The organism is Aureimonas sp. AU20, from assembly GCF_001442755.1.
GTDB lineage: Bacteria > Pseudomonadota > Alphaproteobacteria > Rhizobiales > Rhizobiaceae > Aureimonas.
Genome location: NZ_CP006367.1, coordinates 1,360,464 through 1,418,134 on the forward strand (window position 1 = coordinate 1,360,464; position 57,671 = coordinate 1,418,134).

The window sequence follows — 57,671 nt, forward strand, 5'->3', positions numbered from 1 at the left end:
GTCCGCATCGCGATCGACCGGACGGACGCCGAAGCCAGCCTTCTGCGCCCGGGTCTGTCGGTGAAGGTGGCGGTGGACACGCGCACGGCACCGGGCGCCAAGACCGCCAGCGCCGACTGACCCCTAAGGGTTCGACCTCGCCTCGCGGATGCCCCGGCCTTCGCGGGGCTCCGCCCGTTCCCGCGCGCCGCCCGTTAGGGGCGGCGCCTCGTTCGCTGTCTGTTTCCGTGGCCGGGTGAGATGCCCGGCGGGAGCCCAAGCCCCATGTCCTCCGTGACGGCCGATTCCAAGCTGCCAGCCCAACCTGCCGGCCCGACCGTCGGCGGCGGCGAGACCATTCCCCTGCGCCGAATGCTGGCCTTCATGGCCATGGTCTTCGGCATGTTCATGGCGATCCTCGACATTCAGATCGTCTCGGCCTCGCTCGCCGAGATCCAGGCCGGTCTTTCGGCCTCGACCGACGAGATCGCCTGGGTGCAGACGGCCTATCTCATCGCGGAAGTGGTGATGATCCCGCTCTCGGGCTTCCTCGCCCGGATGATGTCGACCCGCATCCTCTTCTCGCTCGCGGCCGCCGGCTTCACGCTGTCCTCCGCGCTCTGCGCGACCGCCACCAATATCGACCAGATGATCCTCTACCGCGCCGTGCAGGGCTTCATCGGCGGCGGCATGATCCCCAGCGTCTTCGCGGCCGCCTTCACCATCTTCCCACCCTCCAAGCGCGCCATCGTCTCGCCCATGATCGGCCTCGTGGCGACGCTCGCGCCCACCATCGGCCCGACGGTCGGCGGCTATCTCAGCCACACGCTGTCCTGGCACTGGCTGTTTCTGATCAACGTGCCCTTCGGCATCATCGTGACGCTGGCGGTCTGGAATCTCGTGGATTTCGACAAGCCGGAATGGTCGCTCTTCTCGAAGTTCGACTGGTTCGGCCTTCTCGGCATGGCGGCCTTTCTCGGCTCGCTCGAATATGTCCTGGAGGAGGGGCCGCTGGACGATTGGTTCGACAGCCGGACCATCGTGGTCATGACCGTGATCCTGGTGCTCGGTGCCGTGCTCTTCCTCTACCGCGCCTTCACCGCGCGCGAGCCGATCGTCGATCTCACGGCCTTCGCCAACCGCAACTTCGCCTTCGGGTCGCTCTTCTCCTTCATCATGGGCGTCGGGCTTTACGGCCTCACCTATCTCTATCCCGTCTATCTCGGCCGCATCCGGGGCTATGATTCGCTGATGATCGGCGAGACCATGTTCGTCTCGGGCCTCGCCATGTTCTTCACGGCGCCGATCTCGGGCAAGCTCTCCTCCTCGCTCGATCCGCGAGTCATGATGGCGATGGGCTTCTCGGCCTTCGCGCTCGGCACTTGGATGATGAGCGGCCTGACGCACGACTGGGACTTCTACGAGCTTCTGCTTCCGCAGCTGCTTCGCGGCTTCGGGCTGATGATGGCCATGGTGCCGATCAACAACATCGCGCTCGGCACGCTGCCGCCGCAGAAGATGAAGGGCGCCTCCGGCCTCTACAATCTGACGCGCAATCTCGGCGGCGCGGTGGGCCTTGCCATCATCAACACGATGATCAACGACCGCACGGCCCTCCATTACGACCGGCTGGCCGAGCGGGTGCGCTGGGGTTCGCAGATCGCCGAGGACCGGCTGACCGACATGGCCTCCAGCTTCAACGCCGCCGGGCTCGACGGCGCCAACGTGGCGTTGAAGCAGATGAGCGGCCTCATTCACCGCGAGGCGAGCGTCATGGCCTTTTCCGACGTGTTCATCGCGCTGACCGCGCTCTTCGTCTCGCTGTGCTTCCTCACCGTCATGATCCGCCGCCCCGGCGGCAATGTGAAGGTGGACGCGCACTGAGTGTCCGAGGCAGGGAGGCCATGCAGGCCTCCTCGCTCTCCGGTGCCCTTCGCGCTCAGACCCGTTGGCAAAGGTCCTTCAAGCGCACCGAGATGCGGCGATAGACGTCGCGGTAAGCCTCCAAGATCTGGTCCCGGCTGCCGTTCACGGCGGACGGGTCGGGCATCGGCCAGAACTCCACCGCCGTGGCGTCTGCCTCCGTCGCGCTCATGGCGGCGTGATGGGCTTCGGGCGAGAGCGTCACCACGAGGTCGAAGAACCCGTCGCCGAGGTCCTCCCATTTCTGGGGCTTCCGGTCGCCGAGCGACAGGCCCTGCTCGGCCAGGATCACGTCCACGAATGGATCACGCTCGCCATCCTTGACGCCCACCGAGGCGATGTAGACGGATTGCGGCAGGAGCGAGCGCGCGATGGCTTCGGCGATCGGAGAGCGGATCGAGTTCGCTCCGCAGACGAACAGGATGGAATGGGGCAGGGTGGAAGGGGAGGGGGCGCTCAAACAGTCCGTCTCCCACAAAGGTCGATGCGTGTGGCCAACCCGCTCTCCTCCCGTCAAGCGCGCCGGTGGAGGACGCAGATCAGCGTGAACAGGCGTCGCGCCGTGTCCTTGTCCAGTTCGATCTTGCCCTTCAGACGCTCGCGCAGAAGGTCCGAACCGTCATTGTGTATGCCGCGCCGACCCATGTCGATGGCCTCGATCTGCGAAGGCGTCGCGGTGCGGATCGCCTCGTAATAACTGTCGCAGATGAGGAAATAGTCCCGAATGACGCGGCGGAAGGGGGTAAGCGAGAGGATGTGAACGGCGAGCGGCGCTTGTCCCTCGTCCGCGATGTCGAACACGAGGCGCCGATCGGCCAGCGCCAGCTTCAGCCGGAACCGCCCGCCCTCGAAACCCATGGGCTCGAAGAGGTTCTCTTCGATGAGATCGACGATCGCGACGGCGCGATCATGCTCCACGTCGGGCGCGGCGCGCCCGATCGAATCGTCGAGGTCGACTGAAACGAGGCGTCCGCGCTCCATGGGGTCCTCTAGAGATTGAGCCGGATGGCGACGGACCGGCCATGCGCGTCGAGCCCCTCGACGCGTGCCAGTTCGATCGCCGCAGGGCCGAGCTCGCGCAGCGCTTCGGCCGACAGTTTCAGGATCGAGGTGCGCTTGACGAAGTCGAGAACCGACAGGCCGGAGGAGAAGCGCGCCGAGCGCGCGGTCGGCAGCACGTGGTTCGACCCGCCGACGTAGTCGCCGATCACTTCGGGCGTATGCCGGCCGAGGAACACGGCGCCGGCATTGCGAATTTCGGCGAACAGCGCGTCGGGATCGTCGGTCGCGATCTCCAGATGCTCGGCCGCGATCCGATCGGCGAGCGCCGGCGCATCGCGCAGGAGATCGCGCACCACGATCACGGCACCGAACTCGGCCCAGCTCGCCCGCGCCGTCTCAGTCCGCGAAAGCGTGGCGAGCTGGCGCTCCACCGCAGCTTCCACACTTTGCGCAAGCTCTTCGCTGTCGGTGAGAAGGATGGATTGCGCGGCGCGGTCGTGCTCGGCCTGGGCCAGGAGGTCGGCGGCCAGCCAGTCCGGGTCGTTGGCGCCGTCGGCGATCACCAGCACTTCCGAAGGCCCGGCGATCATGTCGATGCCGACCGTACCGAAGACCTGCCGCTTGGCGCTCGCGACATAGGCGTTGCCGGGGCCGACGATCTTGGCCACCGGCGGGATGGTCTGCGTGCCATAGGCGAGCGCGGCCACGGCCTGCGCCCCGCCGACGCGGTAGATTTCGGACACGCCGGCGATGCGGGCGGCGGCCAGCACCAGCGGATTCAGGGCACCGCGCATGGCCGGCACGACCATGGCGATGCGCCGGACGCCCGCGACCTTGGCGGGAACAGCGTTCATCAGAACGGAGGAGGGATAGCTCGCCGCCCCGCCGGGCACGTAGAGGCCGACCGATTCCACCGCCGTCCAGCGCGAGCCGAGTTCGGCGCCGATCGAATCGGTGTAGCGATCGTCCTTCGGCATCTGCCGGGCATGGTGGCTCTCGATGCGCCGATGGGCGAGCTCCAGCGCCTCGCGCGTCCGGCGCGGGGTCGCCTCCAGCGCCGCCTCGATCTCGGCTTCGGGAACGCGCAGCGTCTCGGGCGTCAGCGTCAGCTCGTCGTAGCGGGCGGTCAGCTCGATCAGCGCCGCGTCGCCGCGCGCCCGCACGTCGTCGATAATGGCGCGCACGGCCGTTTCGACATCCACCGAGGCTTCTCGTTTTGCGGCCAGCAGCGCGCGAAACCGCGTCTCGAAATCGGGTTGGTCGATATGAAGCCGCTGCGGCACGTCAGGCACTCTCCCTCGGCGCGGCGGGCGATCTCTCGGCGCTCGGACCCTCAGCCCCTGTCGTGGTCGGGCCGCGACGGGGTGCTCCAGGCGGCGCCGAGATCGGTCAGCTGCGCTTCGATACATTCGACGTCGAGCCTTATCGCGGCACCGCCCGCGAACACAAGGTCGATCGTGCCGGACGGCTCCTCGCCCGCGCTCCAGCGCAGCGCGAGCAGCGCCAGCACGGCGTCGTCGTCGCTCTGCCGGAAGCCGCTGCGCCGGACGCCGAGCACCCGGTCGAAATGCAGGACGCTGCGGCGGCGCTCGTATTCGCCCCGGCGGCGAAAGAAGCCCTGGCGCGGCGGAGTGTTTTCCCAGACGAAACGGTTGATCGGTACGGTGAACTGCCCGCGCTCGGGCGAAAAGGCGAGGTCGGCGACGCGAATCACGGCGTCCTGCACATGGGCCGACACGATGTCGAGATCGGCCGCGTCGAGCGCCATCAATCGAAGAAGGTCCATCCTGCCCGCTGCTCCTCGCCGCCCTGTCATGCTCCAGCGCAGCTAGGGCATCCCATGGCAAAGTGCGACGGCTCTCGGTGATTTTCCCGACCTAATTGCTTTCGGGCTTGCGATATTGCTCGCCGACGCGCCCGAACTCGCCCTGCAGGCGGCCGATCGCGATCTGCAGATGGTAAAGCCCGATCAGCGCCGAGCGCGAGCGAAGCGCGGCAATAACCGAGCGCGGCGGGGCGGCGAGCGCCAGGGCAAGGCTCTTGGCGAGCGTACGCGCACGCCCGTCGCGCCCCCGCTGCACCAGGGTCGAGAGCGCACCGTTGCGCAGCGCCCGCGCGTTGATCCAGGAGAATTCCGTGCGCCGGGCGGGCACGATCTCGTGCACGGCGGCCTCCCGACACCAGCCGAACCGAAAGCCGGCCTCCCGGCAGCGCGAGAAGAGGTCGGCATCGCCCCCGCCGGTGAAATCGAATCGCGTGTCGAACAGCGGCTCGCTCATGCGCCTCAGGACATCGGCGCGGATCGCGACATTGCCGGAAGAGACGAGAACCCCGATCGGCCCGCTCGCCTCGAACGGCGCGCGGAAAACGGGATGGGCGGCCAGCGCCCGCTTGCTCTCGTCCTCGAAGACCGGGATCTGCGGGCCACCGGTGATGTCGACGCCCAGCCGATCCAGCGCCGCGCTATGCGCAGCGATCCAGCCGGGCTCGGCCGCCTCGTCGTCGTCCACGATCAACGCGATGCGCAACTGGGGAAAGAGCCGCGCGGCTGCCGCAAAGCCCGCATTATAGGCCGCACAATTGCCGCGCGCCTGCGCCACCACGATCGTGCCGGGGAGAGCGCCCGATTCGAACAGGGGCCGAGCGGCATCGAGACCCGCCCGGCCTTCCTCGTCGTTCTCAACGAGAATTACCGCGAAGGGGCTTGAGCCTTCCTGCATGCGGAGCGAGGCCAGCGTGCGCAGAACCAACGCCGGCCGCCGAAAGGTCGGCACCACGACCGCGATCTCCACGCCCTGATCGAGACCGGGCGAGGCGACCTCAAGGAGGACGCCGGGCGGCAGCGGCGCGGAAAGAAGGGGCGCTTGGGTCATGAGGGAAGCCTGACGCAAAGGGATGAAAGATCCTTCAAACCGAAGGTTTCGCTTCACCCGAATTGATGCATTCGCAAGGCCGAGCCGATAGGATCGGCCCGAATGATCGGCGCCCAGCCGGCAAGTCACGGCCCTCCCGCGCGGACAGATCGATGCCCCCTTCCATCGCGCTCGTCACCTCCTCCTACAAAGGCGATTGGGAGCGCTGCCGGCTTCTGTGCGACAGCGTGGACCGCTTCGTGACGGGCCATGCCGTCCATTATCTTCTAGTGGAAGCGGCCGACCTGCCGCTGTTCAAGAGTTTCGAAGGCCCGCGCCGGCGCGTCGTGTCGGAGCGAGACCTATTGCCCTTCTGGCTGCGGCCGATCAACGATCCGATCGCGGCCGGGCGTCGGCTCTGGCTCTCGCCCTTCGGGCCGCCCTTGCGCGGCTGGCATGTGCAGCAGCTGCGCCGCATTGCCATGGGCGCGGCGATGGACGAGGGCGTGCTGGTGTCGCTGGATTCGGACGTCGTCTTCGTAAAGCCCTTCGACGTTTCGCATTTCCGGGCCGGGGAGGCCGTGCGCTTCTATCGCCGGGCGGGCGGGATGGCCGAGGTCGAGCCGGAGCGGCGGCCCGAGCACGAGCGCTGGTCCCGGCGCGCGGCCGCGCTGCTCGGCCTGCCGCCCGAGCCGATCCCGGCGCCGACCTACATCACCACGCTGATCGCCTGGCGGCGCGACACGGTGCGCGCGCTTCTGGAGCGGATCGGGGCCTCGACGCATCGCCCGCCCATGATGGCGCTCGCCGGCTCGCGCGCCCTGTCGGAATGCACGATCTACGGGCGCTTCGCCGACGAGGTGGAAGGGCGTCCGGAGCGACATCTGCCGACCGACGAGCGGCTTTGCGCGGTCTACTGGGACGGGCCGCCGCTGGACGCGGCGGGCCTTCGCGGCTTCCTGGAGGAATTGGCGCCCGAGCAGGTGGCGCTCGGCCTCCAGTCCTTCACGGGCACCGATCCGGCGACGATCCGCCGCGTGGTCGGGCTCGGCGACTGAGACGTCGAGACGCCTGTGGCTCAAGCCGTGGCGATGTCCGGCGCGCCGGCCGGCCCCGGCCGCTGCGGCCCGCGGCTGCGCCAGTCCAGCGCGACATAGCTGGCGCCGGCAGAGGCGATCCAGAGCGCGGCGAAGACGCCGTTGAGGCCGAGAATCCAGTTTCCGTCCGGCGTTGCCGCCGCGCCCTGGAGCAGCAGCGTCAGGAACCCTGCCTTTAGGCCGCCGAGCAGCGCCAGGATCGCGGCGCGCATCCCGGTGCGGCCGTGCGCGTAGAGCAGCTCGCTCTGATATTCCACGAGATTTCGGAAGGCCGGCACGAGAAGAACGAGAAGCACGAGGGGCGCCGCGTCCGCGACATTGCGCCCGAGAAGGGTGGGGGAAACCGTCAGCACGAAGCCGAGCGCCGCCATGCCGGCGACCGAGACCAGCGCGATGCCGCCCTCCGTCAGCCAGCGCCGGCGCCAGGACTGGAGAAAGCCGGGGCTGCGGATCAGTTTCTGGACGATCATCATGTTGAAGGAGCGTACCGGCAGCGCCGTCAGGTCGATGAGGCGCATCAGCATGGCGTAGACGCCGGCCACGGCCGGCCCGCCCAGCGAGAGAACCAGAAGCTTGTCGAGTTCCGACTGAAGATAGAACAGGATGTCGGCGCCCGCGACGGCGAGGCTGTCTGACAGGCGCTTGAGATAGAGCGCCGGGCGTAGCCGCAGCCGCTGGCGCGGATAGAACAGGGCGATGCCGAGGAGGGCGGAGCCCATATTGGCGGCGAGATAGAAGACGCTCCACGACAGGAGATCGCCCGAGCCGATGCCGGCATGGGCGAAGGCGAGCGCGGCCAGCGCCTTGACCGCCGAGCCCAGCACCACGAGCAGCGAGGCGCGCCCGAACTGGCCCATGCCGTTGTTGACGATGCAGACGATCTCCAGCGAGCGCCAGCCGAGGACCTCGGCCGCGACCACGAGGGCGAAGGGAAGAAGCGCCATGTCGCCGGCAAAGACCAGGGCGAAGAAGCCGAGCGCGGCCAGCACGACGAGCGGCAGCGAGAGAACCAGCGCGACGAGATAGCCGGCGGTGTAGGTGCCCACGAGATGCGGCTTGCGCGTGGCGGCGCGGTAGAGCGGCGAAACGAAGCCGAGCCCGGCGATGCGCGAGAGGACGATGCCCGTGGCCGATGCCGTGGCGAACAGGCCGAAGCCCTCCACGCTCAGCGCGTTGGCGACCGCCGTGAAATAGGCGAGCGAGAGAACGAGCCGGCCGGCCGATCCGCCGATGAGCTTGGCATAGTCGCGCAGAAGGTGAAGATTGGCTTGGCCGAGCCGAACGAGGCTTCGAATCGGGCGCATGGCAAATCTCCAAAAGGCCGTTTCCGACGTGACAGAAGAGACCGACCGATTTCCCTTCTGCCCTCGCGTCCCGGATCGAGGCGAAGACGCCGCGCCGGTGGGTGGGGGACCCCCGTCCTCCCGCGCGCGCTCTCCTTCGAATCCTCTTCCGGCGGCGAAGTCTAGCCGGGCGGGCTTAACGCGTCGTTCGCTCCTGGCCACGGGCGCGGCGCTTCTGGGGACGGCGGCGGTGAGAACCTCGCCGGCTGCCGCGCTGACGCCGCGCGTGCCCTTCGGCGCGGCGGTGCAGGTCGACCAGTTCGAGGCCGACGCCGACTACCGCGCGCTGATCGAGCGCGAATGCGATCTCCTCATGCCCTCCAACGAGCTGAAGTTCGGCCTGCTTCGCCCGACGCGGCCGGAATTCCTGTTCGAGCCGGCCGACCGGATGGTGAACTGGGCGCGCGAGCGGGGCATGCTGTCGCGCGGCCACGCCTTCGTCTGGTGGTCCACCAACCCGCCCTGGCTGGAGGCGATCCGCGACCCCGCCGATGCGGAGGCCGTGCTGGTGGAGCATATCGAACGCACCGCCGCGCATTACCGGGGCCGTCTGGGCAGCTGGGACGTGGTGAACGAAGTGATCGCGCACGACCCGCGCGAGCGCGGCGGGCCGATGCGCGACACGTTCTGGCAGCGCCGGCTGGGCAACCGGCATGTTCCGCTGGCCTTTCGCGCGGCCATGCGCGCCGACCCGGAGGCGCGCCTCGTCATCAACGAATACGATCTGGAGTTCGAAGGCCCGCGCTACGACACCCGCCGCGCCGAGATCCTGAAGCTCGTCCGATCGTTGCAGGACGAGGGGCTGCGCGTCGACATGGTGGGGCTTCAGGCCCATCTCTACAGCCATATCAAGGTCGATCGCGAGGCGCTCGCCCGTTTCGGGCGGGACCTCAAGGCGCTGGGCGTCGGGCTTCTGGCGAGCGAGCTGGACGTGATCGACTTTCAGGTGCGCGGCGACGAGGACGCGATCGACCACGCGGCCGAGATCGTCGTGACCGACTTCCTCGACGGGTTGTTCGCCGGCCAGCGGCCCTACGCCGTCATCACCTGGGGGATCAGCGACCGCTACACCTGGGTTCCCGACGCCATGCCGCGCACGGACGGGCGGCCCAACCGGCCTTTGCCCTTCGACGCCGCGCTACGCCCCAAGGCCTGGTATGCGACACTACGCCACAGGCTCGCGCTCGGCGGTTGAGGGCTGGGCGAGGGGGCGAGAGAGGTGTTAACGATTTGTTTTCCATCTTCAGTGAAGTTTGATTGACCAAACTTCGAACCGAACGGGCACATCCCGGATGTTTCATTCCGACAGCAGCGCGGAGCGTGCCGACGGCTCCGAGACGAACTCCCGCCGGCAGGCGCAGGAGCGGGCGTCGCTGTTCGACCCCGCCGTGATCGCGGGCGGCATCTGGGACCGGCGCGGCCTTCTCGTGCTCACCACGCTTCTAGGCCTCGGTCTTGCCGGTGCCTACGCCTATTCCACACCCAAACGCTACACCGGCATCGCTCAGATCGTGCTCGACCCGCGCGATCTCAACATCGTGCAGAACGACGTCACCGTGGCGCCGACCGGCATGAGCACGGACGCGACGCTGGCGCTGGTAGAAAGCCAGATCGCGGTGATGACCTCCAACACGGTGCTAGAACAGGTCGTCTCCAAGGCGGGCCTCGCCGCCGACCCCGAGTTCAACGGCACCCGCACCAGCCTAATCTCCGGCGTCGGCAGCGTGCTTAGCGCGCTGTTCTCCTCCGACACCGGCGCCGTGGTGCGCGACCGTCAGCTTCTGACGATCTCCAACCTCGCCGAGCATGTGAAGGCGGCGCGCAACGCCAACAGCTTCGTCATCAACGTTTCGGTCACCTCGGAAGACGCGGAGAAGGCCCCGCGCCTCGCCAATCTCCTGACCGAAACCTTCATCGCCGAGCAGGGCCGCGCCCAATCCGAACTGGCGCGCCGCGCCACAACCGCCTTGTCCTCGCGCCTTGCCGAGCTGCGCCAGCGCGTCGTCAACGCGGAAGACGCGGTGGAAAGCTACAAGGCCGACAATCGGCTGGTGGGCGTCGGCGGCCGGCTGATCGACGACGACTACATCACCCGCGTCAACAGCCAACTGGCCGACGTGCGCGCCCAGATCACCGCGCTCGACGTGCGCGCCCAGTCTCTGCGCAAGGCCAGCGTCAACGACGTGGTGGAAGGCTCCTTTCCCGAGGGGCTGAACTCCGAAACGCTGCAGCGCCTGCGCCAGACCTATACGGACGCGAGCCAGAGCGCGGCGGTTCTCTCGACCCGCCTCGGCCCGCGCCATCCTCAGCGCATTGGCGCGGACGAGGCGGTGGCCACGGCCCGCCGGGCCATTCAGACCGAACTCGGCCGCATCGTCGCCTCCGCGCAGACCGAGCTCGCCCGCGCCCGCGAAACGGAAGCCGACCTGTCGCAACAGATCGACACGCTGCGCTCGCGCCAGATCGAGACCAGCGGCTCCTTCGTTCGCCTGCGCGAGCTGGAGCGCGAGGTCGACGCCTCGCGCGCGGTCTACGAGGCCTATCTCCTGCGCACCCGCCAGACGAGCGAGCAGGAAAGCCTGAACACGTCCAATGTCCGCGTGATCTCCGACGCGACCGTCCCGCTCCAGCCTTCCAGCCTGTCGCGCAAGGTCGTGGTGGGGGCGGGCGGCATTGCCGGCTTCGGCGCCGGCCTCGCGCTCGCGGCCCTCGCCACCATGGTCTCGGTGCTACGGGGAGGCGTGCCTTCGTCCCGCCGTGTGGCGCGGGACCGCTGGGACGACACGACTATCGAGGACGCGCCCCTGACGCCGGCCGAGCGGCTGCGCGCGGCCGACCGCGCGGCCCGGGCGGATGCCAAGGCCGAAGCGCCGGCTGAGGCCCCTGAACCGGACGCCGCGACCGCGGCGGTGCCTTCGTCCCACTGGTCCTTGCGCGGCTCGGCCAGCGAGCCGGCGGAGCGCTCGGCCATAGCCGCCGAGATTGAGACGCCCTCCGTCGCCGAAACCGCACAGTCGTTCGGCACGGCAAGCGAGCATGAAGAGCCCTTGCCGGATTGGGACGAGGCGGACGAAACGGCAGAGTTCGACGAGAACGATGGCGATCTCGACCGCCGCCGCGCCGAGTTGCGCGAGCGCATTCGCGCCATCGGCCTTCGTCGCTCCGGCGCGCGCCCCGTGCGCCAGATGGAAGCCGAAACGGACCCGGCACACGCGCCGGCCGAGCCTCAGCCCGATCCCGAGCCGGCGGAAAATCCGGCCTCGGCCGAGGCGGTGCGCGAGCGCATCAGCCTGACGCTCGCGGCCGCGCGGCAGCGGCGAAGCCTGCTGCTTCACCCCTCCGCCTGATACAATCTGAGCGCAATATCCCCGCCTATTTTCAACTGCGCGTTAAGAACACGCCGTGGGTCTCTTCCCCGGCGTGTTTGGCGTGCTAACTTTCGGAAAGAACAGGACCCGTCGGGGAGGCGGGCACAACAGGCAGGCCGGCCGATCCCGTTCGGAGGCCTCGCCGCGAGAGGGGAGGAACGAATGGCTTCTTTGGCTGCATGGGCCGGCGCGTTCGCGATGGGCGTTTCGCTTCTGGCGATTCCCGCGACGGCGGCCGACCTCACGATCGCGCTCGGCTCCGTCGGCAAGGACGTGGAGGAAATGCGCGGCCAGCTCGACGCGTTCCAGAAGGCCAGCGGCCACACCGTTCGCATCGTCACCATGCCGGCCTCGACCACAGATCAGTTCGGCCAGTACCGCCTCTGGCTGTCGGCCGGCAACAAGGATGTCGACGTCTACCGCACCGACGTCATCTGGGCGCCGCAGCTCGCCTCCGGCCTGATGGACCTCACCGATGCGATGAAGGACGTCGTGGGCCAGCATCTGCCGGCCGTGATCCAGTCGCAGACCGTGGACGGCAAGCTCGTCGCCATGCCGCTCTTCGGCGACGCGCCCGCGCTCTACTATCGCAAGGATCTCTTAGAGAAATACGGCCGCCAGCCGCCCAAGACCTGGAAGGAACTCGGCGAAACCGCCAAGGCCGTGCTCGACGGCGAGCGGGCGGCCGGCAACACGCAGTTGACCGGCTTCGTGTTCCAGGGCGCGGCCTACGAGGGGCTGACCTGCGACGCGCTGGAATGGGTCGCCTCCAATGGTGGCGGCCAGATCGTCTCGCCCGAGGGCGACATCACGGTCAACAATCTCAAGGCCGTGGCAGCGCTGGACCAGGCCAGGTCCTGGGTCGGCACGATCGCCCCGCAGGGCGTCCTCGGTTACATGGAAGAGGAATCGCGCGGGGTCTGGCAGACCGGCAACGCCGTCTTCATGCGCAACTGGCCCTATGCCTATCCGCTCAGCGAGGCGGCGGACTCGCCCGTCAAGGGCAAGTTCGATGCCGTTCCGCTGCCGGCGGGCGAGGGCGGAAGCTCGGCCGCCTGCCTCGGCGGATGGAACCTCGCCGTTTCCCAATATTCGCAACATCAGGAGGCGGCGATCGAGCTGGTGAAATTCCTCACCTCCGCCGAGTCGCAGAAGCAGCGCGCCCTGGGCACCGCCCGCCTGCCGACCATCCCGGCGCTCTACGACGATCCGGAGATCAAGGAGAAGCAGCCGCTCGTCGCCAAGTGGAAGACCGTGTTCGAGAACGCGACGCCGCGCCCTTCCGCGCCGACCAAGGCCAAGTACAACGAAGTGTCGCAGCAATTCTGGACGGCGGTGAACAAGACGCTGGCGGGCCAGGGCGATGCCGCCTCGAACCTTCAGGATCTGGAGCGCCAGCTGCGCCGCCTCAAGCGCAACGCTTGGTAGGCCTTTCGCCAGGGCTTGGGGGCGCCTGACGCTGCCGCCCTCGGGCGGAGCGGGAGCGGCGCCCCTAAGCCTCTCGTTCCCAGGCCTTTCGTCGGCGGGCCGCATTCTCGCCCGCCTCGACTGATCCTTGTCCTAGCGAGGCGCTTTCGCGATGACCGAAGCACACACAGGCGCACCCCCGACCGAGAAGGCCTTCGAGGCCGAAGCGGCCCCGGCCGGCCGCTCGGCCCTGTCCTCGCAGCGCCGACGCGCGGCTTGGCTCTTTCTGACGCCGATGCTGGTGGTGCTGGCGCTGGTTGCGGCCTGGCCGCTGCTCCAGACGATCCGCTTCTCGCTCACAGACGCGCGGCTCGGCGATCTTCAGGGCGCGAACTTCATCGGCTTTCGCAACTACTACGAATGGGTGGACTATGGCGGCGGGGAGGGCGAAGCCTTCGGCCTTCTGGTTGATCCCGTCTGGTGGCAGGCCGTGTGGAACACGGTCCGCTACACGCTGATTTCCGTGTCGATCGAGACGGTGCTCGGCCTCATCTTCGCGCTGGTGCTCAACGCCAATTTCCCCGGCCGCGCCTTCGTGCGCGCGGCGGTGCTCATCCCCTGGGCGATCCCGACCATCGTCTCGGCCAAGATGTGGGCTTGGATGATGAACGACCAGTTCGGCATTCTCAACGACATGCTGGTGAGCGTCGGCCTCATCTCCTCCCCCATCGCCTGGACCGCCTCGCCCGACACGGCGATGATCGCGGTCATCATCGTCGACGTCTGGAAGACGACGCCCTTCATGGCGCTGCTCATCCTCGCCGGCCTCCAGATGGTGCCGGGCGATGTCTACGAGGCGGCCAAGATCGACGGGGTGAACGCGGTGAAGGTCTTCTTCAAGGTGACGCTGCCCCTGATCCGGCCGGCGATCCTCGTCGCCGTCATCTTCCGGGCGCTGGACGCGCTGCGCGTCTTCGACCTCATCTACGTGCTGACGCCGAACAATTCGCAGACCAAGACCATGAGCGTCTACGCCCAGGAAAATCTCTTCCAGTTCGACAATTTCGCCCAAGGCTCGGCCGCCTCGACGCTACTCTTCCTCGTGATCGCGATGATCACGCTGCTCTACATCAAGACCGCCCGCCTCAATCTGGAAGGAAACCGGACATGAGCGCCCGTTCCCTCAAGGCCGTCGCCGGGCGCACCGGCTTCTACGCGCTGGTGGTGGCGATCGTCCTCTTCTCGGTCTTTCCATTCTACTACGCCATTCTGACCAGTCTGAAGACGGGCACCGATCTCTTCCGCATCGACTATCTCCCGCGCGCCGTCACGCTCATCAACTACGAGGGTGTCCTGTCGACGGCGACCTTCCTGCGAAACGTCCTGAACTCGCTGATCGTGGCCGTGTCGGTCGTCGTGATCTCGCTGTTCCTGGCGGTGACGGCGGCCTATGCGCTGTCGCGCGTGCCCTTCCGCGGGCGGGGGCTTCTGCTCCTGACCATCCTCGCCGTGTCGATGTTTCCGCAGATCGCGGTGCTCGCCGGTCTATTCGAGATGATCCGCGCGATGGGCCTCTACAACACGCTCTTCGCGCTGATCTTCGCCTACATGATCTTCACGCTGCCCTTCACCGTGTGGGTGCTGACCACCTTCATGCGCGATCTGCCGATCGAGATCGAGGAGGCGGCGATCGTCGATGGCGCCTCCCCCTTCACCATCGTTCGCCGCGTCTTCCTGCCGCTGATGTGGCCGGCGCTCGTCACCACGGGGCTTCTCGCCTTCATCGCCGCGTGGAACGAATTCCTCTTCGCGCTCACCTTCGTCTCCAACAACGACACGCGCACCGTGCCGGTCGCCATCGCGCTTCTGTCCGGCGCATCGGAGCAGGAAACGCCCTGGGGCACGATCATGGCGGCCTCGGTGGTGGTCACCGTTCCGCTGATCGTCCTGGTGCTGGTGTTCCAGCGCAAGATCATCTCCGGCCTCACGGCAGGCGGCGTGAAGGGATGAAGCCCCAAGCCTCGTTCTCGAAAGGAAACATCCCATGGCGGGAGTGAAGCTCACCAAGGTCAAGAAGCGCTACGGCGCGGTTGAGGTTCTGCACGGCATCGATCTCGACATCCGCCCGGGCGAGTTCGTGGTCTTCGTCGGCCCTTCGGGCTGCGGCAAGTCCACGCTCCTGCGCGTCATCGCGGGGCTGGAGGACATTTCCGCCGGCACGCTGGAGATCGACGGGCGCGTGGTCAACGAGGCGACGCCCAAGGAACGCGGCATCGCCATGGTGTTCCAGAGCTACGCCCTCTATCCGCATATGACGGTCTACGACAACATGGCCTTCGGCCTGACCTTGGAGAAGAACGGCTCCAAGGCCGAGATCGACAAGCGCGTGCGCGAGGCGGCGAAGATCCTGCAGATCGAGCCCTATCTCGACCGCCTGCCCAAGGCCCTGTCGGGCGGCCAGCGCCAGCGCGTGGCGATCGGCCGGGCGATCACGCGCAACCCGAAGGTCTTCCTGTTCGACGAGCCGCTGTCCAATCTCGACGCGGCCCTGCGCGTGCAGACCCGCATCGAGATCGCCCGCCTGCACGAGAAGATGCACGGCACGACCATGATCTACGTCACGCACGACCAGGTCGAGGCCATGACGCTGGCGGACCGGATCGTGGTGCTGAACAAGGGCCATGTGGAGCAGGTCGGCGCGCCGCTGGAGCTTTATGCCGATCCCGACAATCTCTTCGTCGCCCAGTTCATCGGCTCGCCGGCCATGAACATTCTGCCCGCCACGCTGGAGCCGACGGGCGACGCCATTCGCGCCCGCATCGGCACGGGCCAGTCCGTGGCCCTGCCGGGCCTCGCCGGATCGTCGCTTGGGGGCGGGAAGGGGCATCTGGGCGTGCGGCCCGAGGACTTGGCGCTGACCGACGAGGTGGACGCGCTGCTTTCGGGCACGGTGACGCTGGTCGAGCCGCTGGGCGAGGTAACGCTGGTTTATGTCGACGTGGGCGCGGCTGAGCCGATCGTCGCCAAGCTGCCGGGCGCGGTGCATCTCGATCGCGGAGCCACGATTCGCCTCAAGGCGGAGGCCGACAAGATCCGCCTGTTCGGGGAGGACGGACGCGCCGTTCGCACGGCGCGTCGCCTCGCGGCCTGAGAGCGCGAAAGAACTGGCCCAGGCGGCGCCTTAGGGCGCCGACGCCGTCTCGGTTTCGTCCGCCTGCCGTTCGACGGCTTTCGCCTCTTCGGCGTCCGTCGGAGCGGCAAGGCGCGGCACGCTTGCGCCCTCGATCAGCTTCGGCGCTTCGTCGCGCAGCGGCGTGAACTCCGGCACGATCGCCCGCAGCACGGCGATGGCCGCGTCCGCGTCGCCCGCCCGCACGGCCGCTTCCGCTTCCGCGAAGCGCCGACGCAGCAGGTCGAGATCGGAAACGCGCGATCGAGCGATCAGGAGCCCGGCGCGGCCGGTCTTCTCGCGCGTCTCGCCTTCGCCGAACAGCTCCTCGTAAAGCTTCTCGCCCTTGCGCAGGCCGGTGTAGCGGACGGCGATATCGACATGCGGGCGCAAGCCCGCGAGCTGGATCAGCCGTTCGGCCAGTTCCGCGATGCGGATCGGCTCGCCCATGTCGAGAACGAAAATCTGCCCTTCCGCCGCATGGGCGCCCAGGCCATGGCCGGCGGCGTGGAGGATCAGGCGCGAGGCTTCGGGGATCGTCATGAAGAAGCGGGTGATGTCGGGATGCGTCACGGTCAGCGGCCCGCCGCGCGCCAGCTGCGCCTGAAACAGCGGGATCACCGAGCCCGCCGAGCCCATCACGTTGCCGAAGCGAACCGTCATGAAACGCGTGCCCGAACCGGCAAGGTCCAGCGCCTGACAGTAGGCCTCGGCCGCGCGCTTGGTCGCGCCCATGACATTGGTCGGGTTCACCGCCTTGTCGGTGGAGACCATGACGAAGGCCGTCGCGCCGCAGCCGAGCGCGGCGTTCGCCACGTTGCGCGAGCCCAGGAGATTGGTCTCGATGCCTTCGAGAGGATTGTCCTCGACGATCGGCACATGCTTGAGCGCGGCGGCATGGAAGATCACGTCCGGCCGCCACTGGTTGAAGAGGCGGGCGATCCGGTCGGCCTGACGCACGTCGACGATGCGCTCCACCACCTCGACGCCGGGATGGCTGACCTCCATCCGCTTGCCGATCGCGTAGAGATTGAACTCGTTGGCATCCACCAAGATCATCCGCCCCGGCTCGAAGGCGGCGATCTGGTTGACGAGTTCGGAGCCGATCGACCCGCCGGCGCCGGTCACCGCGATGCAGCGGCCGCGAATGAGGCGGGCGACCTCGGCCGTGTCGAGCTCCACCTCGTTGCGGCCGAGAAGATCCTCCAGCGAGACGGGCAGAGCCTCGATCGGCTTGTCGGCGTCCACGCCGCCAGCGCGCGAAATGTCCGGCAGACGCTTCACCGCGATCTGGAAAGGCGCGGCCGATTCCACGACGCGCGACAGGTCGGCCGGCGAAATGTTGGTCTGGGTGACGATCAGCTGCGTGATCGGCGTCGCGCCATGCTCGGCCTGCTGGACGATCTCCGGCAGGTCCGCCAGTGCGCCGAGAACCCGCAGCCCGTGCAACTGGCGGCGGCGGTTCTTGGCGAGTGGATCGAGGAGGCCGACGATATGGGGGCTGTTGTGCGAGCGGCGCGCGTTGCGGATGAAGAGATCGGCATTGTCGGAAAAGCCGTAGAGCAGGATGTGCTGCGGGCGCTGGAGCACCGCGCCCGTCTCGAAAAAGCGCTCCGACAGGCCGCGCTCCTTGTAGAGGCGGTAGGCGAGGCGCGGGCCGCCAAGGCCGACGATCATGATGAACCAGGTCATGATGAAGGCCGAGCGCGGAAAATATTCGCCCCGGAACAGGATGAAATTGGCGATCAGGAAGACGACGTTCACCGCCGTCGCCGCCTTCACGATCGACACGACGTCGAGCAGCGAGGCGTAGCGCCAGGCGCCGCTGTTCAGCGAAAACAGGGGGAACATGGCGGCCGAGAGCGCGGTGAAGCCGCCGATCATCGCCCAAAGCTGCCAGGAATGGGTCAGCGCGTAGGAATCGAAAGCCAGCGCCAGCGATAGGCTGATCGCCAGCGCGGCGACCAAAACGTCATGCACGATGCCGAACGAGCGGAGCGAGCCGCGCGGAAGCTTGATGCGGGACGAACGCGACATGATGGCCAATCCTTCTTCGAAACGGGGCGAAGGGCCTCGTCTCGCCGACATCAGTTCAGCGGGGATCTGTTCCGCCTCGCTTCCGTCGATCGCTGCTTTCGCATCGGTTCGGGACCGCGCCGGTCGCCGTGCCGATGCCCGGTCGCCCGCGCGCGCCGCAAGGCGCGACCCGGACCTTCAGCGATCGGCCGCCCCGCGAAGGGTCGGCATCCCGCTGTCGCGTCCGGTCTAGCCGATCCCGCCGGAAAGGGGAAATCCGGCGGGCGTTGCAACTTGGCTTCGTCAGAAGACGCTGGCGCCCCGGTCGGCCGGGCCCACGGCGCGGCGGAACACGGCGAAGAGCTCACGCCCCAGGCCGAATTCGTTGGCCGAGAGATCGGCCTCGGCGAGGCTGCGCGCGTCGAGCTCGGCGGCGTCCACCAGAATTTCGAGCCGACCCGTCTCGCCATCGAGGCGGATCATGTCGCCGTCGCGGATCTTGCCGATGACACCGCCCTCGGCCGCCTCGGGCGTGACGTGGATGGCGGCCGGGATCTTGCCCGAAGCGCCGGACATGCGCCCGTCGGTGACGAGCGCCACCTTCTGCCCGCGATCCTGAAGGACGCCGAGCGAGGGCGTGAGCTTGTGAAGCTCGGGCATGCCGTTCGACTTCGGCCCCTGGAAGCGGACCACGGCGACGAAGTCCCCCGTCAGCTCGCCCGCCTTGAAGGCCCGTTGCAGGTCGTCCTGATCGTGGAACACGCGGGCCGGCGCCTCGACGATGCGGCGCTCCGGCTTCACGGCGGACACCTTGATGACCGCCTTGCCCATGTTGCCGTCCAGCATCTTCAAGCCACCATTGCTGGCGAAGGGCTGTTCGGGCGTGGTCAGGACCTTGGGGTCGCCGCTGAGTGCGGGGGCGGGCACGCGGAGCACGGACTGGCCGTCCTCGCCCAGACGCGCCTCGACCGAGTAACCCGAGAGCGGGGTGCCCCAGGCGGTGCGCACGTCGTCGTGCAGGAGGCCGTGCTGCAGAAGTTCGCGGATCAGGAAGCCCATGCCGCCCGCCGCCTGGAAATGGTTCACGTCGGCCGAGCCGTTGGGATAGACGCGGGCGAGAAGCGGGGTGAGGTCGGAGAGTTCCGAAATGTCCGTCCAGGTCAGCTGGATGCCGGCCGCCGCCGCGATCGCAACGAGATGCATCGTGTGATTGGTGGAGCCGCCCGTCGCATGAAGGCCGATGACGCCGTTCACCACGGCACGCTCGTCCACCACCAGCCCGGCCGGCGTGTACTCGTTGCCGAGCGCGGTGATCGACAGGGCGCGGCGCGTGGCCTCGCGGGTCAGCGCGTCGCGCAGCGGCGTGCCGGGGTTGACGAAGGAGGAGCCGGGTGTGTGCAGGCCCATGATCTCCATCAGCATCTGGTTGGAGTTGGCCGTGCCGTAGAAGGTGCAGGTGCCCGGCCCGTGATAGGACTTGGACTCGGCCTCCAGCAGCGCGTCGCGCCCGACCTTGCCCTCGGCATAGAGCTGGCGGATGCGCGTCTTCTCGTCGTTGGGCAGGCCCGTGGTCATGGGGCCGGCCGGAATGAACACGGCCGGCAGATGGCCGAAGGTCAGCGCCGCGATGGCGAGGCCCGGCACGATCTTGTCGCAGACGCCGAGATAGACGGCGGCGTCAAACATGTCATGGCTGAGGCCGACCGCCGTCGCCATGGCGATGACATCGCGCGAGAAGAGCGAGAGCTCCATGCCCGTCTGCCCCTGCGTGACGCCATCGCACATGGCCGGCACGCCGCCCGCGACCTGCGCCGTCGCGCCCATGTCGCGCGCCGTCTGGCGGATCATCTCGGGATAGGTCTCGAACGGCTGATGGGCCGAGAGCATGTCGTTGTAGGAGGTGATGATGCCGAGATTGAGCGTCTCGCCCCCGGTCAGGCGCGCCTTGTCGGTCGGCCCGCAGGCCGCGAAGCCATGGGCGAGATTGCCGCAATGGAGGCGGGTGCGGCGCGGGCCGGCCTCGCCCTTGGCCTGGATGCGGGCGAGGTAGGGCTCGCGCGTCGGCGCCGAACGCTCGCGGATGCGATCGGTGATCTCCTCGATGCGGGCAATGGCGGCCATGACGTCACCTCGTTGGCTTGGGGGTGGCGGGCTCTCGCCGCCCGCCCGGTCGTTCGGCCCGGCGCTTCGCGCGCGCCGGGCATCGGGAGTCTTTCAGGGTGCCCAGAAAACCTGAAGCGGTTCCTCGCGCGGCGCCCGCAGGACGGCGCGCACCGGCATGTCCTCCGCCGGGCCTTCGCCCAGCGCGCGCTCCAGAACCTCGCGCTTGTCCTCGCCCTCGATATGAAGCGCCAGGAAGCGCGCCTCCGCAAGACGCTTGAGCGTGAGCGTGACGCGCGGCTCGCCCGCGCCGGGCGCTTCCATCGCGATCACCGCTTCGGGATAGGCGGGGTCGATCGCGGTCGAAAGCCGGGAGCCGCCGGGGAAGAAGGAGGCCGTGTGGCCGTCGGTTCCCATGCCGAGGATCACCGCGTCGAACGGGTGCGGCAATCCGCCGAAGCGGGCGGAGAGTTCGCCCACGGCCTCCAGCGCGTCAAGCCCCTCGATATAGAAGGGCTCCAGATGCGCCTCGGCCGCGCGGCCGCGCAGAAGGTTCTCGCGCACCAGCCGGGCGTTGGAGCGCTCGGAAGTCTCGGGAACCCAGCGCTCGTCCACCAGGATCACCGTGACCTTCGCCCAGTCGATCTCGGCCTCAGACAGGTGGCGGAACAGGAGCTTGGGGGTCGAGCCGCCGGACACGGCGAGAACCGCCGAGCCCTGCGTGGCGACGCCGCCGGCCAGAACCGCCGCGATGCCGGCGGCGAGCGCTTCGGCCAGCGCCTCGCGGGTTTCGTAGTCGTGCCGCTTGATCGTCATCGCCGCTCTCAATCCGGCTCGTGCCAGGTGCGCCCGTCGCGCTCGATCAGCGCGATGGAGGAGGAGGGACCCCAGGTGCCGGACGTGTAGCCTTGCGGCTTCATGCCCCGGTTTTCCCAGGCCTTGAGAATGGGGTCGACCCATTCCCAGGCGGCCTGCACCTCGTCGCGGCGCATGAACAGGGTCTGGTTGCCCCGGATCACGTCCATCAGAAGGCGCTCGTAGGCGTCGGGATTGCGCACGTGGAAGGACTCGGCGAAGGTCATGTCGAGCGGCACGTGGCGCAGGCGCATGCCGCCCGGGCCGGGGTCCTTGATCATCAGCCACTGCTTCACGCCCTCGTCGGGCTGCAGGCGCATGACCAGCTGGTTCTGCTGGACGTGCCCGGCCGAGCCCTCGAAGATCGAGTGCGGAATGGGCCGGAAGGTGACGACGATCTCGCTCATGCGCTCCGACAGGCGCTTGCCCGTGCGGATGTAGAAGGGCACGCCCGACCAGCGCCAATTGTTGATCTCGGCCTTGATGGCGACGAAGGTCTCGGTGTCGCTCGTCGGCTCGCCGAGATCGTCGAGATAGCCCTTCACCGCGCCGCCGTTGGAGGCGCCCGCGCGATACTGGCCGCGCACGGTGACGTGCTCGATATTGCTGTCGTCGATGCGCTTGAGCGAGCGCAGGATCTTCAGCTTCTCGTCGCGCAGCGCGTCGGCGTCCATGGCCGAGGGCGGCTCCAGCGCCACGAGGCAGACGAGCTGGAGGATATGGTTCTGCACCATGTCGCGCAGCGCGCCGGCCGTGTTGTAGTAGCCCGCGCGCCCTTCCAGGCCGACGCTCTCGGCGACCGTGATCTGCACGTGGTCCACGAAGGCCGAGTTCCACAGCGGTTCGTAGAGCATGTTGGCAAAGCGCAGAGCCATGAGGTTCTGCACGGTTTCCTTGCCGAGATAGTGGTCGATGCGGAAGACTTGGTCTTCGCGGAAATGCTCGCCGATCAGCGCGTTCAGCTGCATGGCCGATTCGAGATCGCGCCCGACCGGCTTCTCCACCACGAGGCGGGTGCGGTCGTTGGCGAGCCCTTGCGTGTTGATGTGCGAGGCGATGTCGGCGAACAGCGAGGGGCTGACGGCCATGTAGAAGGCGCGGATGCGGTTGTCGCCCGCCTCGTCCAGAAGCGCCTTCAGTTCGGCCCAGCCGCCGTCGCCCTTTGCGTCCACCTGCCGGTAGTGCAGGCGCGCCAGAAAGCGCTCCATCGCGGTCGGGTGGCGGTCCTCGGCGGCGACGAAGGATTCCAGCGCCTTCTGCGCGAAGGCGCGATAGGCTTCGTCCGACAGGGCGGTGCGGGAGGCGCCGATGATGCGCGCGCCGGCGGGGATCTGGCCGTCGCGATCGCGATGATAAAGGGCGGGCAGCAGCTTGCGCTCCGCGAGATCGCCGTTTCCGCCGAAAACGATGTAATCGAAGATCTCTACGGGGATGATCTGGCTGGACACGAGGTCAACATCTCCTGATAGCGCCCCGCCGGTCGGGCCTGGGGCTGGCTATAATCTAATCGATTAAATATGGGAAGCCGACGCCTGCCCCACCCGGGAGGCGGCGGGGACGCGGCAGACGGCTTACCCGTTTCGTGCTCCGGCGACGGCCCGGGCGAGGGCCTTCACCAGTTCCTGCGCATCGAACGGCTTCTTGATCGCGCCGGCACCGGCCGCGTCCTCGGGCAGTTCGATCTTTTCGCCATAGCCGGTCACGAAGACGAAGGGAATGTCGCGGCGCCGCAAGTCGGGCACGAGCGAGAAACTCGTCTCGCTGCCCAGATTGACGTCGAGGAGCGCAACGTCCACCGCCTGGCTTTCCAGAAGCTTGCGCGCCTCCGAAACGCTGGCCGCCAGATGCACCTCGCGCACGCCCTGGTCGATCAGAAGCTGCTCGGCGTCGAGCGAGATGATCATGTTGTCTTCGAGAATGAGGGCGCGAAGGCCGTTCAGGATTTCGGGGCCGGCCGGGCGCGACATGGTCTCTGTTTCCTTCGGCAGCGCGGTCGCGGGAAGGGGGGCGACGGTCTGGATGTGGAAGACCTGCGCCGGCAGCCGGAAATGGGCGCGAAGCCCGCTAAGGCGGAAGTCCAGCCGCGCCTCGCCGCCCAGATCGTGCGGGATCGAGCGCTCGATGATGGTGGAGCCGAAGCCCCGGCGCGTCGGCGCGGTGACCGGCGGCCCGCCGCTTTCGGTCCAGTCGATGCCGCAGCTTCCGTTCTCGTCCAACCGCCAGACGACGCTGACGCTGCCCGAGGAATCCGACAGCGCGCCGTATTTCGCCGAGTTCGTCACCAGTTCGTGGAACACGAGCGCGAGCGTGGAAAAGGCCGCGGCCTCCACGCAGATCGGCGGTCCGTCGAGATGCACCCGGTCCTGCTTGGAGCCGATATAGGCGAGTACCTCGGTGCGTATGATGTCCTGCAGCGAGGTGGAGGAAAACTGCTCGCTGGTGATCTGGTCGTGCGCGCGCGCCAGGGCCTGGATACGCCCGCCGATGATCCGAGCGAAACCGTCCACGTCCCGCGCGCTGGGCTTGGACTGCACCACGAGCGCGCGAATCAGGCTGAGGATGTTGCGCACCCGGTGGTTCAGCTCGGCGATCAAGAGCTCCTGCCGCTGAGCGGCGAGCATCTGCTGGCGCTCGCTCTCCTCGTTGAAGCGCAAGAGCACTTCCAGGATCGAAACGCGCAGCGATTCACCGGCCTTCACCTCGCTCTCGGTCCAGGGGAGGGACTTGCCGAGCACCGTTTCCTTCCAGGCCTCGAAGCTCTTGCGCGGCGTCAGCCGGGCGCCGTTGGGTCCGATCATCCGCTCCTTGGTCTTGGGATCGCCCGCCCAGGTGACGGTCTGCACGATCTCGCGGCGGAAGAAGAGGATGTAGTCGCGCGGCGAACGCGAGATGGGAATGGCGAGAACGCCGGCCACGCGGTCGCTATAGTCGGCGGCCGGCGCGTGATGGGCCGACAGCTCGTCGGTGGCGTAGACGCGGCTGGAGCCGGCCCGATTCAGGAAGCGGGCGAGCGACTGCAGCTCCTCGCGCGACAGGCCGACGCCGTGCGTGCGCTCCTGGCCCTTGGCCCAGACCGCGAACCCGTCGCAGGGAATGATCTCGCGCAGCTCCTCGGCAAAATCGGCCACGGCCTCGACCGAGGGCGAGGCGGCGACGAGCTTGGAGACGAAGCGGTCGTGCTGCTCGCGCGTCGCCTCGTCCACCCGCTTGGCCTCCTTGTAGAGGCGGCCCTCGATGATGAGCGAGACCATCTGCCCGAAGAGCTCGGTCGCGCTGCGGATTTCCATGGTCAGGTGGCGCGGCGCGTAGTGATGGAGGGCGAAGAGGCCCCAGAGCTTGCCGTCGATCACGATCGAAATCGACATGGAGGCCGAGACGCCCATGTTGGAGAGATATTCGATATGGATCGGCGACACGCTGCGCAGCACCGATAGCGACAAGTCGAGCGGGCGCCCGTGCGGATCGAGCTCGGGCAGGACGGGGATCGGCACGGCGCCGACATCGGCGATGATGCGGATCTGGTTCTGGACGTAGAGGCGGCGGGCCTGGGCGGGAATGTCGGCGGCGGGATAGTTCAGCCCCAGGAACGAGCCGAGGCCGCCGCGCACGGATTCGGCCACCACGGCGCCGGCGCCGCTGGAGGCGAAGCGATAGAGCATGACGCGGTCGAAGCCGGTGATGCCGCGCAGCTGGCGCACGCATTCGCGGTAGAGCCCGTCGAGCCCATCCGTGCGCTGGACGCGCGAGATCATGCTCTTGATCAGCGCGCCGGGATTGATGCCGGCGGCGCGCGCGGCGGGCTCGGCCTCCACCACCAGCGTCGAGCCGATCACATGGATGGCGACGTCGAAGGGGCGCCCGTCGCCGAACAGGTCGAAGCCGAAGAGCCGCTCCACTCCATCGCTGGAGGAAAGGATCTGCAACCGGCCGCGAATGGCGTGGACGGAGCTTTCCGGGAACAGGAAGAGCAGCGGCTCGCCCAGGAGGGCGTCCGCGTCGTGCGGCGTGAAATCGGCGATGTTGGCGGACACGCGCTCGATCAGCCAGTCCATAGAGGCCGCGACCAGGAAGCCGAAATCCTGGATGCGGCCGAGGAACTGGATGGGCTCGCGGTCGCAATTGGTCAGGTCGACGTCGTGATCTCTCGAAGCGGGAAAATTCGTCAAGAGAACGTCATCCTGATCCGGGCACCTTCGGCCAGGGCGCGAAAGGTGCGAAACGTCTGGTTGGCCGCCGCGACGGCCCGATCGGCTTCCCGCTCCGAAAGACCGGCCGCGCTCATCACGGCCAGCAGCCGGCGAAACGGCTCGGGATCGCTCGAAGCCAGGAGATAGCGCACCGGCAGGCGAGAGCCGGGGCTGCGGCGCAAGGCCTTGAGAAGAAAGGCCGCTCCCAGCCGCGAGCCTTCCAGAACATAGGCCGCGCCCAGCGCCTCGGGAAGGGAGGGCGAAAGCGGCAAGCGCGCCGGCGCGGCGAAACGGGGCAGCGCCAGATCGCGGCAGTCGGCCGCCAGCGCCGCAAGGCGGCCGCCCGGCTCCCACGCCGCCGGGTTGGACCGCGCCAGCGGACTCTGCCGCAGGAGGGGCTCGACCGCCTCGTGCCCGGCGCGGTTGGTCAGGAGAAAGCAGGCATAAAGAGCCTCCGCGCCCGGCGCCAACATGCCGTCGAAGCCGGCGTCCAGCGCCTCGTGCTCGGCGCGAGTTTCCAAGCGGAGCCTGTCGCGAAGCCGGGGGGTGGTCGCCGGTTCCGGCTGGCCGGAGGAACTGGTGGCTTCGCGGGGCAAGAACGGTCCTCGATGGTCGGGCAGCATTGGCCACCTGGGAGACGATTCGACGATTCGGCGGCGGATCAACGCCTGCAAGCCGATCCGGCCGCGTTGTCAAACGGTCTTCATGGACCGTCTAAGTGGAACGGGCGGGCCGACGGCGCAAGGCACGATCGACCTCGTCAAAACCGATCGCGCAGCGCATACCATGTCATCGCGAGAAAAAGGAGAGGCGCGCGAAGGGCCGAACCGCCGGGAAAGGCGGGGATGCGCAGCGCCTCCAGTTCGGCCAGTCGATCCTGGTTTCCCAGCACCCGTTCGGCATAGAGCCGCCCGGTATAGTGGGACAGAAGCACGCCGTGCCCGGAAAAGCCGCCGATCACCGTAAGCCCCGGCTCGGGGCTCGCGACATAGGGCATGCGCGGCATGGTGACGCCAACCGACCCGCCCCAGGCATGGGTGAAACCGACATCCGCCAGATGCGGATAGATCGAGACGACCTGACGCCGGATCTGGCCGACGATATCGCCCTCCGCCGAGGAATAGGCCTCGCGGCCGCCGAACAGGAGGCGGTTGTCGGGCGTCTTTCGGAAGTAGCGCACCACGAAGCGGGAATCGTCCGCCGCTTCGCCCCCCGGAAGCACGAGGCCCGGTTCGGCCAGGGGCTCGGTCGCCGCGATGAAGGAGCGGATCGGCATGACATGCGCCGCGTTCGCCCGGCTCAGCCCTTCGCCATGGGCGTTGACCGCCATCAGCGCGCGCTGGGCGCGCACTGTGCCGAAGGGCGTCTCGGCCTCGACCGCCGTGCCGCGCCGGTGAAGACGCGTCACCGGCGTTTCCTCGTAGAGCGCGGCGCCCGCCCTTGCCGCCGCGCGGCCCGTGCCGATCAGGAGCTTCATCGGGTGGAGATGCCCGGTGCCGGTGTCGATGACGCCGGCGTGGTATTGCGGCGAGCCGAGGCGCGCCTCCGTTTCCTCGCGGCCGAGAAAGCGGGCATGGGGATAGGCGTAGCGTTCAGTCAGGATTTCGGCGTGGCGGCGATAGCTCTCGACATAGCGCCGCTTGTGCGCCAGCGAGAGCTGGCCGGGCCGGTAGTCGGCCTCGATCCCGTGTGCCGCCATCATCTCGTGCAGATGGGTCTTGGCGTCCTCGGCCATGGCGAAGAGCACGCGCGAGCGCTCCAGCCCGACCTCGCGCTCCAGGTCTTCGGGCCATTGCCGCTGGCCGGTGCCGAACTGGCCGCCATTGCGGCCCGAGGCACCGTCCCCAAGCCTTGCCGCCTCCAGAAGCGCCACGCGGACGCCGCGACCCGCCAGATGCAGCGCGGCGGACAGGCCGGTGAAGCCGCCGCCGACAATGAGCGTGTCCACCTCGATCGAGTCGTCCAGCCGGGGATAGCGCGGCCGCTCGCCCGCCGAGTCCTCGTACCAGGAGCGGCCGGGCGAAATGGGAGATTGGTAGGAGCCGGCGCTCATCGGGCGCGGCTCAAACGTTCAGGAGAAGGAATTCGCGTTCCCAGGGACTGATGACCTGCATGAAGGTTTCGAACTCGCCGCGCTTGATGCCGGTATAGGTGGCCACGAACTCGCGGCTGAACACGTCGTGGAACGCGTCCTCCGCCTCGAAGGCGGCGACCGCCTCCAGAAGGCCGCGCGGCAGCGAGATGACGCCGTCCTCGTTCACCGTCCGGTCGGTCGGCTGGTCCGGCTCCACCGCATTCACCATGCCGAGCCAGCCGCAGGCGAGCGAGGCGGCGAGCGCGAGATAGGGATTGGTGTCGGAGGAGGGCAGGCGGTTCTCGACGCGCCGCGAGGAGGCGTCCGAGGTCGGCACGCGAAAGGCCGTGGTGCGGTTGTCGTAGCCCCAGGCATTGTTGGTGGGGGCAGACATGCCGTGGGTCAGCCGGCGATAGGAGTTCACATAGGGCGCCATCATCACCAGCGCCGCCGGCACGTAACGCTGCATTCCGCCCAGGAAATGGAAGAAGAGCGGCGAGGGGCTGCCGTCCTCGTTGGAGAAGACGTTCTGCCCGGTGACCGCGTCCACCACCGACTGGTGGATATGCAGCGCCGAGCCGGGCTGGCCTTGGATGGGCTTGGCCATGAACGTGGCGTAGATGTCGTGCTTGAGCGCGGCCTCGCGGATCGTGCGCTTGAACATGAAGACCTGGTCGGCCAGCTCGATCGGGTCGCCGTGCCGCAGGTTGATCTCCAGCTGCGCCGCGCCGTCCTCGTGGATCAGCGTGTCGATCTCCAACCCTTGCGCGTCGGAGAAATGGTAGATGTCGTCGATCAGTTCGTCGAACTCGTTGACCCCGCCGATCGAATAGGCCTGCCCGCCCGAGATCTGCCGGCCCGAGCGACCGATCGGCGGGGTGAGGGGATAGTCGGGATCGACATTCTTGGAAACGAGATAGAACTCGATCTCGGGCGCGACGATCGGCTTCCAGCCCCGGCTCTCGTAGAGCGCGACGACGCGCTTGAGCACGTTGCGCGGCGTGTAGGCCACGGCCTCGCCCGCCGTGTCCACGAGATCGCAGATCACCTGCGCGGTCGGGTCGGTTTCCCAAGGCACGGCCGAAAGCGTCGAGAGATCGGGCACGAGCTTCAGGTCGCCGTCGTTGGGCGAATAGCGGAACTCGCCGGTCTCGTCGGGATACTCGCCCGAGATCGTGTGCATGAACAGCGCCGAGGGCAGGGCGAGCGAGGTGTTACCGGTGAACTTCTTGGCCGGCATCATCTTGCCGCGCGCCACGCCCGCGAGATCGGGCGTGATGCATTCCACATCCTCGATGCCGCGCGCGCGCAACCATTCGCCCGCCTCGGCCATGGACGGCACGCCCCGTCGCGAATCCAGGAAGCGCGGCCGCTCGGGCTCGGCCTCGCGGCGCGACAGGCCGATGCGCCCGCCCGATCCCGTGCGCTCCACCGTGCGGCGCTTGGGCTTGTCGCGCTTGATCTTGGAGGGAGACGCCTGCTCGAGTTTGGGAGGCCGGGTGCGATCTGCCATGCGTTCCTGCGCGGAATTTCGGTTGCCTCGACCATACCCGCCCCGGAGCCAACCGCAAGGCGCCCCGGCGAAGCGGGCTCGCGCGAGAGGGCTGGAAATCGCCGGGCCGATCGGGCACAGGGCGATAAGGGGACCTTTGTAACGACGGGGCGGCTGTACCCGATGCGATCGATCCGCTCGGGCATCGGGGGGCTGCGCATCGTGCGTCATGGAAATGACATCGAAGCCCCTATTTGAGGTCGAAGCCGCCAAGGGGCGGGCATGGAGGCCGCAGGACGCGGTGGATGGCATGACCGAAACGACCCAGCAGAAGCTAAAGACCCAAGGTCTGGAAGACACGATGAGCCGGGGCGGCCTTGCCGCCCGAATGGTTCAGAAACTCGTGGACGGCGCCGAGAGCCTCAATCTCAAGCATTCCGCCATCGGCAACCCGGCGGTCTATCCGACCGACGACTTTCCCTGGGCACGCGAGGTGGAGCGGGAATGGCGGCTGATTCGCGCCGAGCTCGACAAGATCCTGGTGCGCAAGGGCGATCTGCCCGCCTTTCACGAGATCTCCTCGGAAGTGCGTTCCATCTCGTCCGACCAGAACTGGAAGACCTTTTTCCTCTGCGGCTACGGCATCAAGTCCGAGGAGGCGATCGCCCAGTGCCCGGAGACTTGGCGCATCCTGCAGAAGATCCCGGGGCTGAAGTCGGCCATGTTCTCGATCTTCGAGCCGGGCAAGCACCTGCCGCCCCATCGCGGGCCCTATAACGGCGTCCTGCGCTTCCATCTGGGGCTCGTGGTGCCGCCCGAGCCCGACAAGATCGGCATCCGCGTCGCCGACCAGACCTGCCATTGGGAAGAGGGCAAGGCGCTGATCTTCGACGACGCCTACGAGCACGAGGCCTGGAACCATTCCGACAAGGTGCGGGTCGTGCTCTTCGTGGATTTCGAGAAGCCGCTGCGCTTTCCCGCCAATCTCACCAACAAGGCGGTGCTCAACCTCGCCATGTTCACGCCGTTCATCCGCGAGGGTTACAAGGCGCACAAGGCCTGGGAAAAGATGTTCTACGGGGAAGGCCGCAAGCACCGATGAGTGAGACGGCGGGTCTGCCCCGGCCGCTCTGGCGCGCGATGGCGGCGGCGGACGTTCCCGGCGCCATCGCGGTGGCGGACGTGGTGCATCCCAGCTTCCCCGAAGGCCCGGCCATGTATCTCGACCGGATCGCCTTGTTCCCGGAAGGGTGTCTGGCGCTGGAGACCGAGGCGGGGGCGATCTGCGGCTACGCCATGGCCTACCCCGCCGCGCTCGGCGCGCCGCCGCCGCTCGACACCGCGCTCGGCGCGTTGGAGCCCGGCGCCGACGCGCTCTATCTTCATGACGTGGCGCTCCTGCCGGCGCTGCGTGGGCGCGGGCTGGCCGAGCCGGCAATCACCGGGTTGCTCTCGCTGGCGGACCGGCGCTCGCATCCCGCCATGCTCGTCTCGGTCTACGGCACCGCGCCCTATTGGCGCCGCTTCGGCTTCCGGCCGGCGGGCGAGACGATCGCGCCGGCCAAGCTCGCCTCCTATGGCGAGGGGGCAGTCTACATGGTTCGGCCAGCCTTCGTCCTTGGCGGCGGCGACGAGGGTGCGGGGGCGTCTGCCTGAAAAACGAACAAGGTCTTAAAATCGGCGGCGGGGACTAGGAATCGCGGCCGCGCTTGGCGATATTGCCCGCACTGCAAGAGGGCGCCGAGCCCGCCGCGCGAGAAGGTCCGCCAGCGATGAGACACAATGCCTTTGCCTTGGGGTTGGCCCTGGCCGCCTTCGCGAGCCATGGCGCCATGGCGCAGGAGAAGGTGCTCAATATCTTCAACTGGTCGGACTATATCGACACCTCGATCGTCGACGACTTCACCAAGGAAACCGGCATCCGCGTCGTCTACGACGTGTACGATTCCAACGAGATCCTGGAAACGCGCCTCTTGGCCGGCGGCAGCGGCTACGACATCGTCGTGCCCTCGGCCGAGTATCTGCAGCGCCAGGTCCAGGCCGGCGTGTTCCAGAAGCTCGACAAGTCCAAGCTGCCGAACCTTTCCAACATGTGGCCGCTGGTGACCGAGCGCGTCGCCTCCTACGACCCGGACAACGCCTATTCCGTCAACTACATGTGGGGCACCACGGGCGTCGGCTACAATGTCGAGAAGGTCAAGGAGCTGCTGCCGGACGCGCCGCTGAACTCCTGGGCTCTCGTCTTCGATCCGAAGAACGCCGAGGCCCTGTCGAAATGCGGCATCGACATGCTGGACGCGCCGGGCGAGATCATTCCCGCGGCGCTGAGCTATCTCGGGCTCGACCCCAGCGCCTCGGATGCCGATTCGATCGGCAAGGCGGAAGCGCTGCTCCTGAAGGTTCGCCCCTTCATCCGCCGCTTCCATTCCTCCGAATATATCAACGCGCTCGCCAATGGCGACATCTGCGTCGCGGTCGGCTTCTCCGGCGACGTGTTCCAGGCGCGCACCCGCGCGGCCGAGGCCAAGCGCGGCGTCGACATCGGCTATTTCATCCCCCACGAAGGCACGATGATGTGGTTCGACCAGATGGCGATCCCGTCCGACGCGCCGCATGTCGACGCGGCGCACCAGTTCATCAACTACATGATGCGGCCCGAGGTGATCGCCAAGGCGACGAACTTCGTCAGCTACGCCAACGGCAATCTCGCCTCGCAGAAGTTCGTGAACCCCGAAATCCTGAACGACACCTCAATCTATCCCGACGAGGCTACGTTGAAGACGCTCTACGTCAAGAAGCCCTATGACGCGCGCGCCCAGCGCACCGTCACCCGCGCCTTCACCACCGTGAAGACCGGGCAGTAAGCCCGGCGCCCCGGGCCGGCAGGCTCGGGCTCAAGCATCGCGATCGGACCGGGCGCTGGATCTTCCCGCGCCGGTCCGGGCCAAGAGGCGCGCCGTCGAGGCACGGGCGCCTCCATGATCTGGTTCGGGGTAGAGATGGCAACGGCACCCAAGGCTTTCGGCAATATCCGCCGCTCGTTCGACCCGTGGAACGACCCCGCCGCCAAGCCGCTGATCGAGTTCGACCGCATTTCCAAGCGGTTCGGCACGTTCAACGCGGTGGACGATCTCAGCCTCAAGATCTACCCGCGCGAGTTCTTCACGTTGCTCGGCCCGTCCGGCTGCGGCAAGTCCACGCTCCTGCGCATGCTGGCGGGCTTCGAGGAGCCGACGGCCGGCGACATTCGGCTCGGCGGCGAGAGCCTGAAGGGCGTGCCGCCCTATCGGCGCCCGCTCAACATGATGTTCCAGTCCTACGCGCTGTTTCCCCATATGAGCGTGGAGCAGAACGTCGCCTTCGGCCTGAAGCAGGACGGCATGGCCAAGGGCGAGATCCGCGACCGCGTGGCCGAGATGCTAAAGCTCGTGAAGCTCGACAGCTACGGCAAGCGCAAGCCGCAGCAGCTTTCGGGCGGCCAGCAGCAGCGCGTGGCGCTGGCCCGCTCGCTCGCCAAGCGCCCCAAGGTGCTGCTTCTGGACGAGCCGCTCGGCGCGCTGGACAAGAAGCTGCGCGAGGAAACGCAGTTCGAGCTGATGGACCTCCAGCAGGAACTCGGCCTCACCTTCGTGATCGTGACCCACGACCAGGAAGAGGCCATGACCATGTCCGACCGCATCGCCGTGATGCGCGCCGGCAAGCTCTGCCAGGTGGCGACGCCGGCCGTGATCTACGAGGCGCCGACCTCGCGCTACGTCGCCGATTTCGTCGGTAACATCTCGCTGATCGAGGGCGTGGTGGACAGCGCGTCGGGCGGGGTCGTGCGGCTCGCCACGGATGTCGGGGCGATCGAGTCGGAAAGCACGGTCGCCGTCGCGCCGGGCGACAGCGCGGCCTTCGCCGTGCGCCCGGAAAAGATGCGCCTGTCGCGCCGCCCGCCGAGCGATATCGGCGTCAACGCGCTGCGCGGCGTCGTCTGGGACATCGCCTATCTCGGCGACGTGACGCTGTTCAACGTCAAGCTGGAAAACGGCGCGCTGGTGCGCTCCACCGTCATCAACGCCGCGCGCGTGGCGCCCGAGCAGATCGGCTGGGAAGAGGAGGTCTGGCTGACCTTCGAGCGCGACGCCGGCGTTCTTCTGGTGCAGTGAGGAGCGGGGAGATGGCGTCTCGTGCCCTGAGGGTCAACTGGTGGAAGGGCGCCGTGATCGGCGTGCCCTATCTCTGGCTCCTCGTTCTGTTTCTCGTGCCCTTCGCGATCGTCTTCAAGATTTCCCTGTCGGAAACCGCGATCGCCCAGCCGCCCTATCTCCCGGTCTTCGACTGGACGGGCGTTTCGGCGTTGGCCGGCAGCCTGCGCCAGCTCGGCACGCAGAGCTACCAGTTCCTGGCCGAGGACCCGCTCTATCTCAACGCCTATCTCTCCAGCCTCCAGATCGCGGCGGTCTCGACGGCTCTGACGCTGCTCGTCGCCTATCCCCTGGCCTATGCCATGTCGCGCGCGCCCGGCGGGCTGCGGCCGGTGCTGGTCATGCTGACGGTGCTGCCCTTCTGGACGAGCTTCCTGATCCGCGTCTATGCCTGGATCGGCATCCTGCGCAACGAGGGCTATCTCAACCAGTTCCTCCTTTGGACCGGGCTCGTCGACACGCCGCTGACGATCATTAACACCAACACCGCTGTCTATGTCGGCATCGTCTATTCCTACCTGCCCTTCATGGTGCTGCCGATCTACGCCAGCCTGGAGCGGCTCGATCCGCGCCTTCTGGAGGCGGCCGGGGATCTCGGCTGCACGCCGCTCGGCGCGTTCTGGCGCATCACCTTCCCGCTGTCGCTGCCCGGCGTTCTCGCCGGCGCGCTTCTCGTCTTCATTCCGGCGGTGGGCGAGTTCGTCATCCCCGATCTTCTCGGCGGCTCGCAGACGCTGATGATCGGCAAGACCCTGTGGGACGAGTTCTTCACCAATCGCGACTGGCCGGTGGCCTCGGCGGTGGCGGTGCTTCTGCTTCTGGTGCTTGTGGTGCCGATCGTTCTCTTCCAGCGCATTCAGGCGAGGGCGGCATGAAACGAGGCCTTTCCGCCTTCAATCTCGTTTCGCTGGTGCTGGGATTCGCCTTTCTCTACCTGCCGATCCTGCTTCTGGTGGTCTATTCCTTCAACGCCTCGCAGCTCGTCACGGTCTGGGGCGGGTTCTCGACGCGCTGGTACGCCTCGCTCATGGGCAACCGCCTGTTTCTCGACGCGGCCTGGGTGACGCTGCGCGTCGCCTTCCTGTCGGCGACGCTGGCCACCGTGCTCGGTACGATGGCCGCCATGGCGCTGGTGCGCCACGCCCGCTTTCCTGGGCGCACGCTGTTTTCCGGCATGGTCTTCGCGCCGCTCGTCATGCCCGAGGTCATCACCGGTCTGTCGCTGCTTCTTCTCTTCGTCGCCATCGGCTTCGACCGCGGCTTCTGGACGGTGACCGTCGCGCACACGACGCTGACCCTCTGCTTCGTCGCCGTGGTCGTTCAGTCGCGCCTCGTCTCATTCGACCGGTCGCTGGAAGAAGCGGCGCAGGATCTCGGCTGCCCGCCCGCCAAGGCCTTTCTGCTGATCACCCTGCCGGTGATCTGGCCGGCGGTGGCGGCGGGCTGGATGCTGGCCTTCACCCTGTCGCTCGACGATCTCGTGATCGCGAGCTTTACTTCCGGCCCCGGCGCCACGACGCTGCCCATGCGCATCTACAGCCAGGTGCGGCTCGGCGTGACGCCGGAGATCAACGCGATTTCCACGATCATGATCGCCGTGGTGGCCGTCGGTGTCATCGCCGCCGCGCTGTTCACCCGGCGGCAGGAAACCCGCCGCCGGGCGGACGAGCGCCTGGCCGCGCAGGACGTCTAAACTTTCCGCGTTTCGAACGAGAAAAGCCCCCTCGCGTAGTGTTCGCAAGGGGGCTTTCGTTTGTGAGGCGATAGGCGGAAGCGTCAGGGCTTGCAGCGGCAGCTTTCGGCATGGGCGGCGGCGATCGCATCGAAGGTCGCGGTGAAGGCCGCGCCGAGCGGGTCCGCCGGCAGGGAAGAGGCGCCGAGCAGCCGGTCGGTGACTTCGAGGTCCGACAAGGCGCCGACCACGGTGAGGCGCGTGCGCGCGTCTCCGGGGAAGCCGCCTTCCGGCGCGAAAAGCGGCTTCAGCTCCGCAAGGCGCGTCAGCGCGTCCTTGGGCGCCCCGTCCTTGGCGGGGGTGTCCTTGGCCGGGGCGGGGCGCATGGGGCCGATCGGGGCGACGACGCTGCCCGTGGTGGTGGTGTCGAGCGCCTGCGACTCCGCCACGTTCGGCATGCGGCGCCGGATCGCCTGAGCCAGCTCGGCCACGGCCGCGCTGACGTCGGCGTCGCTTTCCAGCTTGTTCTCGGCGCGCGCCGGGATGGGCGGCAGGTCCGGGTCGGGGGCGTTGCCCTGCGAAATCCGCGTTTCGCCTTCCTCGCGCCCGGCCACCAGCATGGGCGGGCCGATAAAGGCCTCGTCCTTGACGCCGATGCTGGCGCGCAGGGTCTCGGCGATCTCGGCCGGGGTCGAGCGATCCTCCGGCGCGGGCGTCGGCAGCGGCACCGGGCGCAGCGCCAGAAGCGCGGCGTCCAGGCTGCTGCGCGCCATGGCGCGCGCGGTTTCGAGATCGCGCTGCCGGCGCTCAGGCGAGATCGCCACCTGGCCGGCGAAGCGCTTGAGGGTCGCCAGATATTGGTCGATGCCCGAGCAGAGATAGGGCGAGGGGCCCTGCGTCAGGAAGTCGGCGAGATCCTCGCGAACGCGCATCGCCGTCCAGCGCGCATTGCCGTCGCGCGGGGCCACGCCCGAGGCGCCGTTGGCAGCGGCCGTGGCGGCGCGCAGCGCGGCGCTCTCGTTCGGCCCGCGCGAGCGCGCATTGGGTGGGAAGATCAGGCCACGCGCGGCCGGCGCCTCGCCCGGCGCCGCCGTCCTGGCGGGCTCGGAAGGGGCGGAAAGGGCCGCCTTCACGCCCTGGAACGGCCCTTCGGCGATCGGCTTCAGCTTGGCGTGAAAGTCGCGCGCGCAGGCGGCCGGATCGGCCGGCGCGCCGCGAAGGCCGGTTGAGACCGTCGAGGAGCCGGCGGCCCCCGACGAGGGGTCGGAGCCGACGCGCAGGACGGAGCCGGCGGCCGAAGCGGACAGAGGGCAGAGGATCGAGCCGGCGAGAACGAGGGCAAGGAGGCGGGGGGACAGCAGGGGCAAAAGCGGCTCCGTTCCGGATGGGCGGAACGCCGCGCGCCTGAACCAGGGAGCGTTCCGTCTCAGGTCGGCCCGTCCGACGCACTTACGGTTAACGTCGGTTTCGGCCATTCGCCATCCAGCTTGAACCCGATGGGTTTCGATAGGGTGAACGAATTCGATACGCCGGACGCTTCGACCTTGGTCGGGTCGAACTGACCCTGCACCGCGAGGCGGCCGCTGCGCAGGTCGATCTGTCCGTTGGCGGTCGCCTCGCCCTCGTCGAAGGCGATGGAAAGCTTGTCGATTCGCATGCGCGGCCCGACGCCGGCCAGCGCCAGATCGACCCTGCGAAACGGCTCGGGGGAGGCCATGGTGGGGTCGATCGGGCGCGGGCCCGGCACTTTCAACATGCCGCGCTCGACGCCGGCCAGCTGTCCCTCGCGCACACGCAGCTTGGCTTCGGTGCGGCTGGCGAGCGCGATCTCGGCCCAGTTCGTGGCGGGGCCACGCAGGGTCAGCTGCAACTCGCCCCGGCCGGATGCGAGCGGCATCGTGGTGCCGGTCAGGGTCGGAAGGGTCGCCACGTCGATGTCGCGCAGGCCCGCCGAGATCACGAGGTCCGGGCGCGGCGCGGTGGTGTCGACGGTGATGCGAAGATCGCCGCGCCCGTCCAGAAGCGCCATGTCGCCGATGTCGATCGTGCCGACGCCGGCGCTCGCCTTGATCGTCGCCGCCACGTCGCGCGCCGTGGTGCGGCCGAGATCGGCTTCCTCCGCCGACAGGCGCAGGTCGAGATTGGCGTCGGCGATGAAGCCGGTGCGGATAGGGCGCTGATAGTCGAGCACGGTCTGCGGCGCAGGGGCGATCGCCCGGCTGAAACGGCCGAGGTTGAGCTTGCGGAAGGCGAGCGTGCCGGAGATCGCGGGCACGCCGCTCGCCTCGCGCGGGAGAACGGCCTCCAACGCGCCCCGCGCCGTGTCGCCGCCGAGGTCCAGCGAAGCGGAGCCGAAGGACACGCGGTTGTCCACCAGCTGGATCTGCGTCTGGATGGAAAAGGCGCCGAAATCCGGCAGGCCCGCGTTGGACCGCCCGATCCAGTCCACCGCGCGGGACAGGGACGCCGTCGAAAGACTCATGGCCCCCGACAGTTGGAGGAACTCGCCCGCCGCGCCGCTGCCGTCGAAGCCGATCTCCAGCGCCGGCGCTTTCAAGGCCAGTTTCAGTGGTGCGGTCTGTCCTTCCGTGAAGGAGAGCGGCCGGTCCATGCGCGCGTCGAGCCGCAGCGGCTGGCCGTTCCAGACGGCGGCACCCGACAGGCGCGCCATGCTGGTGCCGCCCGGCCATTCGAAGGTGACGTTGACGTTGGACAGGCTGTCCGGGCGCCCCGGCAGGCGAAACAGCCCCTCGCGTATGTCGAGCTCTCGAAGGCCCTCGAAGCGCACGAGAAACACGCGCAAGTCGCGCGACGCTTTGCCGACGGGAACGCCCGTGGGGGCGGGCTCGGGCGGAACAGCGGAGGCGGGGGGCGAGGCGAGTGTGGCGGCGGCGTCCGGCACTTCGCCGGCCGGCCCGAGTTCGGGCCGTACCAGCGCGACGCGCGTGATATCGGCGCGGCCGAGAAGCGCGGGGAAGAGCGCGAAATCGGCCTCCACGCGGTCCACCGAGAGAAGCTGAGCGTCCGCGCCCCCGCCGGTTCGGGCGCGTAGGTCCGTCAGAACAGCCCTGGGGCGCGGCAGAAGCTCGAAGGTCACGGTGCCGTCGACATGGACCGGTCGGCCCGTCAGATGGGCGAGCCGGGCTTCTAGTTCCTCGCGCGCGTCGCCGAGCTGCAGCGAGACCTGCGACAGGGCAAAGACCAGAAGTCCCAGAACCAGCAGAACGACGCCCGAAACCGCAGACAGGAGCCCGCGCCGATGCCTGTCCCCGCGCGATGGCTTCTCGGTCGCGCGCCGCGCCGGGGCAGGAAGCTCTTTCAATCCGGGGTCCTTCGAGGCGTTGCGGGGCCAGACGCCCAAGTCGTATTGCTCAGAGAGTCATATTACTTAGAGAGACAGGCCGGGCTTGAACAGAGCGCCGCCGCCCGAGCCCGGCCCGATGCCCCGCAATCAGCCACGCGATTGCGCCGATCGCATGGCGCGCCGGCCGAGCCCGAACCGGCCGCGGGTTCGATCCTACACCGCGAGGACGCGGGAGGGCGGAAAGGTAATCTCCACCAGCGTTCCCTCCCCGGGCGTGGAGGCGATCGAGAACTGCGCGCGGTTGGCCTCCACCATCGCCTTGGTCAAAGGCAGGCCGAGCCCCGTGCCTTCGCCCCGCCCGCCGGCCTTGACCTGCTGGAAGGGGGTGAGCGCGATCTCAACCTCGTGCTCGGTCATGCCGATGCCGGAATCGCGCACACGAAGGCAGACGGTGCCATCCTCGCCATAATGGGTGGAGGCGACGATCTGGCCGCCGGCCGGCGTGAAGCGCACGGCATTGGCGATGAGGTTGAGTGCGATCTGGCGCACCGAGCGCCGGTCCGCCACGACGGGCGGCACGGAGGCCGGCAGGACGGATCGCACAATCACCCGCTCGCGATTGGCCTGGGGCTGCATAAGCGAGACGACCTCGGCCACGATCTCGTGCAGCGACACCGATTCGAAGCTCAGCTCGATCTTGCCCGCCTCGATCTTGGAAATGTCGAGAAGATCGTTGACGAGGTCGAGCACGTGATGGCCCGAGCGCTTGATGTCGCCGAGATATTCGAGATAGCGCTCGTGGCCGATCGGGCCGAAGCACTCCGACGCCATGACGTCGGCAAAGCCGATGATGGCGTTGAGCGGGGTGCGCAGCTCGTGGCTCACATTGGCCAGGAACCGGCTTTTGTGCAGGCTCGCGTCCTCGGCCTGCTTGCGCGCTTCCACCAGATCCTTTTCGGCCTGCTTCCACTGCGCGATGTCGCGGATCACCACGCACCAGCCGCGCCCGTCCGACAGGCGGCCGAGCGTGACGAAGAGCGGGATCGTGCCCTGCTCGCCGCCGCGCGCCTTATCTGGCCCGACCTTGGCATGGACCTCGCGCCCGTCGTTGAGGATCGAAGCGAGGCCGTTGTCGCGCAGCGTCTCGATATAGTCGCGCGCGGTCTGCCGGCTTTCGGGAACCAGAAGCTCCACAAAGGGCAGGCCGAGATAGAAGTCGGGCGTCAGGCCGAACAGCGCCTCGGCCGCGCCGTTCATCTTGCGCACGCGCTCGCCCGCGTCGAGCAGGAGGATGCCGTCGGTCGCCGTGTCGAGCACGGCCTGAAGCTCGTCCACCTCGCGCTGGAGATCCACCACTTCCCCGGCCAGGAGATCGTCCGGTGGCTCGCGCGCCTCGGTGAAGGACATGAGCAGGCACGAGCGCCCGGCCACGGACACGCGCTGGAGATGCAGCCGGGCGCGCTCCATCGTGCCGTCGCCGCACTGGATCACCGCCTCGTCGCCTTCGCCCGATTCCCCGCAGGAGAGAACCAGCCGGTCGAGACCGCCCGAGTCCTCCAGCGCGTCGAGATCGCTGTAGCGGGTCAGCGAGAAGAAGCGCTTGTTGGCGAAGAGAAGCCGGTCGCCCATCTGCACGAGAACGGCCAGCGGCAGCGCGTCGAACATGTCCTCCAGCTCGTGCGCGGCGAAGGGCACGGCGTCCTCCACCGGCTCGGGCTCGAAGGTCACGGGCTCGGAATTTGCGGGTTCGGGAGCCGCCGGCTCCGCGCGCCGCGCGTCCGCGGGCTGAGGCTTGAGCGGCAGAACATTTCGCGGCGACACGCCGAGCTCGGCGCCGATGGCGCGGAAGGCCGCTTCCTCGGCGCTCGACAGGGCAAGCTCGCGCCGGTGCCGGCGCTCGGCCCGCTCGCTCTCGGTTTCCGGCGCCTGTTCCCGCCGGCCGAAAGCCGCGCGGATTTCAGCCTCGTCCTCGTCCTCGGTCTCGTCCGCTTCCGGCTCCTGGGGCACGGGCAGGCCGCTGCGCAGCACGAGGCCTAGCGCGTCGGGATCGGCCACATGCTCGGCCGGGCGCACCACGCCGAAGCCGCGAAAGCCCTCGAAGCGGCGGTCTCGGCTGTAGATTGGCAGTGCCGCGAGATCCACCGGTGCCTTGCGGTCGGTTCCCTCGATCGGCCAGAGGATCGAGCGCCCCGACCACGTATCGCGCCGCTCCAGGAGGCGGGCGATCTCGCCGTTCTCGTCGAAACCATAAACCCGCGCGACATCGGTGAAGGCCCGCCCGATCACGTCGGCCGAATGCGGGCCGACCACGGCGGAAAAATCCGTTGAGAGGCTGGAGAAGCGGCCGTCTTCGTCGATCTGCCAGACGAAGCGCTTCGGCTCGCCGTTCAGCGGGGCTTCGAAACTCGGCTGGAGCAGGGCGGGTTCGGGTGCTTCGGGCTCCACTGCAAGGACGAGCGTGGGAGCGCTTTCAACTGGCAGCAATGACGGGTCGGCGTCCAACCCCTGTTCGATGGACTCGGCGATCTTCGCGGGCGCGTCCGCCGAAACAGCCTCGTTCGAAACAGGCGCGGCGACCGCGTCGTCACCGGCGTCCGGCGTGTCGATATGGATGAGCACCAGCCCTTCGGCCACTTTGGCGAAGGACAGCGCGCCGTATTCGTCCTCGACCGTCAGCCGCTCTTCGCCGGCGCGCAGGAACTCGGCGCCTTGCGCGGCGAGAAGCGACTGCTCTTCGGCTGGCAGATTGGGCGTTCCCCAGACGAAGCCCGTGTCGGACACGACGCAGGCCAGCGCCTCCGTTAGCCCTGCTTCCTGCACCAGACGCCGGGCGAAGGCCTCGCGCGTTTCGCTCGGCGCGCCGTCGAGGCGCACGGTCAGGAGAACCCAGGCGCTGTCTTCACCGCTACCGTCCGGCATGGCTTCGAGCCGGGCCAGCACCGCCCGGCCCATGCCGGCGTCGGCCGGGCGCAGGAGCAGCTGCGTGCGTCGCTTGAGCGTCAGCGTTTGGCGCGCCGAGCCGATCTGCGGCAGGAGAGGGGAGGTGGCGTCTTCGCCCGAGGAGCGCCGTCCGCCGGGCAGCGCCAGCAGCGCGGCGCCGGCCGCGTTGCACCAGAGAACGGCGGCAAGGTCGGCCGACAGCACGGCCACGGCCGAGCCGATGGCGTTGGCAACGCGCACGGCTGGAAGAACCATGAAGTCGAGAGGCGTCGAAATGGCCGTGTCTCCGGTGGAAGAACGAAAAGGTTACCGGAGTGTTAATACGGGCTTGCGCGGCTCAAATCCAGAAGCCGCCGCATCACCGCCCTCTATCAACGGGCGACAGGGTTAATGCAAGGCCCGCCGGACCTCCCCCGGCGCAAATGCGGCGCAACCCTTGCTGGCGATGCCTCGTTGTGGTCACAATGCTTCGAGGAGGAACCCGACCATGTCCGACACCGACAAGCCGCAGGACGCCGCGAACGCCGCTTTCGAAGGCGCGCGCAAGGCGTTCGACACGATGACCGACCCCAAGGCCTTCCGCGACGCGCAGGCGGCCCTGGGAATGGACCCGTCCAAGATGACGGAAGCCTTTCGCTCCGCCACCGAACGCTCCATGGAGCAGTCGATGGAAGCCTATGCCAGGATGAAGGCCGCCACCGAGGAGGCCTCGCGCACCCTGGAGGCCACGATCGAGAACGCCCATTCCGGCTCCCTCAACCTCACCAAGCGGGCGCTGGACGGCATGCGCACGCAGGCCGAGATGAACTTCACCCATCTCCAGAAGCTTGCCAGCGTTCGCTCGCTTTCGGAATTCATCGAACTCCAGACGAGCTTCTTCCGCCAGCAGGTCGATCTCGCGACGCGCCAGGCGCGCGACATTCAGAGCGCTTCGCAGTCCGCCGCGCGCGACGTGCTGCAGCCCGGTCGCGAAGCCGCCGAACGGGCGACCGGCAAGACCGAGTTCTAAAGCGAAGCCAGTTGCCACCGGGCAGGGGGTGGCTGAGTTCTTGGCCTCCCGCCGCTTCGAGGGACGGGTCTTTTTGGCCCGCCCCTCTTGCCATCCCAGCCGAAAGCTCGTATTGCCCACCCAGTCGTCGCGACAGCGATGCGCGGTTGTAGCTCAGTTGGTTAGAGCGTCGGATTGTGGCTCCGAAGGTCGGTGGTTCGAACCCACTCAACCGTACCATTCTTCTCTACTACTAATTAATTCATGCTTGTCACCGAGTTCGCGCTAAGGCGATCGAGCCGTTGAGTCTGAGCAAGCTGACGCGCGTTTTGCTGTAAGGCGACCGATAGCCTTCCCGTCAGTCGGCTAAGACTCGCGCGCGGAACTTCGCTCGCCACCGTCCGTATTCCTTTTCATGGCAGACAGCGAGAACGACGCGGCGAAGAGCGAGCGTGGGGAGAGCGTGTTCTCACCCGTGCCCGTGTGCATCATGATCGGAGGCGGGTTCGCCACGCTCATGATGCTGAAAAGCGCGTTCGACCTGATCCGGACCTATGGCGGGGTCTGACGAGACGCCCGGGTGGGCGAGGGCTGCGCCCGCCTGGCAGGATTCATGAACTCGGGCCGTTGGTGGGGGTGATAGAGCCTGCTCCTCCACGGGCCTCACCGTCCGAACGCTCTCGCAGCTCTCCGCCCGCTTCCGATCGTTGACAAGCGCGACCCGCATCGGGCCTTTGCGAACCATGGCCCGGCCGATGCCGGACCATGGCGCGTCTGGCGTTGGCCACAGCGGTTCGGTCGCCCGGGCGCTTGCGGGAGAGGCTTTTGGAAACCGTCACGATCGCTCTCGTTCTGCTTCTGGCCGTGGTGGCGAGCGGGCTTCTGGCCCGCATCCTGCCGCTGCCCGTGCCCCGGCCTCTGTTCCAGATCGCGCTTGGAGCAGCGATCGGCCTGTTCGCCGATATCCGCGTGACGCTGGATCCCGAGATTTTCTTTCTCCTCTTCCTGCCTCCGCTCCTGTTTCTCGACGGCTGGCGCATCCCGCCTGAGGAACTGGTGAAGGACCGCGCGATCATCGTGGAACTAGCGCTGGGGCTCGTGGTCGTGACGGTGACGGGCATGGGATTCTTCATCCATTGGATGATCCCCGCCGTGCCGCTGGCGGTCGCCTTCGCGCTCGCCGCCATCATCTCGCCGACCGATCCGATCGCCGTTTCGGCCATCGCGCGCCGCGTGCCCATCCCCAGGCGCATGCTCCATATCCTGGAGGGCGAATCGCTCCTGAACGACGCTTCCGGTCTTGTTTGCTTCCGCTTCGCCGTCGCGGCGGCGCTGACCGGCGCCTTCTCGCTGCGCGAGGCGCTTTTCAGCTTCGCCTGGGTGTCGGTGGCCGGGGTCGCCGTCGGCGTTCTCGTCACCTATGCCGTCACCCGCGTCAAGGACTGGATTTCCGACCGCTTCGGCGAGGACACGGGATCGCAGATCCTCATCAGCCTTCTCATTCCCTTCGGCTCCTATCTCCTGGCCGAGCATCTCGACGCCTCCGGCATCCTCGCGGCGGTTGCGGCGGGCCTCACCATGAGCTTTGCCGAAACCTCCGGCCGGGCGCTGGCGACGACGCGCGTGCGCCGCTCCACGGTCTGGGACACGATCCAGTACACCGCCAACGGCATCATCTTCGTGCTGCTCGGCGAGCAACTTCCCGGTATCCTCGCCAGGGCGGCCGAAACGGTCGACATCACCGGCAATCGCGAGTCCTGGTGGCTGGTGCTCTATGTCGTCGCCATCACGGCCGGCCTGGCGGCGCTGCGGTTCGCCTGGGTCTGGCTGTCGCTGCGGCTGACCATCCTGCGCCGTCGCGGGCGCACGACCTCGCCGAGCTGGCGCATCGTCGCCGCCATGTCCTTTGCCGGCGTGCGCGGCGCGGTGACGCTTGCCGGCGTTCTGACCCTGCCGCTGACCCTTGCGGACGGAACGCCCTTTCCCGCGCGCGATCTTGCGATCTTTCTGGCGATGGGCGTTATCATCGCCTCGCTTCTGGCCGCGACCTTCGTTCTGCCGCTGCTTCTCAACGGGCTGGAGCTACCGCCCGAGCCCTCGCGTCAGGCCGAGGAGGATGCCGCGCGCATCGCCGCGGCCGAGGCCGCCATCGCCGAGATCGGTCGTTTCCTGCGCGCGGCGGGCGAGCGGGCGGGCGACACCGATCTCTATGTCGCCGCCGCGTCGGAGATCACCGAGCTTTATCGCCAGCGCATCGACCGGCGCTCGGGCGAGGGCGACAACGCCGATATGGGCCTGCGCGCCGAGCGCATCGAACGCGAGATGCGCCTTGCCGCGCTCAAGGCAGAGCGTGCTGAGCTGTTCCGCAAGGTGCGCAGGCGCGAACTCGGCACGGAAACCGCGCGCAAGCTGGTGCGCGAGATCGACATTCTGGAAACCCGCTACGCCGGCTGAGCGACGACGCTTCGCTCTGCTCCGATCCACTAACCCTGCGTGGTCAGAACAGGTCGCCCTGGTTTTCCTCGATCTGCTCGCGCTTGGCCCGCTTGGCGCCGCGCGCCGGGCGGGCCGTGGGCACGGCGTCCGCGTCGGGCGCGGCGGCGATGGCGGCGCGGCGGTGGCCGCGCGCGAACTCGATCTCGAAGCTCGAACCGGGCACCAGATCCTCGGCGCGGGTGATCGGCACGTCGTTCTCGCCGCGAATGATGGCGTAGCCGCGCTCCAGCACCTGGCGCGGGTCGAGGCTGGAGGCGACACGCCAGGCGCCGGCCAGCGCCGCGCGCCGCTGCGCCTGCCGGGTGGCGAAGGCGCGGTCGAGCCGGTCGGAGGCGGTGATGAGGCGATGGCGCGCCTCGGCGCCGCGCTGCGTCACCACATGCGGGCGCAGGGCCGCGCCCAGGCGCTCCAGCGTATGGCGCTGCTGGCGCAGGGCGGTGTCGAGCCGGTGCACCAGGGCGGAGTCGAGATGGCGCAGGTCCGCCCGCTTGTCGCGGATCGCACCTTGGAGGCGCGAGGGCGAAAGCTGCAGCCCGGCCTCGGCCAAGCGCCGGCGACGTTCGCCGAGGCCTAGGCGCTGGTTGCGCTCCAGCGCGCTGTCGGCCTCGTCCAGGCGTCGGCGCGGCAGGGCCAGCAACATGTCGGGCGAGGGCAGGGCGCGGGCGAGATTGGCGACCGCGCGCCGCTCGGCCTGCAGTGTGCGCGAGATGGCCGCGCCGCTGCGCGCCTCGATCGCGGCCAGCACCGCCAGAAGCTCGGCCCGCACCGGAACCGCCATTTCGGCCGCGCCGGTGGGCGTCGGCGCGCGCCGATCCGCCGCGTGGTCGATCAAGGTCCAGTCGGTCTCGTGGCCGACCGCCGAGATCAGCGGAATGGCGGACTCGGCCACGGCCCGCACCACCGCCTCGTCGTTGAAGCCCCAGAGGTCTTCCAGGCTGCCGCCGCCGCGCGCGACGATCAGGAGGTCCGGGCGCGGAATCTTGCCGCCGTCCGGCAAAGCGTTGAAGCCGGCGATCGCCGCCGCGACCTCGGCCGCCGAGGTCTCGCCCTGCACCCGCACCGGCCAGACCAGGACATGGAGCGGGAAGCGGTCGGCGATGCGATGCCGGATATCACGGATCACCGCGCCGGTCGGCGAGGTGACGACGCCGATGACGCGCGGCAGGAAGGGCAGCGCGCGCTTGCGATCGGTGGCGAAGAGCCCCTCGGCCTCGAGCTTCAGCCGCCGCTCGTTGAGCAACGCCATCAGCGCGCCCGCGCCTGCCGGCTCCATCGCCTCGATGACGATCTGGTATTTGGACGAGCCGGGGAAGGTGGTCAGCTTGCCGGTGGCGATGACCTCCAGCCCTTCCTCGGGCTTGAAGGCGAGCTTGCCGAAGGAGCCGCGCCAGACCACGGCCTCCAGCCGGGCCTTGTCGTCCTTCAGCGCGAAATAGGCGTGGCCGGAGGAGTGCGGGCCGCGATAGCCCGAAATCTCGCCGCGCACCCGCACATGGCCGAACGCGTCTTCCACCGTGCGCTTGAGCGCGCCGGAGAGTTCCGAGACGGAATATTCCGCCACATTGCTGGCGGCCGCTTCCATGAGATCGCTCATGCCTACCAGCCCGCGACGCCGACGCCTGGCCGAAGCCGCTGGCTGCGGATCATCCGCGTTTCCGGCAGCCGGGAATTGATCTGCGGGGGAACGGAGGGCGCCAGATTCTGCAGGCTTTCGCGGATGTGGATCACCAGCGCGTCGATCACCGGCGAGTCGGTGTTGCGCCCGCGCATGACGGCGATCTGCGCGTCATCGAGCCGGGGAAAGCCTTCCGCGTCGCTGAGAACCCGCATGCCCGGCCGCAGCGCGCATTCCGGCAGGACGCTGACGGCAAGGCCCGCCAGGACGGCCGAGGTGACGATCTGCGCCGACCAGGAGGTGAAGAGAATGCGATGGGCGCGGCCGACGCTGTTCAAGGCGTCGACCCCCTGCTTGCGCCAGGCGCAGTCCGTGCGGCCGATGGCGAGCGGCAGGATCGGCTCTTCGTGGACGCTGTGCGCGGCGGAGGTGACGAAATGCAGCGGCTCGGTGCGCACGATCTCCGACCAGGCATGGGTCTTGGACGGGCAGACCAGCGCCACGTCGAGATGGCCCTTGTCCACATGTTCGATGAGGCTCGACGTCGTCTCGCAGGCGATCTGGAGTTCGACGCGCGGGTTGGAGCGCACGAATCGCGCCATGATCTCGGGCAGGAAGCGCTCGGCATAGTCGTCCGGGAGGCCGATCCGCACATGACCCTCGATGGTCTGCTCGTCGAAGGCCGACAGGGTTTCCTGGCTGAGCGAGAGCATCCTCCTCGCATAGGAGAGGAGCCGGCCGCCCGCCTCCGTCAGCTTCACCGTTCGGCCCGAACGCTCGAACAGGTCCGTGCCCAGGCGCTCTTCCAGCCGGCGCACCTGCATGGAAACGGCGGACTGCGTCTTGAACACTTCCTCGGCCGCGCGGGTGAAACTGCCCGTGTCGACGATGGCGAGGAAGGTGCGGAGCTGGTCGAGGTCGAGGGGCGTGGCCACGGCTTCACCTATAATGATCGGTGATGATGGGCATAAGAAACATTCGTTGGTCTGATCCGTCAAGCCGGACTATCTCCATCCTCGACAGCCAGAGACGAGACCGCGAAATCGGGTGGCGCGAGCCTTCGACGGAGTGGACACTTGGCCGGCTACGCAGCCGGCACGGTGCTTGCAAACGCGCGAACGACCCCGTTCGAGCGAGCGCTCCCGCTTTGCCTGTCGACCTGAAAATGGCTTCCCAAGAGAGATCCTGCCATGACGCTTGCATCGAAGACCCCCGTTCCCTCCGTGGACGGTCTCGCCCAGTCGGTCCGCACCGGCTTCCTCGCGCTCGCGGCGATCGTCCGCACGATCCGCAATCGCCGGGCCGCCTACCGGATGTCGGAACTGCCCGACTATCTCCTGAACGATATCGGTTTGAAGCGCGACGACGTCCACGAGGCGCTCCATGCCGACTGGCGCGAAGACCCGACCTATCGGCTGGCCATCAGGGCAGGACAGCGGCGCCGCTCGCTTTGAGGCGGCCGGAATGAAAAAGACCGGACCGACAGAACCCGGACTGCGAATGAGAAAAGACCCGCCGCGAAGCGATCGCAGCGGGTCTTTTCTGTTGTGGGAGAGGGAAGGCGCGCCGGCTTAGAGCCTATTTGGAAACTCGGGCGGGTCGGTCCGTCGGTGCTTTTCCGCCATCGCTTCGTTGCCAATCCTCGCCGATGCCGCCGGCATCGACTGCGTTTGGCGCCTCGCGACGCCAAAAAATCCCTCGCCGGCCCTCCGCCGCCGAATTTCCAAACAAGCTCTTAGAGTTCGTCGCGCGCAGGCTCCAGCTCGCCGAGCTGCGAGGCCATGATCTTGTCCACCCGGCGACCGTCGAGATCCACCACCTCGAAGCGCCAGTTTCCGTATTGAATGAACTCGCCGACCTCGGGAATATGGCCGAACTGGTCGAGGATGAAGCCGGCCAGCGTCTCGTAGTCGCGCTCCTTGGGCAGGCTGCCCGCACCCAGGCGCCGTTCGACATCATCGATCGGAATGCCGGCGTCGATGAGGTAGGACCCGTCCTCCCGCTGGACCACGGAATAGTCCTCTTCGGCGCCCTCCGGCATGGAGCCGGCGATCGAGGCGAGAATGTCGGTCGGCGTCACCACGCCTTCGAACGAGCCGTACTCGTCGATCACAATCGCCATGTGGATGTTGACGGAGCGGAAGCGGTCGAGAAGCTTCAGGACCGGCATGGTCTCGTTGACATAGAGCGGCTCGCGCACGGCGGCCTTCACGTCCACCGTGCCGGTGCGGCGATACTGCTCCAGAAGATCCTTGGCCTGCACGACGCCGACGAGATCGTCCACGTCCTCCTTGGCGACGGGAAAGCGCGAGTGACCGCTGGCGTTGATCTCGTCGAGAATGGCGTTCGGCTCGTCGGCGAGCGAGATCCAGGCCACGTCCGGGCGCGGCACCATGATGGAGCGCACGTTGCGGTCGGCGATGCGCAGGACGCCTTCCAGCATCTCACGCTCCTTTTCCTCGAACACGCCCGATTCCGTGCCCTCGGCGATCATCGCCTTCACTTCCTCTTCCGTCACCGAGTTCTCGCTGACGGCGCTGGCGCCGACGAGCTTGCTGACGGTTTCGGTGGAGAAGCGCAGGAACCAGACGATCGGCGCGCCGATCAGCGCGATCAGGCGCATGGAGGGCGCGACGAAGGCGGCGATCGACTCGGCATGGGCGAGCGCGAAGCGCTTGGGAACCAACTCGCCCAGGATCAGCGAGAAATAGGTGATGAGCACGACCACCAGCACGAAGGCGATCGTGTCGGCATAGACGCTGATGAGGGGGATGCCGACCAGGATCTCGGCCACCGGCGTCGAGAAAGCCGAGGCGCCGAACGCGCCCGCGAAGATGCCGACCAGGGTAATGCCGACCTGGACCGTGGACAGGAAGCCGGTGGGATCGTCCACCAGCTTGAGCGCGGCGGTCGCTCCTCTGCTGCCATTTTGCGCCATCTGCTGAAGCCGGATTCGCCGGGCCGAAACCATGGCCAGTTCCGACATTGCAAAGAATCCGTTGAGGACAATCAAGAAAACGACGATCAGAAGATTGACGATCAGCATCCGGTATCCGTGAAAGCCGCTGCGGCTTCCCGTTGAACATGCCGGGAGTATAGGGGGCGGGACGGTTCCGATCCAATAGATCGCAGCAAAACTTTTGCCGGACCGGCGCCGATGCTGTGGCGCGGGCCGCGCGAGGGCGGCCCGCCTGGCTTGGAATCAGGCGTTCGGCTCGGCCTTGCGGTCGAACAAGGCGGCCATCGAGGTGAAGTAGTCGGCCTGCATCGATTGCGCATTCGTGATCATGTCGAGAACGGGATCGCGCCGCGGCTGGCGCGAATCGGCGGGCGTGGGGCGCGGCGCCGGGCTCGGCGGCGCGAAGGCCTTGGTCATGGCGCCCATCATGCCGAACGGATCGAACGGGAAGGCGGCCGGCGCGCCGGTCCCGGCCTGCGGGCCCTGCGGTGCCCAAGGGAAGGTTGTGCGCCAGGCGTCGGAGAACAGGGCCATCATGGCGGCGGGCGTGCCGGGCGCGGCAGACGCGGCGCCCCCGCCCGAGGGGCGATGGAAGGCCTCCACGGCATTGGCGGAGCGGCGCATGGTCTCGGCCAGCGCCTGGCCGGCCGGGTCGGTCGCGTAGCCCTTCGGCCAGTTGGCGGCACCGGCCGCCATGGTCTGCAGCGCCGCGCCGAAGACCATGGCACCAAAGGGCGCCATCATCTGCTGCAGCGTATCGGGTGCTTGGCCGGTGAGGAGCGAGGCGTTGCGCGCGATCGCGGCCGTCAGGTCCGGCCCGAAGAGCGAGCGCGTCACCAGTTCGCCCGCCGGCCCGGTCAGGAAACTGCCGGCGCCGAAGCCGCCCATGGCGCCGAAGCGCTCGGCGAGATCCGACCAGCTCTTGGGGTCGATCATGGCGCGCTGCATCCCCAGGATATAGGCGGGCACCAGCGCGTCCGTCGTGGCGCGCATTTCCTCGGGACTCAGCCGAAACTGAAGCGCGAGCTTGTCCGCCGCCTCGCCCGCGCCGGCGACCTTCAGCCAGTCGAAGAAATCCGTCATCCCGCCTCCATCGCGCGCCGGGCCGACAGGCGGCCGGCGCGACGCTCTACCGTCCCTCGCGTCAGGAGCATCGCCGCACGACGCCGCCACGAGCGGAACGAAGCGCCACCCTGCGGTCTTCCCACGGGCTTGGGAAGGGGGCAGCGGTGCGACGGGTCTGTTTTTCGGGAGTTAGTAGCTCTGGTCGGCGAACAGGGCTTCGAGGTTGCCGTTCCACTCGCCCTCGAACCGGGCGAGGAGGTCGTCGGCCGCCGTGCGTCCGCTGGCGACACGGGCGGCGAGCGGCTGGAGATAGATCGCCTCGCTGCGGCCTTGCGCGTCCCGCCGGTCGCGGCGCTCGAGCCCGTCCTGCGCCAGCGGCAGGATGCGGCGCGCGACGTCGAGCAGCGTCCCGTTGCGGAAGGGGGCGTGAAGCCCCAGGCGCGGGACAGCCGAGCGCAGCCGGTCGACTTCCTCGAAGCTCCAGTCGGCGGTGATGGCCTCGGCCTCGTCCAGCGCCTGCGCATCGTAGAGCAGGCCGCACCAGAAGGCGGGCAGGGCGATGATGTCGGGCAGAAGGCCGCCGTCGGCGCCGCGCATTTCCAAGAAGCGCTTGAGCCGCACGTCGGGAAACACGGTGGAGAGATGGTTGGCCCAGTCGCCCATATTCGGCTCGGGATCGGCGATCTCGCCCTTCAACGCCCCGTCCAGCATCTGGCGGAAGGTGACATGCGTTGCGTCGTGATAGCGCCCGTCGCGCATCACGAAATACATCGGCACGTCCAGCGCCCAGTCCACATAGTCGCGGTAGCCGAAGCCCGCCTCGAAGGCGAAGGGCAGGAGGCCCGAGCGCTGGTTGTCGGTGTCGAGCCAGACGCCCGAGCGCCAGGACAGAAGACCGTTCGGCTTGCCTTCCGTAAAGGGCGAGTTGGCGAACAGGGCTGAGGCCAGCGCCTGGAGCTTCAGCCCGAGGCGCATCTTGCGCGCCATGTCGCGCTCGTCTGAGAAGTCGAGATTGACCTGGATCGTCGCGGTGCGGAACATCATGTCCAGCCCGCGCGTGCCGACCTTGGGCATGTAGCGCTTCATGATGGAGTAGCGCGACTTCGGCATGACCGGCGTCTGGTCCAGCGTCCAGAGCGGGCTGGCGCCGAGGCCGAGAAAGCCGAGGCCGAGCTCGCCGGCGATCGCCTTCACATGGCTGAGATGCCCCTCGGTTTCGCTCAGCGTCTCGTGCAGCGTTTCCAACGGCGCGCCCGAAAGCTCGAACTGCCCGCCCGGCTCCAGCGAGATGGCGCCTTCGCCGCTGCCGCCGGCGAGGCCGATGATGCGCCCGTCATCGACGATCGGCTCCCATCCGGTGCGCGTCTGCAGTTCTTCCAGAAGGCGGCGGATACCGTCCTCGCCCTCGTAGGGAACCGGCGAGAGATCGGTCAAACGATAGCCGAATTTCTCGTGCTCGGTGCCGAGGCGGAACTCCGAAACCGGCTTTTCGCCCGCGCGGATATGGTCCACCAGTTCGTCCAGCGAGCGGATCGGGGTGAGGTCGGTCGTGTCGCGCGCCATCGAAAGCTCCGGGGACGGATGCGGTTCAGGAAGCCGGCGCGAAAGCCGGCACAGCTCAAAACGCGGGAACGAAACCGCCCCCGCCTTCGCAGCGAATGGGAACACCCCATCCCTTCGGGTGTCTGTCCGCTTTCCCGCGCGGACGCAAGGGCCTGCCGGTGAACGCTCCGGTCCGCGAACCGCTCACGCGCCGGAGCCTGCCCGCCAGTCGCCTGCCGCCGCCTGCACCACGGCCAGCGCCGCCACCGCCGCCGTATCGGCGCGCAGGATGCGGGGGCCGAGCGAGATGGGGACGACGAAGGGAAGCGCGAGAAGCGTCTCGCGCTCCTCTCGCGAAAAGCCGCCCTCCGGCCCGATCAGGAGCGCCAGCGGCTTGCCGGCGAGCGGCGCGAGCGTGTCGATCGGGCTCGCCGACCCCGCGCGCTCGTCGCAGAAGAGAAGGGTTCGCCCCGCATCCCAGCCGGCCAGAACCTTGTCGAGCCGCAGGATCTCGCGGCATTCGGGCACGGCCAGCACGCCGCACTGCTCGGCCGCCTCCACCGCGTTGGCCTGCGCGCGCTCCAGGTTGAAACGCGGCGCCTGGCAATGCTGCGTCATGACCGGCTGGATGAGGCCCGCGCCCATCTCAACGGCCTTCTGCACCATGTAGTCGAGCCGGGCGCTCTTGAGCGGCGCGAAGAGCCAGCGAAGGTCGGGGCGCGGCGTCTGGTCGCGCAGCTTTTCCTCCGGCACGAGCGACAAGCGCTTCTTGCCGTCCCGCCGGAGCCGCGCGCGCCACTCGCCATCCGCGCCGTTGAAGGCGAGAATCATCGCCCCGTCGTCGAGCCGCAGGACTTTCAGGAGATAGTTCACCTGCGCCGGGCTCGCCTCGATCGCCGCGCCCTGCGCGAGCGCTCCTTCCACGAAGAGGCGCTGGCCGGAAAAATCGTAGTCTGGCATCGCCCCTCGAACTCAAGCTCACGGCGCCGGCCCGGCGAAACCAACGGCCGGAGCGCTCGTTGTTGCCGGCATGGGTGCCGGGTTTGAACTCGCGTTTTAGCGAAGCCGGCCGGTCTTTCCAGCCACCGCGCGGGTTTCGGATCGCGATTCCGCCAGGTGGCCGGACTTTCGGGAGTGTTTCAGCGAATGGATCTGGGGATCAAGGGGCGCGTCGCGCTCATCACGGGCGCCGATGGCGGCATGGGTTTCGCCGTGGCGAAGCTGCTGGCAGAAGAAGGCGTGAAGCTCGTTCTCGCCGACAAGAAGCTGGACGAGGCGCTGGCGCGCAGAGGCGAGTTGCCGGAGGACACGTCGATCGTCCAGGCCGATTTGACGCGGCAGGGCGATGCCGACGGGATCGTCGCCGAGGCCCTGCGCCGCTTCGGCAAGCTGGACATCGCGGTCCACACGGCCGGCATCACGGGCGCCAAGGGCGATCCGCTGGATCTCACCGACGCCGACTACGAGGAAGCCTGGCAGACCGACTTTCTGTCCGCCGTGCGCGTCGCCCGCGCCGCGATCCCTCAGATGAAGAAGGGCCAGTGGGGCCGCTTCGTCTGCATCACCTCGGAAAACGCCGTGCAGCCCTATTGGGAGGAGGCGACCTACAATGTCGCCAAGGCCGGGCTCGCCGCCTTCGCCAAGGGCCTGTCCTACAAGCTCGCCGCCGACGGCGTTCTGGTGAACACGGTGGCTCCCGCCTTTATCGAGACGGCGATGACCGACGAGATGATGGAAAAGCGCGCGGCCGAACGTGGCACGACCAAGGACGAGGCGATTCGCTCGTTTCTCGAGGAAGAGCGGCCCGGCATCGTTCAGAAGCGGCGTGGGCGGGTGGAGGAGGTGGCGGCCGCCGTCGCGCTTCTCGTCTCCGAGCGCACCTCTTTCATTAACGGGTCCAACATCCGGGTCGACGGCGGGTCGGTCCAGGCCGTGCAGAACTGAGCGAATGCGAAGCGGGCGGCCTCATGGCCGCCCGCTTCGTTCCGAATTCGACGTCTCAACTGTGCTTGCCCGGTTCGATCATCGGGCCGTCGATGCGGCTGGGCGCGATGGGATCGGACGTCGGGAAGGTTTCCTCCAACGCCTCGTCCAGCTTCTCGTCCTCGGTCATCACGCGTTCCTGGCCGCCGGGCGTCACGCCCTCCAATGCGGAGGCGCGCTCAGTCGTCGCGTCGTCGGCATTCTTCGGATCACTGTCTGTCATCGAGACCTTCCTATTCACCCTAGGAATGGAGGCGAGCCCTCGGGTGTTCCAGGCCTGGGGAAGAACCCCCGGTGCTTTTTCCCGGGCGCGGCGACTGTCCTTCGCGAGGCGCAAGCTTTAGCATCGTTCCAAATCGGCGGCGGCGGGCGCATGGTCCGGTGCCGCAGTCGTGGAGGACGGGAGAACCCATGGCGATCCAGATGCCCAAGCCCAGCGGCGAGATTCTCGGCCGCCGGGCCGAGATCGTGTCGGCGCTGCGCGCCATCGTGCCGGGCGAGGGCGTGGTGGACGCCAGCGTCGAGATGCGCGTGTTCGAGACCGACGCGCTCACCGCCTATCGCCAGATGCCGCTCGCCGTCGTCCTGCCCGAAACGGTGGCCGAGGTCGCCGCCGTGCTTCGCTATTGCCACGCCAACCGCATTCCCGTCGTGCCGCGCGGCTCGGGCACCTCGCTGTCGGGCGGCTCGTTGCCGCTGGAGGACGGGGTGCTTCTCGTCCTGTCGCGCTTCAACCGCATTCTGGAGGTGGATTTCGACAATCGCTGCGCCGTGGTGCAACCGGGCGTCACCAATCTCGGCATCACCCGCGCGGTGGAGCATGCCGGCTTCTACTACGCGCCCGACCCGTCCTCGCAGATCGCCTGTTCCATCGGCGGCAACGTGGCGGAGAATTCCGGCGGCGTGCATTGCCTGAAATACGGGCTGACGGCCAACAACGTGCTGGGCGTCGAGTTCGTCACCATGGAGGGCGAGGTCATCCGCCTCGGCGGCAAGCATCTGGATTCGGAAGGCTACGACCTTCTCGGCCTGATCACGGGCTCGGAAGGGCTGCTCGGCGTCGTCACCGAGGTCACCGTTCGCATTCTCCAGGCGCCGGAAACGGCGCGCGCCGTCTTGATCGGCTTTCCCACGTCCGAACAGGCCGGCGCCTGCGTCGCCGAGATCATCGCGCAAGGCATCATCCCCGGCGGCATGGAGATGATGGACCGGCCCGCCATTCACGCGGCGGAGGCCTTCGTCCATGCCGGCTATCCCTTGGATGTCGAGGCGCTCCTGATCGTGGAACTCGACGGGGTGAAGGCCGAGGTCGACCATCTCCTGTCCGAGGTCGAGGGCATCGCCACCAAGAACGGCGCCACCACGGCGCGCGTGTCGCAGTCGGCCGAGGAGCGGATGCACTTCTGGGCCGGGCGCAAGGCGGCTTTCCCCGCGGTCGGGCGCATCTCGCCGGACTATCTCTGCATGGACGGCACGATCCCGCGCAAGGAGTTGCCGCGCGTCCTGGCCGGCATGAAGGCCCTGGGGGAGAAATACGGGCTCGCCGTCGCCAACGTCTTCCATGCCGGCGACGGGAACCTTCACCCGCTGATTCTCTACGACGCGTCCAAGAGCGACGAGCTGCAGCGCGCCGAGGATTTCGGCGCCGACATCCTGCGCCTTTGCGTCGAGGTCGGCGGCGTGCTCACCGGCGAGCACGGGGTCGGCATCGAGAAGCGCGACCTCATGCCCGAAATGTTCGGCGAGGACGATCTGAAGCATCAGATCCGCGTCAAATGCGCCTTCGACGAGCGCCACTTGCTGAACCCCGGCAAGGTCTTTCCCGTCCTGCATCGCTGCGCCGAGCTCGGCCGGCTGCATGTCCACAAGGGCCAGCTGCCCTTTCCCGACCTGCCGAGGTTCTAATTCGCATGTCCGTTCTGCCGAACTCGGCCCTCGCGCCGGATTGTCTTCGCCCGGACAGCGTCCAGGCGCTGCGCGACATGGTGGCCGAAGCGCTCGCCCGCGAGGAGCCGCTCGCCGTCGAGGGCCAGGGCTCCAAGGCCGGCCTCGGGCGCCCCGTCCAGGCCGCGCGCACCCTGTCGCTGACGGGCCTGTCCGGCGTCAATTTCTACGAGCCGGAAGAGCTCGTGATCTCCGCCAAGGCGGGAACGCCGATCGCCGAGATCGAGGCGCTGCTGGCCGAGCGGGGCCAGCGCTTCGACTTCGAGCCGATGGATTACGGCCCGCTGCACGGCCGGCCGGCGGGGCAGGGCACGATCGGCGGCGTGCTCGCCTGCAACCTGTCCGGCCCGCGCCGCCTCAAGCAGGGCGCGGCGCGCGACCATATTCTGGGCGTCACCGCCGTTTCCGGGCGCGGCGAGATCTTCCGCTCCGGCGGGCGCGTGGTGAAGAACGTCACGGGCTACGACCTTTCCAAGGGCATGGCCGGCTCCTTCGGCACGCTTGCCGTCTTCGCCGACGTGATCTTCAAGACCATGCCGCGCTCACCGGCCGAGACGACGCTGATCGTGCGCGATCTCGCGGACGGCGAGGCGGCGGAGGCGATGAGCGCGGCGCTCGGCTCCTCGGTCGAGGCCTCCGGCGCGGCGCATCTGCCCTATGGCGTGGCGGGGCGGGTGCTGGACGGCGCGCTCGGGCGCGATCCCGCAACCGCCATCCGGCTCGACGGGTTCGGCCCCTCCGTCTCGGCCCGCGCCGCGCATCTGGGCACCGCGCTTGCCCGCGTCGGCCGGCTGGAGCGGCTGGAGGGCGAGCGCTCGGAGGCCTTCTGGCGCGACATCCGCGACGTCGCGCCCTTCGCGGACGGCACCGACAGCCCGGTCTGGCGCGTCTCGCTGCCGCCCATGGCAGGGCCGGACTTCGTCATGGCGCTGCGTATGAACGCGGCGGCGGATGCCTTCTACGACTGGCAGGGCGGCCTCGTCTGGCTGCGCATGGACGCAGGCCTCGCCGAGGCCGATCTGATCCGCGCGCTGGTCGCCCGCCATGGCGGCGGCCACGCGACGCTGGTGCGCGCGCCGGAAGGCGAGCGCCTGTCGCTTCCCGTGTTCCAGCCGCAGCCCGGCCCGCTCGCCGCCCTGTCCCGCCGTTTGAAGGATCAGTTCGATCCCGCCGGCATCCTCAATCCCGGCCGGATGGCATGATCTGATGCAGACCTCCTTCACCCCCGCCGCGCTCAGCGATCCCGACACCGCCGAAAGCGCCTCGATCATCCGCAAGTGCGTCCATTGCGGCTTCTGCACGGCGACCTGCCCGACCTATGTGACGCTCGGCAACGAGCTGGATAGCCCGCGCGGGCGCATCTATCTCGTCAAGGACATGCTGGAGAACGGGCGCCCGGCGGACGAGCGCACGGTCAAGCATATCGACCGCTGCCTGTCCTGCCTCGCCTGCATGACGACCTGCCCCTCGGGCGTGAACTACATGCATCTCGTGGACCACGCCCGCGCCCATATCGAGCGCACCTACAAGCGCCCGCTCGTCGACCGCGTCATCCGCGAGATGCTGGCCCGCGTCCTTCCCTATCCCCAGCGCTTCCGCTGGAGCCTGAAGCTCGCGCGCCTCGCCCGGCCCTTCGCGGACGCGCTGGGCGGCGTGGCGCCGCTGAAGCCGCTGGCGGCCATGCTGAAGCTCGCGCCCGCCGCCGTGCCGCCGGCCTCGGCCAACGACCGGCCGGGCCTGCGCACGGCCGAGGGCGTCGTGCGAAAGCGCGTCGCGCTCCTGCGCGGCTGCGCCCAGTCCGTGCTCGATCCCGGCATCAACGAGGCGACGGTGCGGCTGCTGACCCGGCTCGGCGTCGAGATCGTCCTGCCCGAAGGGGAGGGCTGCTGCGGCGCGCTGACCCACCACATGGGCCGGGAAGAGGAAGCACTCGACTTCGCCCGGCGCAATGTCGACGTCTGGGCCCGCGAGGTGGAGCGCTCCAAGCTCGACGCTATCGTCATCACCGCGTCCGGCTGCGGCACCGTCATCAAGGATTACGGCCATATGCTGCGGCTCGACCCGGCCTATGCGGAGAAGGCCGCGCTGATCTCGAGCCTTGCCAAGGAT

Annotated in this window: 47 protein-coding genes and 1 tRNA gene (2 of these 48 cut by a window edge); 24 read left to right on the plus strand and 24 right to left on the minus strand. The window is 68.1% G+C overall.

Annotation, left to right across the window (positions count from 1 at the left end):
- Both M673_RS06025 and M673_RS06030 read left to right on the plus strand, forming a co-directional pair.
- Positions 1-120, plus strand: partial view of an HlyD family secretion protein gene (locus M673_RS06025; protein WP_061974465.1) — the 3' end only. Its footprint begins 1,104 nt before the window's first position; the window shows 120 of its 1,224 coding nt (coding positions 1,105-1,224); its start codon lies off the left edge, out of view; it ends in the stop codon at positions 118-120.
- A 144-nt stretch (positions 121-264) separates the two neighbouring features.
- Entirely contained in the window at positions 265-1,863 is a 1,599-nt protein-coding gene (locus tag M673_RS06030) for a DHA2 family efflux MFS transporter permease subunit (protein WP_061974467.1), read from the plus strand.
- A 55-nt stretch (positions 1,864-1,918) separates the two neighbouring features.
- Here M673_RS06030 and M673_RS06035 read toward each other — a convergent pair whose 3' ends face one another.
- From M673_RS06035 to M673_RS06055, 5 genes are all read right to left on the minus strand, one after another.
- On the minus strand, positions 1,919-2,362 hold the full coding sequence (locus M673_RS06035) for an arsenate-mycothiol transferase ArsC (RefSeq protein ID WP_061974469.1): 444 nt from the start codon (positions 2,360-2,362) through the stop codon (positions 1,919-1,921).
- Between the two features lie 53 nt (positions 2,363-2,415).
- Positions 2,416-2,883: a UPF0262 family protein gene (locus M673_RS06040; RefSeq protein ID WP_061974471.1), complete on the minus strand. Its 468-nt coding sequence runs from the start codon at positions 2,881-2,883 to the stop codon at positions 2,416-2,418.
- Between the two features lie 8 nt (positions 2,884-2,891).
- On the minus strand, positions 2,892-4,187 hold the full coding sequence (gene hisD / locus M673_RS06045) for a histidinol dehydrogenase (RefSeq protein ID WP_061974473.1): 1,296 nt from the start codon (positions 4,185-4,187) through the stop codon (positions 2,892-2,894).
- A gap of 50 nt (positions 4,188-4,237) precedes the next feature.
- Positions 4,238-4,690: a DUF2948 family protein gene (locus tag M673_RS06050; protein ID WP_061974475.1), complete on the minus strand. Its 453-nt coding sequence runs from the start codon at positions 4,688-4,690 to the stop codon at positions 4,238-4,240.
- 91 nt (positions 4,691-4,781) lie between these two features.
- Positions 4,782-5,777, minus strand: coding sequence for a glycosyltransferase family 2 protein (locus M673_RS06055; RefSeq protein WP_061974477.1), 996 nt, complete (start codon positions 5,775-5,777; stop codon positions 4,782-4,784).
- A 152-nt stretch (positions 5,778-5,929) separates the two neighbouring features.
- Between M673_RS06055 and M673_RS06060 the strand changes: the two genes are divergently transcribed.
- Positions 5,930-6,814 (plus strand): DUF6492 family protein, encoded by an 885-nt coding sequence (locus M673_RS06060; RefSeq protein ID WP_061974479.1) that lies wholly within the window; start codon positions 5,930-5,932, stop codon positions 6,812-6,814.
- A gap of 20 nt (positions 6,815-6,834) precedes the next feature.
- Here the strand turns inward: M673_RS06060 and M673_RS06065 are convergent, their stop codons facing one another.
- The gene (locus M673_RS06065) at positions 6,835-8,157 is read right to left on the minus strand and encodes a lipopolysaccharide biosynthesis protein (RefSeq protein ID WP_061974481.1); all 1,323 of its coding nucleotides are present in this window, start codon (positions 8,155-8,157) and stop codon (positions 6,835-6,837) included.
- A 229-nt stretch (positions 8,158-8,386) separates the two neighbouring features.
- Here M673_RS06065 and M673_RS06070 point away from each other — a divergent pair, with 229 nt between their 5' ends.
- The 6 genes from M673_RS06070 to M673_RS06095 all read left to right on the plus strand — a co-directional run bounded on the left by M673_RS06070 (position 8,387) and on the right by M673_RS06095 (position 16,122).
- Positions 8,387-9,391, plus strand: a complete 1,005-nt coding sequence (locus M673_RS06070) for an endo-1,4-beta-xylanase (protein ID WP_061974483.1) — start codon at positions 8,387-8,389, stop codon at positions 9,389-9,391.
- A gap of 97 nt (positions 9,392-9,488) precedes the next feature.
- Positions 9,489-11,543 (plus strand): GumC family protein, encoded by a 2,055-nt coding sequence (locus M673_RS06075; RefSeq protein ID WP_061974485.1) that lies wholly within the window; start codon positions 9,489-9,491, stop codon positions 11,541-11,543.
- Positions 11,544-11,726: 183 nt separating this feature from the next.
- Complete coding sequence (locus M673_RS06080; RefSeq protein ID WP_061974487.1) at positions 11,727-12,992, plus strand: ABC transporter substrate-binding protein; 1,266 nt, start codon at positions 11,727-11,729, stop codon at positions 12,990-12,992.
- 151 nt (positions 12,993-13,143) lie between these two features.
- Positions 13,144-14,142 (plus strand): carbohydrate ABC transporter permease, encoded by a 999-nt coding sequence (locus tag M673_RS06085; protein ID WP_061974489.1) that lies wholly within the window; start codon positions 13,144-13,146, stop codon positions 14,140-14,142.
- Entirely contained in the window at positions 14,139-14,981 is an 843-nt protein-coding gene (locus M673_RS06090; protein ID WP_061974491.1) for a carbohydrate ABC transporter permease, read from the plus strand. Before M673_RS06085 ends, M673_RS06090 begins: the two co-directional genes overlap by 4 nt.
- 34 nt (positions 14,982-15,015) lie before the next feature.
- A complete protein-coding gene (locus tag M673_RS06095; protein ID WP_061974493.1) occupies positions 15,016-16,122 on the plus strand; it encodes an ABC transporter ATP-binding protein in 1,107 nt (368 codons plus the stop codon).
- A gap of 30 nt (positions 16,123-16,152) precedes the next feature.
- Here M673_RS06095 and M673_RS06100 read toward each other — a convergent pair whose 3' ends face one another.
- The 8 genes from M673_RS06100 to M673_RS06135 form a co-directional block, all read right to left on the minus strand.
- Complete coding sequence (locus M673_RS06100; RefSeq protein WP_061977692.1) at positions 16,153-18,177, minus strand: polysaccharide biosynthesis protein; 2,025 nt, start codon at positions 18,175-18,177, stop codon at positions 16,153-16,155.
- A 282-nt stretch (positions 18,178-18,459) separates the two neighbouring features.
- A complete protein-coding gene (gene edd / locus M673_RS06105) occupies positions 18,460-20,277 on the minus strand; it encodes a phosphogluconate dehydratase (protein WP_061974495.1) in 1,818 nt (605 codons plus the stop codon).
- 93 nt (positions 20,278-20,370) lie between these two features.
- Entirely contained in the window at positions 20,371-21,072 is a 702-nt protein-coding gene (gene pgl, locus M673_RS06110) for a 6-phosphogluconolactonase (protein WP_061974497.1), read from the minus strand.
- A gap of 8 nt (positions 21,073-21,080) precedes the next feature.
- Positions 21,081-22,559 (minus strand): glucose-6-phosphate dehydrogenase, encoded by a 1,479-nt coding sequence (gene zwf / locus M673_RS06115; protein ID WP_061974499.1) that lies wholly within the window; start codon positions 22,557-22,559, stop codon positions 21,081-21,083.
- Between the two features lie 123 nt (positions 22,560-22,682).
- Entirely contained in the window at positions 22,683-25,277 is a 2,595-nt protein-coding gene (locus M673_RS06120) for an HWE histidine kinase domain-containing protein (protein ID WP_061974501.1), read from the minus strand.
- Positions 25,274-25,894, minus strand: a complete 621-nt coding sequence (locus M673_RS24535; protein WP_061974503.1) for a biliverdin-producing heme oxygenase — start codon at positions 25,892-25,894, stop codon at positions 25,274-25,276. Before M673_RS24535 ends, M673_RS06120 begins: the two co-directional genes overlap by 4 nt.
- Positions 25,895-26,058: 164 nt before the next feature.
- Positions 26,059-27,351: an NAD(P)/FAD-dependent oxidoreductase gene (locus M673_RS06130; protein WP_061974505.1), complete on the minus strand. Its 1,293-nt coding sequence runs from the start codon at positions 27,349-27,351 to the stop codon at positions 26,059-26,061.
- 10 nt (positions 27,352-27,361) lie between these two features.
- Positions 27,362-28,885, minus strand: coding sequence for a glutamine synthetase family protein (locus M673_RS06135; RefSeq protein ID WP_244493069.1), 1,524 nt, complete (start codon positions 28,883-28,885; stop codon positions 27,362-27,364).
- A 289-nt stretch (positions 28,886-29,174) separates the two neighbouring features.
- Here M673_RS06135 and M673_RS06140 point away from each other — a divergent pair, with 289 nt between their 5' ends.
- The 6 genes from M673_RS06140 to M673_RS06165 all read left to right on the plus strand — a co-directional run bounded on the left by M673_RS06140 (position 29,175) and on the right by M673_RS06165 (position 34,747).
- Entirely contained in the window at positions 29,175-29,966 is a 792-nt protein-coding gene (locus M673_RS06140; RefSeq protein ID WP_061974507.1) for an aspartyl/asparaginyl beta-hydroxylase domain-containing protein, read from the plus strand.
- On the plus strand, positions 29,963-30,520 hold the full coding sequence (locus tag M673_RS06145; protein WP_061974509.1) for a GNAT family N-acetyltransferase: 558 nt from the start codon (positions 29,963-29,965) through the stop codon (positions 30,518-30,520). Before M673_RS06140 ends, M673_RS06145 begins: the two co-directional genes overlap by 4 nt.
- 116 nt (positions 30,521-30,636) lie before the next feature.
- A complete protein-coding gene (locus tag M673_RS06150) occupies positions 30,637-31,728 on the plus strand; it encodes a polyamine ABC transporter substrate-binding protein (RefSeq protein ID WP_061974511.1) in 1,092 nt (363 codons plus the stop codon).
- A gap of 135 nt (positions 31,729-31,863) precedes the next feature.
- On the plus strand, positions 31,864-33,015 hold the full coding sequence (locus M673_RS06155; RefSeq protein ID WP_061977694.1) for an ABC transporter ATP-binding protein: 1,152 nt from the start codon (positions 31,864-31,866) through the stop codon (positions 33,013-33,015).
- 11 nt (positions 33,016-33,026) lie between these two features.
- On the plus strand, positions 33,027-33,929 hold the full coding sequence (locus M673_RS06160; RefSeq protein ID WP_061974513.1) for an ABC transporter permease subunit: 903 nt from the start codon (positions 33,027-33,029) through the stop codon (positions 33,927-33,929).
- On the plus strand, positions 33,926-34,747 hold the full coding sequence (locus M673_RS06165; protein WP_061974515.1) for an ABC transporter permease: 822 nt from the start codon (positions 33,926-33,928) through the stop codon (positions 34,745-34,747). The genes M673_RS06160 and M673_RS06165 overlap by 4 nt, the downstream gene beginning before the upstream one ends.
- An 83-nt stretch (positions 34,748-34,830) precedes the next feature.
- Here the strand turns inward: M673_RS06165 and M673_RS06170 are convergent, their stop codons facing one another.
- From M673_RS06170 to M673_RS06180, 3 genes are all read right to left on the minus strand, one after another.
- Positions 34,831-36,093: a hypothetical protein gene (locus tag M673_RS06170; RefSeq protein ID WP_061974517.1), complete on the minus strand. Its 1,263-nt coding sequence runs from the start codon at positions 36,091-36,093 to the stop codon at positions 34,831-34,833.
- Positions 36,094-36,152: 59 nt separating this feature from the next.
- Positions 36,153-38,048: an AsmA family protein gene (locus M673_RS06175; protein ID WP_061974519.1), complete on the minus strand. Its 1,896-nt coding sequence runs from the start codon at positions 38,046-38,048 to the stop codon at positions 36,153-36,155.
- 195 nt (positions 38,049-38,243) lie between these two features.
- The gene (locus tag M673_RS06180) at positions 38,244-41,225 is read right to left on the minus strand and encodes an ATP-binding protein (protein ID WP_061974521.1); all 2,982 of its coding nucleotides are present in this window, start codon (positions 41,223-41,225) and stop codon (positions 38,244-38,246) included.
- A gap of 232 nt (positions 41,226-41,457) precedes the next feature.
- Between M673_RS06180 and M673_RS06185 the strand changes: the two genes are divergently transcribed.
- The 4 genes from M673_RS06185 (at position 41,458) to M673_RS06195 (ending at position 44,412) form a co-directional block, all read left to right on the plus strand.
- Positions 41,458-41,979: a phasin family protein gene (locus tag M673_RS06185; RefSeq protein ID WP_061974523.1), complete on the plus strand. Its 522-nt coding sequence runs from the start codon at positions 41,458-41,460 to the stop codon at positions 41,977-41,979.
- A 142-nt stretch (positions 41,980-42,121) separates the two neighbouring features.
- Positions 42,122-42,198, plus strand: a tRNA-His gene (locus tag M673_RS06190).
- A 175-nt stretch (positions 42,199-42,373) separates the two neighbouring features.
- Positions 42,374-42,526, plus strand: a complete 153-nt coding sequence (locus M673_RS24540) for a hypothetical protein (protein WP_156421097.1) — start codon at positions 42,374-42,376, stop codon at positions 42,524-42,526.
- A 257-nt stretch (positions 42,527-42,783) separates the two neighbouring features.
- The gene (locus tag M673_RS06195) at positions 42,784-44,412 is read left to right on the plus strand and encodes a Na+/H+ antiporter (RefSeq protein WP_061974525.1); all 1,629 of its coding nucleotides are present in this window, start codon (positions 42,784-42,786) and stop codon (positions 44,410-44,412) included.
- Positions 44,413-44,455: 43 nt separating this feature from the next.
- On the opposite strand, the gene xseA is transcribed toward M673_RS06195, so the two are convergent.
- The gene (gene xseA / locus M673_RS06200; RefSeq protein WP_061974527.1) at positions 44,456-46,048 is read right to left on the minus strand and encodes an exodeoxyribonuclease VII large subunit; all 1,593 of its coding nucleotides are present in this window, start codon (positions 46,046-46,048) and stop codon (positions 44,456-44,458) included.
- Between the two features lie 2 nt (positions 46,049-46,050).
- Positions 46,051-47,004 (minus strand): LysR family transcriptional regulator, encoded by a 954-nt coding sequence (locus tag M673_RS06205; protein WP_061974529.1) that lies wholly within the window; start codon positions 47,002-47,004, stop codon positions 46,051-46,053.
- A gap of 255 nt (positions 47,005-47,259) precedes the next feature.
- Between M673_RS06205 and M673_RS06210 the strand changes: the two genes are divergently transcribed.
- The gene (locus M673_RS06210; RefSeq protein WP_061974530.1) at positions 47,260-47,523 is read left to right on the plus strand and encodes a DUF1127 domain-containing protein; all 264 of its coding nucleotides are present in this window, start codon (positions 47,260-47,262) and stop codon (positions 47,521-47,523) included.
- Positions 47,524-47,804: 281 nt separating this feature from the next.
- Here the strand turns inward: M673_RS06210 and M673_RS06215 are convergent, their stop codons facing one another.
- The 4 genes from M673_RS06215 to M673_RS06230 form a co-directional block, all read right to left on the minus strand.
- Complete coding sequence (locus M673_RS06215; protein WP_061974532.1) at positions 47,805-49,115, minus strand: hemolysin family protein; 1,311 nt, start codon at positions 49,113-49,115, stop codon at positions 47,805-47,807.
- A 156-nt stretch (positions 49,116-49,271) separates the two neighbouring features.
- Entirely contained in the window at positions 49,272-50,111 is an 840-nt protein-coding gene (locus M673_RS06220) for a hypothetical protein (RefSeq protein WP_061974534.1), read from the minus strand.
- 171 nt (positions 50,112-50,282) lie between these two features.
- Positions 50,283-51,656: a glutamate--cysteine ligase gene (locus M673_RS06225; RefSeq protein WP_061974536.1), complete on the minus strand. Its 1,374-nt coding sequence runs from the start codon at positions 51,654-51,656 to the stop codon at positions 50,283-50,285.
- A 183-nt stretch (positions 51,657-51,839) separates the two neighbouring features.
- Positions 51,840-52,595 (minus strand): 16S rRNA (uracil(1498)-N(3))-methyltransferase, encoded by a 756-nt coding sequence (locus M673_RS06230; RefSeq protein ID WP_061974538.1) that lies wholly within the window; start codon positions 52,593-52,595, stop codon positions 51,840-51,842.
- A gap of 186 nt (positions 52,596-52,781) precedes the next feature.
- On the opposite strand from M673_RS06230, the gene M673_RS06235 reads away from it, so the two are divergent.
- Complete coding sequence (locus M673_RS06235) at positions 52,782-53,579, plus strand: SDR family NAD(P)-dependent oxidoreductase (RefSeq protein WP_061974540.1); 798 nt, start codon at positions 52,782-52,784, stop codon at positions 53,577-53,579.
- A 55-nt stretch (positions 53,580-53,634) separates the two neighbouring features.
- Here M673_RS06235 and M673_RS06240 read toward each other — a convergent pair whose 3' ends face one another.
- The gene (locus M673_RS06240) at positions 53,635-53,841 is read right to left on the minus strand and encodes a hypothetical protein (protein WP_061974542.1); all 207 of its coding nucleotides are present in this window, start codon (positions 53,839-53,841) and stop codon (positions 53,635-53,637) included.
- A 188-nt stretch (positions 53,842-54,029) separates the two neighbouring features.
- Between M673_RS06240 and M673_RS06245 the strand changes: the two genes are divergently transcribed.
- The 3 genes in view from M673_RS06245 to glcF are tightly spaced (at most 5 nt apart) and all read left to right on the plus strand, a layout consistent with a single transcriptional unit that may run on beyond the window.
- On the plus strand, positions 54,030-55,523 hold the full coding sequence (locus M673_RS06245) for an FAD-linked oxidase C-terminal domain-containing protein (RefSeq protein ID WP_061974544.1): 1,494 nt from the start codon (positions 54,030-54,032) through the stop codon (positions 55,521-55,523).
- 5 nt (positions 55,524-55,528) lie between these two features.
- The gene (gene glcE / locus M673_RS06250; protein ID WP_082639200.1) at positions 55,529-56,764 is read left to right on the plus strand and encodes a glycolate oxidase subunit GlcE; all 1,236 of its coding nucleotides are present in this window, start codon (positions 55,529-55,531) and stop codon (positions 56,762-56,764) included.
- A gap of 4 nt (positions 56,765-56,768) precedes the next feature.
- Positions 56,769-57,671: the 5' portion of a glycolate oxidase subunit GlcF gene (gene glcF, locus M673_RS06255; RefSeq protein ID WP_061974546.1), read on the plus strand. 441 nt of this gene lie beyond the right edge of the window; only the first 903 of its 1,344 coding nucleotides appear in the window; its start codon is at positions 56,769-56,771; its stop codon lies beyond the right edge, outside the window.

Bases quoted from the DNA above. Each gene is read 5' to 3' on its own strand.
- M673_RS06100 (WP_061977692.1), bottom strand. From the start codon at position 18,177: ATGTCGCGTTCGTCCCGCATCAAGCTTCCGCGCGGCTCGCTCCGCTCG.
- M673_RS06225 (WP_061974536.1), bottom strand. From the start codon at position 51,656: ATGGCGCGCGACACGACCGACCTCACCCCGATCCGCTCGCTGGACGAA.
- edd (WP_061974495.1), bottom strand. From the start codon at position 20,277: ATGGCCGCCATTGCCCGCATCGAGGAGATCACCGATCGCATCCGCGAG.
- M673_RS06055 (WP_061974477.1), bottom strand. From the start codon at position 5,777: ATGACCCAAGCGCCCCTTCTTTCCGCGCCGCTGCCGCCCGGCGTCCTC.
- M673_RS06235 (WP_061974540.1), top strand. From the start codon at position 52,782: ATGGATCTGGGGATCAAGGGGCGCGTCGCGCTCATCACGGGCGCCGAT.
- M673_RS06135 (WP_244493069.1), bottom strand. From the start codon at position 28,885: ATGGCAGATCGCACCCGGCCTCCCAAACTCGAGCAGGCGTCTCCCTCC.
- M673_RS06210 (WP_061974530.1), top strand. From the start codon at position 47,260: ATGACGCTTGCATCGAAGACCCCCGTTCCCTCCGTGGACGGTCTCGCC.
- M673_RS06050 (WP_061974475.1), bottom strand. From the start codon at position 4,690: ATGGACCTTCTTCGATTGATGGCGCTCGACGCGGCCGATCTCGACATC.
- M673_RS06220 (WP_061974534.1), bottom strand. From the start codon at position 50,111: ATGACGGATTTCTTCGACTGGCTGAAGGTCGCCGGCGCGGGCGAGGCG.
- M673_RS06030 (WP_061974467.1), top strand. From the start codon at position 265: ATGTCCTCCGTGACGGCCGATTCCAAGCTGCCAGCCCAACCTGCCGGC.
- pgl (WP_061974497.1), bottom strand. From the start codon at position 21,072: ATGACGATCAAGCGGCACGACTACGAAACCCGCGAGGCGCTGGCCGAA.
- M673_RS06240 (WP_061974542.1), bottom strand. From the start codon at position 53,841: ATGACAGACAGTGATCCGAAGAATGCCGACGACGCGACGACTGAGCGC.
- M673_RS06095 (WP_061974493.1), top strand. From the start codon at position 15,016: ATGGCGGGAGTGAAGCTCACCAAGGTCAAGAAGCGCTACGGCGCGGTT.
- M673_RS06185 (WP_061974523.1), top strand. From the start codon at position 41,458: ATGTCCGACACCGACAAGCCGCAGGACGCCGCGAACGCCGCTTTCGAA.
- M673_RS06040 (WP_061974471.1), bottom strand. From the start codon at position 2,883: ATGGAGCGCGGACGCCTCGTTTCAGTCGACCTCGACGATTCGATCGGG.
- M673_RS06090 (WP_061974491.1), top strand. From the start codon at position 14,139: ATGAGCGCCCGTTCCCTCAAGGCCGTCGCCGGGCGCACCGGCTTCTAC.
- M673_RS06160 (WP_061974513.1), top strand. From the start codon at position 33,027: ATGGCGTCTCGTGCCCTGAGGGTCAACTGGTGGAAGGGCGCCGTGATC.
- M673_RS06080 (WP_061974487.1), top strand. From the start codon at position 11,727: ATGGCTTCTTTGGCTGCATGGGCCGGCGCGTTCGCGATGGGCGTTTCG.
- M673_RS06155 (WP_061977694.1), top strand. From the start codon at position 31,864: ATGGCAACGGCACCCAAGGCTTTCGGCAATATCCGCCGCTCGTTCGAC.
- M673_RS06060 (WP_061974479.1), top strand. From the start codon at position 5,930: ATGCCCCCTTCCATCGCGCTCGTCACCTCCTCCTACAAAGGCGATTGG.
- M673_RS06180 (WP_061974521.1), bottom strand. From the start codon at position 41,225: ATGGTTCTTCCAGCCGTGCGCGTTGCCAACGCCATCGGCTCGGCCGTG.
- xseA (WP_061974527.1), bottom strand. From the start codon at position 46,048: ATGAGCGATCTCATGGAAGCGGCCGCCAGCAATGTGGCGGAATATTCC.
- M673_RS24540 (WP_156421097.1), top strand. From the start codon at position 42,374: ATGGCAGACAGCGAGAACGACGCGGCGAAGAGCGAGCGTGGGGAGAGC.
- M673_RS06165 (WP_061974515.1), top strand. From the start codon at position 33,926: ATGAAACGAGGCCTTTCCGCCTTCAATCTCGTTTCGCTGGTGCTGGGA.
- M673_RS06230 (WP_061974538.1), bottom strand. From the start codon at position 52,595: ATGCCAGACTACGATTTTTCCGGCCAGCGCCTCTTCGTGGAAGGAGCG.
- M673_RS06075 (WP_061974485.1), top strand. From the start codon at position 9,489: ATGTTTCATTCCGACAGCAGCGCGGAGCGTGCCGACGGCTCCGAGACG.
- glcE (WP_082639200.1), top strand. From the start codon at position 55,529: ATGTCCGTTCTGCCGAACTCGGCCCTCGCGCCGGATTGTCTTCGCCCG.
- M673_RS06245 (WP_061974544.1), top strand. From the start codon at position 54,030: ATGGCGATCCAGATGCCCAAGCCCAGCGGCGAGATTCTCGGCCGCCGG.
- M673_RS06215 (WP_061974532.1), bottom strand. From the start codon at position 49,115: ATGCTGATCGTCAATCTTCTGATCGTCGTTTTCTTGATTGTCCTCAAC.
- M673_RS06085 (WP_061974489.1), top strand. From the start codon at position 13,144: ATGACCGAAGCACACACAGGCGCACCCCCGACCGAGAAGGCCTTCGAG.
- M673_RS06150 (WP_061974511.1), top strand. From the start codon at position 30,637: ATGAGACACAATGCCTTTGCCTTGGGGTTGGCCCTGGCCGCCTTCGCG.
- M673_RS06065 (WP_061974481.1), bottom strand. From the start codon at position 8,157: ATGCGCCCGATTCGAAGCCTCGTTCGGCTCGGCCAAGCCAATCTTCAC.
- M673_RS06145 (WP_061974509.1), top strand. From the start codon at position 29,963: ATGAGTGAGACGGCGGGTCTGCCCCGGCCGCTCTGGCGCGCGATGGCG.
- M673_RS06130 (WP_061974505.1), bottom strand. From the start codon at position 27,351: ATGAGCGCCGGCTCCTACCAATCTCCCATTTCGCCCGGCCGCTCCTGG.
- M673_RS06140 (WP_061974507.1), top strand. From the start codon at position 29,175: ATGACCGAAACGACCCAGCAGAAGCTAAAGACCCAAGGTCTGGAAGAC.